Raw genomic sequence first — 57,671 nt, forward strand, 5'->3', positions numbered from 1 at the left:
TCAGAAAAATTGGATTAATTCCCTGTACAAGATAGACGCCTGTGCCATATTCCCGCGCCAGCGAATCGCTGATCTGTCCGGTTTTGGCGTAGGCGGACGCATATTTCCGGACATACTCCCTGGGCTCTTCTCCCACTATGATCAGATAATGCAGGGTATCCATGGCAGGAAACCAGTACACATAATCAGCACTGAAGGTAATGGCAGGACTGACTTTTCCACCGGCATAGTAGTTTATAGCCCCGGCCTGGCCATAGTTGTCACAAAGGATCAGGGTGTTTTTCCGTTCGGATGCCGGCACCTTTTCATAGGTCTGTGCTACCAGCCCGGCCAGTTCACGCCAGCCAAGCATATCCGCAAAGTCCTGCGGAAGGGAATGGACTTTTCCGTCCTCCCATTTGGCAAAAGCTTCCCGTGGCAATGGTCCTGACGTCCATAAACGTGGCTTCTTTACCGGAAATAATATATCATACAACAAAAAAAATGGCAGTGTAATTAAACACAGTCCCAATCGCTTCAGCCATAGATGTGCCCCCTCTTTCCCTGCAAGGATCTGACTCCAATAAACGCTTCCAAAAGCAATCAACACCGGATAGATTCCCAGTGCATAGTAAGGTTTAGCCCGCATGCTGACGAATAATGCCATTACGAAGAGAAATGTCCATCCAACAAAACGGTAAGGTTTAAAAGGAGCATATCTCACAAATCCGACCAGTGCAGCGCCCCAAACGATAGTTCCGAACATGAAAAAAAGCAATTGCTCTGCTATGAAGCCCGAACGCTCTACATTCACTAACTGTGTAGACGCCAGCTCCTTCATATGATGAATTACAGGCAGCCCATTCCTAAACTGCCAGATTACATTGGGCAATGCCAGGAACAAGGCTATCAGTAAACCACCATACAGGTATTTATTCAGGAATATCTTCCGATGGGAAGAGATCAGCAAGGCTGGGATCAAGGCCATTACCAGAAAAAGAATATTGTACTTATTCAGAAAGCCAATACCAATCACAGCACCTAACCACAATAACAGGTACGGTTTCTCTTCCTTTATGTAGCGTAACAAAAGATAAAATGCTAGTGTCCAGGAGAGTACATCAAAGCTGTTAGGCTGATATAACATGTTGATCCTTGACATGGCCGAACAGATAAATACGAACGCCGCAAGTCCCCGGGCATACTCTCCTCCCTTTAATAATTCCACGAGTTTCCAGATGATCAGCATAGTCAATGCGCCAAATAATGCCGGAAAGAACCTTACCCAGAATACTCCGCCGCCCAGCCACTTAATAAGCAGGGAAAGAAAAGCCGTAAAAGGAGGAACCGATAGGTAACCCGCCGCCAGGTGATTAGCCTGGTCAAGATGCAGAAACTCGTCCCTATGCAGATCATAGTCATATGCAGGATCAACCATCTGAAAATGAAGGAAAAACTTTAATAGGAGGAACAATACAAGAAAGAAATAGGATGTTTTGATCATCAAAAGCTTGATTAAAAAAAGAAGGATTACATGTTATCATCACTACAGCTCATAGGTAAGGGCATGATAACATGTAATCCGTTATAAAATAATCTTGTACTGCGAAAAGATAGTTGGTTGACCTAGGCAGTTCATCAAAAAGACCAGTTGATGAAAACAAGATTTTGGTTGATAAAGGTTAAGTCCAAGTTGTGAAATATTTGTTAATTTATCAAATCAAAAAATGCAACCTTGCTACAAAGTCGCTCCCTTCAACCGCTGCTCAAACCATCTAACCCGCCATATTTCCACACATCCTGCCTACTCCCACATGTGGTTACATTAGCATATTGCGTAGCATTACTCTTTTTGTATTTTTACTGTATGGCCTCCCTAAACGGTAAAAATAGCAGATCTACTCCTCGTAAAGAGCTCAAAATCAGCGATGATTTATCACAGGTAAGTGTTGGGCAGGAGAACCTGCCAAAAGTGCCGGCAAAGAGTAGTTTCTCCATTCATTCCCGCGCTACCAATCCCTGCAGCGAATACGTTTCAAGCAGGAGGGATTATTATAAAATTTCCCTGCTTACAAAGGGTGGTGGCGTACTGACGCTGGGAGAACGTACCTATGTCATTAAGGCGCCCGCCATGGTGTTCGTCAATCCACTGGAGCCCAAGTTCTGGCAACCCAAAGGAGACCAGGATGGCTACTACTGTGTCTTTACCGAACATCTCTTCGAGGCACAACGCTATTATCGCAATGAACTATTGCATCATCCACTCTTCCAGACAGGTGCCAATTGTGTGCTGAATTTAACGGAACAGCAGGGAAGAGATATGCTCGAAATCTTTGAGCGACTGCGTAAGGAAAATATGGAATGTGATGCTTACCGCCTGGATGCGGTTACCATTTACCTGCAGTTGTTACTGCTCGAGTCCAAAAGAATAGGTGTAAATGATATTGTGCCTCAGCGTACGCTCACTACTGCACAGTTACTGGCCGAACGCTTCACCGACACATTGGAAAAGCAGTTTCCGATCACTTCTGAACAAGAGCAGGTGCAGCTGAAAACAGCAGGCGATTTTGCACTATCTCTGAATGTGCATCCTAATCATCTGAATGCAACCGTGAAGAGAGTTACCGGCCGCACTACCAGCGAGCATATCCGCCAGCGTATCCTCCTGGAAGCAAGATTACTGCTATTGCACACTGAATGGCCTATCGCCGTCATAGCTCACTGCCTGGGTTTTGAGGAGCCGGCCAGTTTTTCCCACTTCTTTAAGAGCCAGACAGGCCATACGCCGCATACGTTCAGAGTACTGTAAAAAACAGGAATTGAGCGTTATTTTCCACCCTGAATATAGCCGCCTAACCATTAGTAGGAGCGCGCAAGTAGCACGCGGTTTCAGATGGGAATGGCGGGCCTTCGGCTCTCCGGCGACACGACCGATGCTGCCCAATCTTTATCCAGCCCCTATTCGCTTGACAACGCTCAATCGACATCCAGAGAGGCGCCGACCGCCATCCCATACTGAAACCGAAGCTACTTAGCGTAAATAGAAAGAGGTTATATCAAATTACTTGATACAACCTCTTAAAATATCATTTTAAGGATCACTATATTAAATGTGATCCATTCTTTTATTTCGCTTTATATCCCCAATCCTGCAGCCATTTCACTACTTTCTCCTTATAGTCGCCCTGTATCAGGATCTGGCCATCTTTTGCACTACCACCGGTACCACATTTGGTTTTCAGCTCTTTTCCCAGCTTTTCCAGGTCTTCCGTTTTACCGACAAAACCATCTACCAGTGTTACTACCTTACCTGCGCGTTGTTTGGTATCCAGTTTTACGCGCAGTTGCTGTTGGGCGGGAGGCAGTGTATCTGTTTCTTCCGGTTCATTGCTTTCCGGCCTGAAACCGGGATCTGTGGAGTAGACGATACCCCCAGGGTTACTTTTCTTCTTTGACATAACAATACTTTTAGGTTCGGTTAACGATTACCTGCAAGGCAGCTGGATGTATCCGGAAAGCTACTTTGCCCTCTTCTTTGAGCGGTACCGCATCTCCATCCACCTGCAGATGTACCAGTTCTTTGCTTTTCACAACGATTGTTTCTCCGGTATAGTGTTGCATATAACGGGTCTTGTCAATATTGCCCAGCAATGAATATAGTCCGACCGGTATTAATCCAAGGAGTTTGATTGGCGGCACTACACAAAGGTCCAGTCTACCGTCAAATACGTTTGCAGTAGGGGCCAGCTTAAATTCATAACCAAACTGGTTTCCATTTGCTACCGTCAGGAGAAAAGCCCTTTCCTGCAGACTTTTACCGTCAATATTTATCTCGTATGAAGGTCCTTTATACCTGCTGAAACTCGAAACGACCAATTTTGCGTAGCCCCACAAACCACGTTTGGTCTTATGGCGGAACTGATCAGCCACGAGGGCATCAAAACCTACACCTGCATTACTCAGGAACAGGTATTCATTGGCATAGCCTACATCTATTGCCTGGCGCCTGCCGTCGGCAATCACTTCCAGTGCACGGGATACTTTCAAAGGTATCTTCAGGGCTCTTGCCAGACCATTACCGCTTCCCAGCGGAATTATCGCCAGCGCAGTATCGCTTCCTACCAGCCCCTGGGCAATTTCATTAATAGAACCATCGCCGCCTACAGCCACCACTGTGTCAGTCCCATTTGCTACCGCGGCCTTCGCCAGATCAGTACCATGCCCCAGGTATTCCAGGTGGGTTATTTCCACAGAAAAAGCTTTCGGAGTTAAATACCTCCTGATAATACCCTCCAGGCGTTTCTCTCTGTCTGTACCCGCCTTCCGATTTATGATGAATAAAATCTTTCTCAACGTTAGGGATATTGTATGTGATATTAGATTGCTTTTAAACTTAGATCAAGACTTACTGCGTGATGAATCACGGCTCCTACAGAGACATAATCAACACCTGTCTTCGCATATTCCTCCAGTGTGCCCAGATTGATACCACCAGACGCTTCGGTTTCATACCTCCCATCTATCAGGGCCAGTGCTTCGCTGATCTGTGCAGGAGAAAAGTTGTCCAGCATGATCCGATGCACCTGTCCCACTGCCAGTACCTCTTTCACGTCTTCCAGGTTACGGGTTTCCACTTCTATTTGTAAGGGCAGTTGTTTGCTTTGCAGGTAAGCGACTGTTTTGTTGACAGCTGCGGTAATGCCACCAGAGAAATCAATGTGATTGTCTTTCAGCATCACCATGTCATAGAGACCCATACGGTGATTTACACCTCCGCCTATCCGTACCGCTTCTTTTTCCAGCAACCGGAAATTCGGTGTGGTCTTGCGGGTATCGAGCAGACGGGTATGATATCCTTTCAGTATATCCACGTACTGACGTGTCAGCGTGGCGATACCACTCATTCTCTGCATACAGTTCAGTACAAGGCGTTCTCCCATCAGCAGGGTGTGTACAGCAGCTTCCACTTCAAATGCAACTTCGCCCGCTTTCATACTATCTCCATCCTTTTTGAATGGCTTGAAAACGGATGATGCGTCCAGTAGCCTGAAAATAGCCTCCGCTACTTCCATTCCTGCCAGTACTCCGTCTTCTTTGATCTTCAGTCTGGCCCCGCCTCTTGCATCTGCGGGAATGCATGCTAAAGTGGAGTGATCGCCATTTCCTATATCTTCGGCCAATGCGCTGCGAATAAGATCTGTAAATGCTGGTTCCTGTAACATACTATCGGTTTGAAAGAACGAAAGTAAGTGAATTTCAGAAAGCACACCCGAACAGACTTTCTGTAATATAAAAAAGTCCGGGCCAGGCCGGACTTTCCACTATCAATCTTAACAATACTTTTATTTATTCTCGAAGCGCAATTCATTCAGCACCATTGAGCCACCCTTCTTCTGCAGGAAGAACGATGTACGGTAAGCACCTCCGGTGGTACCCACGTTTGCTATCCCCACTCTTGAACCACCTGCACTTTCCACCTGGTGGATCAGTTCAAATGATTTCACCTGATTTTTTGAGAAGAAATCTTTCAGGATAATTTCTGCCTGTGCTTTGCTGTAGGAATTGGATTTACCAGCCATGCTGATTTCTACTGTGTTGTCGAGGTAACGGGATAGTGCGCTCGCATCGCCTTGTTTAATAGCACTCACTACATCTTCGAAAGGGCCTGCTGCAGTAGATTGTAAGGTAGCGGCTGACAGTGTAAATGCAGTGATAATGACGCCAAACAACACAACTCCAAGCACATACATTAACTTTTTCATCGTCAGTATTTTATTAAGTAGTAAAGTTTTCATCATTATAAGTGAAATGGGCTAAAACTATGCCAATTTGCAGGAGAGCTTTTAAAATACAATTATCGTTGTATTGTACAGTGATTAATTAATGCGAATATATTAATATATATTTTTAGAATAAAACCTAACTGCAATAAAGTTCTTTCACTGCTGTATTATTTTTGGTGTCATTTCAATAAGTTTGATGCCGTATTCACGGATGCTTCATAACTTTAGCCTCCTTTTAGAACAAGAAAACTACAACCGGAAATATGGAAAAGAAAAGAGCCATTCTCGTTATCATGGATGGATGGGGACAGGGACAAGTTCCTGCCGCTGACGCTATAGCGCATGCCAAGACGCCTTTTGTAAGCAGTCTGTATTCTAAGTATCCGCACAGTACCCTCGTTACATGCGGCGAAGAAGTAGGTTTGCCGGAAGGCCAGATGGGTAACTCCGAAGTAGGTCACCTGAACCTCGGTGCAGGACGTATCGTATACCAGGAACTGCAACGTATCAATGTAGCTATCCGCACCGGCGAACTGGCTGCCAACAGCGTATTGCAGGAAACCTTCAATTATGCAAAGGAAAATGACAAAGCGCTCCACCTGATGGGCCTTGTCAGCGATGGCGGTGTACACTCGCACATCAATCACCTGAAAGCTCTGACACAAATAGCTAAAGATAAAGGACTGACCAAGGTATTCATTCACGCTTTCACTGACGGCCGTGATACCGATCCTAAAGGTGGTCTGGGTTATATGGAAGACCTGGTAGCTCACCTGCAGAAAACTACCGGTCAGGTAGCCAGCATTACCGGCCGCTACTACGCTATGGACCGCGATAAACGCTGGGAACGCGTAAAACTGGCCTACGATGCATTGGTACACGGTACCGGCACCCCTACCCAAGATGTAATTACCGCTATCAAAACTTCCTACGCTGAAGGCGTTACCGATGAATTCATCAAGCCTATCGTAGTAACAGACGCACAGCACAAACCAATCACCACTATTCAGCCAGGCGATGCAGTACTCTGCTTCAACTTCCGTACCGACCGCTGTCGCGAGATTACGCAGGTGCTCACCCAGCAGTCCTTCCCTGACTTCGGTATGGAGCCACTCGCACTGCATTATACAACCATGACTGAATATGACAAGACCTACAAAGGTGTTCATGTAATATTCGAAAACGATAATCTGCAGAATACACTGGGTGAAGTACTGGAAGCCAACGACCGTACCCAGATCCGTATTGCAGAAACAGAGAAATATCCGCACGTGTCCTTCTTCTTCTCCGGCGGACGCGAAAAAGAATTCAAAGGTGAACGCCGTCTTATCGTAGCTTCTCCTAAAGTAGCTACCTACGACCTGCAACCAGAGATGAGTGCTTACGAGGTGACCGATACCATCGTTCCGGAAATAGAAAAGAAATCTGCTGACTTCATCTGCCTCAACTTCGCGAATGCTGACATGGTAGGTCATACCGGTATCTGGGAAGCGGCTATCAAAGCAGTAGAAACAGTAGATGCCTGTGTAAACAAAGTAGTAACTGCGGCCCTGGCAAATGGCTATACCGTATTCCTGACTGCTGACCACGGTAATGCTGATTTCATGATTAATAATGATGGCACACCGAATACAGCGCATACCACTAACCTGGTACCTTATTTTGTGATCAGTAATGATTTTAAAGGCGCGTTAAAACCAGGTAAACTGGGCGACGTAGCTCCTACCATCCTTACGCTGATGGGCCTTCCTATTCCGAGGGAAATGACCGGCAACGTACTGATCTAAGTATTCTATAAACACTTTTTGAAAGCTGTCCGCCTACGGTGGACAGCTTTCTTATTTTATATTATTTCTCTGCTGTAACTATTCACCGAGATAATACGTTTTACGTTTTTTAGTGCTCTCGACAGATTTGCTCATGCATCAGATGCGCCGTCTTTACGGCGCATTAACTTTTTTATAGTATTTGCTTTCCAATATCATATACACGCAGCTTTAAACGTTCTTCCCTAAATTTGCAGGATGGATCATCGTTTTTCATGGACATTGGTGGCTGTTGTTGTGCTAACCGTTTCCTGTGGTACCAGAGATAGTGCCAGACAGGGTAAAGGGCCTACATACAGGGATCTAAAAGGTTATTTTCAGGGAGAGTTGAATAGTATAGAGACACATAAGCCTGCCTTACAGAAGACCATCGTCATGAACGGCCAACGGGATAGTCTGACCATCGATTCTCCGGATTCGGCACAATTACAACATCTCCTGGCCCCCTTTCTGGAAGTTGACCTGAACAAACCATCCCTGCAGGGAGCATACGATACCATTCTGCTGGCAGATCAGTTTACCGGTACACATTCTCTCATGTACAAGGCCAGAAATACGGCCACCGTACCCCAGGAAGTGATCATGGATATTGACAACCAGCAACATATCACGAATGTGCAGATGAATAAGCACGTAGCAAACCTGGTATACGAATACCAGCAAAACCTGGTGTACCAGCATAACAAACATATCCGCATTGTGACCTGGCAGAAAATCGCATTTTTGCCCGCCAGGGAACTGGATGTGAAGGTTCTGCTCAGACACCCCTAACAGATCTTCTTTAGAACATGACAGCAGCGGAGTTTCAACAGATATCACATACAATACCCCTTCAGCCTGGCATTTATAAATATTACAGCGAAGCCGGTGAACTGCTTTACGTGGGAAAAGCCAAAAGCCTGCGCAAAAGGGTGAGCTCATATTTTGTAAAGAATCACGATAACTATAAAACACGCCGGCTGGTAGAAACAATCCACCACATTGAATTTACCATCGTCGGCTCTGAACAGGATGCCTTCCTCCTGGAAAACTCACTGATCAAACAGTTCCAGCCGAAGTTCAATATTAACCTGAAGGATGACAAAACCTATCCTTACATCGTTATAAAACATGAATCATACCCCCGTGTGTTCCTGACCCGCAATGTGATTAAAGACGGTTCAGAATACCTGGGACCTTTCACTTCTGTAGGCCGCGTGCGTGAACTGCTGGAGGTGATCCGTTACAACATTCCTCTACGCACCTGCAACCTGAACCTCTCTCCGCAAAACGTTAATAAAGGGAAATACAAAGTATGCCTCGAGTATCATCTCGGCAACTGTAAAGGCCCCTGTGAAGGATTGCAGACCGAGGAAGATTACAGGGAGGGATTACAGCAGGTAAAGAACATCCTCCGGGGAAATCTCAGCCCTGTTTTACAAATGTTCCGTACCCAGATGCAGGAACATGCCATGAACATGGAATTTGAGAAAGCAGAGATAGTCAGAAAGAAAATAGAAAGTCTGCAGGCATACCAGGCCAAATCAACCATCGTAAATGCCCGGATAGGCAATGTGGACGTATTCTCAATCATCAGCGAAGGCAACTACGCCTATGTAAATTACCTGCGTGTACTGAATGGTACTATTGCAGATACTAAAACGGTAACCCTGGAGAAAAAACTGGAAGAGGATGACACCGAAGTACTGACCTATGCTGTCAGCTACCTCCGCGACGCTTTCCAGAGCCTGACCAGGGAGATCATTGTACCCATTGAAATAGAATACCCGGAAGAACATATTACCGTATCGGTACCAAAAGCAGGCGATAAAAAGAAACTCCTGGAACTCTCTGAAAAGAACGTCAACTATTTCAAAGAGGAGCTGTACCGTAAAAAGATCCTGCACCTGGAAGGCAAGAGCGATATGGAAAGAAAGAAGGTGCTGTATCAGTTACAGGCCGATCTCGAACTACAGGAACTTCCCCTGCATATTGAGTGTTTCGATAACTCCAATTTCCAGGGAAGCTACCCGGTATCTGCCTGCGTGGTGTTCAAAGACGGAGTTGCGTCCAAGAAAGATTACCGGCACTTCAATATCAAGACGGTACAGGGTATCAACGACTTTGCCTCCATGAAGGAAGTGGTATACCGCCGTTACAGCCGTTTGCTGGCAGAACAGCAACCATTGCCGCAGCTGGTGATCATAGATGGAGGTAAAGGTCAGCTTGGATCAGCAATGGAAAGTATACGCGAGCTGGACCTCATTGGAAGTATGACAGTAGTAGGCCTGGCTAAGAATGAAGAGGAGATCTTTTTCCCGGGCGATAAAGACAGTATCAAACTGCCTTATGATAGTGAAAGCCTGAAACTTATCCGCCGGGTACGTGACGAGGTACACCGTTTCGGTATCACTTTCCACCGTCAGAAGCGCAGTAAAGGCACCTTTAAGAACGAACTGGAAGGTATCAAGGGAATAGGAGAGAATACAGCCACCCAGCTCCTGAAAACCTTCCGTTCCGTTGCGAAAATAAAACTCCTTTCAGAGGATGATCTGGTAAAAGAAATAGGCGCCGCCAAAGCAAGGCTGGTCTATGCCCATTTCCATCCGGCTACCGGCGAAACAGATGCATCCGCAACATCATAAATAACATTATTGCCAGTCTGTATTATCAGCCAGAGATTATGCCATGGCTCGTAAGGCCTGAGCCATATGGCGGCGTTCGTGTGCGAGCACAAAACGAAAGGTATCTCCCAATGAAAACTTCAGCCAGTTACCCAAAGTGGTGGCTATCTTTAGCCTTTGCAAGTTGACATATTGTGCCTGGTCAAGCAGGGCTTTGGTTTTCTGCTGCCATTCAATAAACTCCGATACTACTTTTCCCGCATCCAGATCCGACATAGGGCGATAGGCCTTAGGCGCCTGCATTTTCATACCCGGCTGCCCATCTGTTTTAGGCTCCATCATCTTCGTGAAATAGTTTCCGAGCCATCCGCTTTTAAAGGTGGCCGTTGGAGGAAGACTGCTGGTTAAGGCAGCCTGGATAGCCTTTTCCATAGCAGGTACATAAAAACGGGAATAGGCATTCAGGTGATCCAGGCATTGGGCCACACTCCATTTTTCGGGAGCTGGTTGTCTTAGGAGGATCTCTTTGGGAGTGTTTACAAATTGTTCGTTGGCAGTTTTCAGCAGATCTTCAATCTGCAGGTGAAGTTCTTTCAATAGAACAGGGGTCTCAAATTTCGCGGACATATACAGGTGATTGATTGCCCACAAATGTAGCAGGGAAAAGGGAAAAACAAAAGGGAGCCTGTTAAACAGACTCCCTTTCAGTTTCTTTATACTGCGAGCAGATTAATACTGCCACATATCCTGTTCTTTATTAAAGATTCTATCCTTAACCGCCTGACCTTCCAGGAGGCGCATGGTACCATCTTTAATGTAATCTTTGATCTCGCGGTTGTAAGTGTTGTTTTCCTTGATCACAAAGCTCGAGAAGAAACGCATTTCGAAAAGGTCTTCCCAACTGATGGTAGCCGCATCGTTGTTCTGATTGTATACATCGTATTTGGCCAGGATAGGACGCAAATCGGGATAATATAGCCAGAACAGTGGGATAGCCGCACGGAAGGAACCATCTTCGTTCATACGTGATACCATTGGTGCAATACCGAGGATACGTACTTTCAGCTGAGATGCTTCTTTATCGAACACCCAGATTTCTTTGATCTTGTACTGAACAACAGTACGTGGGTCAAACTCATCACGGGTAGTTACCATTTTCTCTTCACCGGTTACAGGATCAATACTACGTACTGTTTTTTCCTCGCCGCTCAGTTTAGTCTGAATATCGGCATAAGGCAATACAGTAGTGAACCTGTCGTCGATAGCGCTGAACGCTTCAACTTCCTTGTTCTTTACCGCGTTGAGCAGGATATTAATGAACAGCTGGTTAGTACCCATTTCATCCTCAACATTGTACTGGAAAGGAAGGTTCATCTTTTCGCGGGTGTCGATCACCTGCCATACCTTTTTCTCCCAGAATTCGTCATCTGAGCGGATATGATCGTAAGCGATGGGCACACGGTCCCTGATAAAGTTCTTTTCAGAAATGCCATCCGTACGCAGGGATTTGCGTGGGGTATCTACTGGGATACCAATACCATCCTGGCGAAGGGATGCACCATCTGCTGCTGTAGGAGCTGGTGGCGGTGGTGTGGCAACGCTGTTACCGGTAGCGGGATTTACAACTGAAGCATCCTGAGTTGGTGCAGCTTGTTCAGCTCCCGGGGTACGACGTGTTGTTCCTCCGCCACGGCGGCGTCCTTGTGCGTTTACCTCGGTTGCCAGTACTACTACCAGCAGGAGGGAACACCAACCAATTCTGTTAAGGATGACTGCTCGCATAAAAAATAATATTAGTTAATCTTGAAATTGACGTTAGGCATATCTCTTACCCTTCCATCCGGACCTTTTATGCGGATGTTATCGAAGTATACGATATCACCTGCTCTCAGGGCGCGGATCACCGGCATTACGCTGCTTGGGAAGTAAGCGGAGTTTGCATCAGCTTCTGCGTAGTCTTTACCTTTTGCGTCGATACCGATACGATAGCTAACAACATCGTATTTAACACCTTCGAAAAGGAAGTCTTCCAGGTCGGCACGTAAACCGCCCTGAACTTTGAACTCAGCAGCCTTCATGAAAGGACCTCTGCTCAAACCCACTTTCATTACCGGGTCAGGAATGTATTTGATACGGAATTCTTTAGAACCCAGTGTTTTTACCTTACCATCGATATCACCGCTTACAGTGATCATCGCAGTACCTGGTTTGCTTACTACAACAGCATACTTACCAGCACCGGTCTTCGTCATGTTACCGTTGTTGATACCTGCAGATACTTTTTCAGCAGGAACGCCACCGGCAGAGATGGAGATCGGGTTCGACAGACCAATGTACAATACGTTCATTTTGTCGGCAGAGATGGAAGTAGTAGAAGCACCTACACTATAAGTTTCGCTGAAAGGCATGTTAATTACCTGGCCACCTGGGTCAGTCATCTTAACAGTACCAGAGATGGTTTTTTCACCGATACCGGAAACCACCATTGTATATGTACCCAGACCTTCGCTAGCAGTTACGGAAGAACCGTTCACTACGATCTCAGGATTTACAGTGCTGCTATAAGCACCCACTGCTACTGAAGCTGTCAAAGTCTGACCTTCCATCAGGTTCTTTGAGTTCAGGGAAACGAAAGGCTTGATCTTATCAAAGTGGAAATCTCTTTTACCGATCTGCGCATACAAGTCATCAATGATCAGGGATTCTGAGTTCTTGATGTCATTCTGGAATTTACTCAGAATGGTTACAGCTGCGATGGTAGGCACCATGTTGAAGTGATAGGAAGTCCAGTCTTTTGCAGGACCATGGCTACCATGTGCTTTACCAATTTCGATATGTAAAGGCAGCTTTTTTTCAAAGCTTGCTTTATCTTTTGCTTCCACGTAAGTCAACAGTCTGGCACGTAATTCAGTCAGTTTCTTTTCCAGCAAAGGACCCTGTTTCTGATTCTCCATCACACGGGTAGGAGCATCCAGGTTATCTTTACTTTTCAACTCACCAAATTCGTCACGTCCACCACTCTCTCTAACGATTCTCTCTTTCAGTGAATCCAGGAAGGTGTACATTTCGGCAGACGCGGCCTTTACCTGTTCTGCTTTCTGCTTGAAAGGACCTGCTTTTGCAGCATCTTCAGTCATTTTCTGTTCGAAAGCAGCGTAGGTATCGTTATTTTTACCAGTGATCGAAGTATTCGATGTTTCTATTGAGTTGTTTACTATATTAAATGCGTTCAATATCTCAGCAGAGACGTTCAATGCCAGCATGGCCGTCAAGACCAGGTACATGATATTGATCATCTTTTGCCTGGGATCTTTAGGTAGTGCCATAGTTTGTTCTCAGGTTTGAATGATTGTCTGTTGTTAATTCAAAAAAACTATTAGCGTTACCTTATCTCGCACTGTGCATAGCGCTGAGCATGTTACCGTAAACGGTGTTCAGGCTAGTCAGGTTATGAGCCAGTTTAGAGATCTGATCCTGTGTTTTGCGCGCATCGTCTACGCTGCTGGTCATTGCCTGGGATACATTCAGCAGATTGCTATAGAAGTTGTTCATAGCTTTCAGGTGATTGTTAGTATCCTGCAGTTCCAGTTCGTAGATAGCATTCAGGGAAGCCAGGTTTTTGGTCATACCCTGCATCTGCTCGTGGAAGCTTCTTGTAGATTCAGAAGCACTGTTGAAGGAAGATACAGCTGAAGCAGCAGTAGTGTAAGCATGAGCTACGTTACCGATTGCGCTCGCAGCTTCTCTTGTTTTTTGTGTGTAATCACCTGTAGCGGCAACTACGTCACTGATATCCCGCATTTTATCTACAGTGGAACCTAATTTCTGGAAGTTCTCGCTCAGACGTTGCAGACTTACCGGAGTGATGTCAGCTTCTTCCAGCATTTTATCCAGACCAGCCAGAGCAGGGCTGCCACCTGAAACTACTGCTACATGAGCAGCACCCTCGTGACCACCGCTATCCGGTACGAATGCATAAACGAAGAAGATAAGCGCTTCAGTGCTCAGACCAACGATCAGGGCGATATCCGCACCTGGCCAGTGTTGCAGTTTGAACAACGCTCCGATAATAACTACTGATGCTGCGACACAAACAAAGAAATTAAGCCATTTCGATGTAGTAGGATTCATAGCCATAGGTCAAAATTTACTGGTTAAAGTGTTAAAGGTTAAATTGTTATGGAATAGTTGTTGCTCAACGATGATTTGCAGTTTCCCAATGTACATCATACGGTTTCTCATATCAACATTTTTAAGTTTGATTATCTCACACATGCCCGTCCCAAAGGCATACAGGAATATTGGTCCTGTCTCTTCGATACTGCCTGTTTTCTCGCTCATCTATCCGTAATGGCTGTTCTATAATTGTTACCTGTGACCAAAATCGTTTTTAGAACGGCTCAGGAATGCGATCGTACATCTGAAACCAATGTAGGATTTAGCACTATCCTGATATTCGTAGGAACGTGTACCTGTCTGAAGGAAATACCCGATATCTTTCCAGGAACCACCTCTTACAGCTTTACGCTTCATCTTTGGAACCGCACTGTCCGGTATGTCCATACGCAGGTATGGGTTCATATCAGATGTGAAAGAGTACGCGTTCTCATAGTAAATGTCCTGTGTCCACTCAGCTACGTTCCCTGACATATTATATAAACCGTAGTCGTTTGGCCAGTAAGCATCCGCTCTTACAGTGTAGAAACCACCGTCTTCAGGATAGTTACCACGACCTGGTTTAAAGTTAGCCAGTAAGCAACCTTTTTTGTTACGCAGGTAATAACCACCCCATGGGTAAGGAGATTGCTCTCTGCCGCCACGTGCTGCATATTCCCACTGCGCTTCTGAAGGAAGCTGGAATTTATCTTCAGTGAATAATTTCTTAGAGATACGGTAGTCTTCCCAGAACTTACTACGCCATTCAGCGAAAGCGTTAGCCTGGTGCCAGGTTACACCTACTACCGGATAGTTGTCGAACGCAGGGTGCCAGAAGTACATCCTCGTCATTGGCTCATTGTAAGCGTAAGAGAAGTCGCGGATCCAGCACAGCGTGTCAGGATAGATAGCAACGTCCTTCTTAACAATGAACTTCGCACGGGACTTATTTGCGTTCTCACGCAATTTCGCCTGTTCCCAGTTGAAGGTCTCTGCATGGTAAACCAGTTTACGCACATCGAATTCCTTACGTCCATACAGACGGTCTTCAGGCGTATAGGTCATACCCTCCAGTTTCTCCATGGTGGACTTATCCCTGTAATTGATCTTCTTCTTCCAATCGATATAATCCTCACCACCATCGTTCTTTACGTCACCCAACATGATGTGGGCAATAGAATCTGTTACCCACTGTACGAACTGCCTGTACTCGTTATTTGTAATCTCCGTAGCATCCATGTAGAAGCCGGAGATGGAAATAGACTTGTTACGGGCGGTGTACGCGTAGTTCAAATCCTCATCGCTGGGGCCCATGTGAAAGGTTCCGGAAGGAACATAGACCATTCCATAGGGCACTGGCGGGAAATACTTAGGTCTGGGACTTATGCCGATCAGCTGTCCCTGCGCATTTTTGGGGGTTTTACTACCACCGCAGCTGGCGAGCAGGCTAACCAGCAATACTGCTAACAGACCACTTGAAAAATTAAGCTTCATAAGGGTAGCTTTCATTGAAAATCATTTATTTCGTAGGCGACGCAGTTTACATTGGCCACAATGCTACTGAGGGTGTCGCTATGTTCTGAAACATGGCCGAAGGTCTTGCCGGTCTGTCCGGTCCGACCGTTAACCAACCAGCCATTCACACACAATGACTCTAAAGTTGATATGTGCAACTCCAGAAATTTAGCGGTTGTTCTACTCGTTGGTTTCACTTTTAAATTCATTCCCTTTGGAAGGTATTTTTTCTTCAAAGTCAGCACTTTTTCCCCTCTGCCCGGTCTCTCTCCACTTCTTAAGCAAGATAACAAATGTAACGATTAATTTTAATCCGTAGTTAGTTTTCATCCAACTTTTTCATGCCCCCTGAGGGAAGCGTGACGTTTAAATTAAACGTACTTTTTAACATTTTATTATATCTTCCAAAATCATTTTTCCGTGCGCTTTTTACACAGATATGGTCATGCAAGATACATAAATATTATTTTAAATTAATTATTTCCTCTATATAATTAACGGGCTTAATACAATGATAATGCTCACAGACGTATATAAGTGTCTCCCCTGGCCGCTCCCGCTGCTCTAACAGCGGGATTCCCGGTTTATCAGTTGTAGCTCCCACTATTACTTTAAACGGAATATAATGCCTGTTAGTATCCTGCATCCGCGATTTATAATCATTTCCTACCACCGCTATCTCTTTTACCCCATTCACCAGCTGCAATAACAGCCCGGCCCATATGCCAAAAGAAGTAGAATACCTCACCGCCATCTGCGACTGCCCTGCCAGCATAGCTATGCCCCGCTCAGACCAGTCCTTCCTGTCATAAACGATTGATAGATAGATCAGGTTCGACGCCATTACGGCATTACCACTGGGAGTGGCTCCGTCATAAACTTCCTTTTTACGTATGATAACATCGGTTTGGCCGGCTTCCGTATAATAGAAATAAATGCCCCCTTCGTCTGAAAAATTCGTAATAACATACTCCGTCAACTCTTTTGCTTTATCCAACCATCCTGCATCTCCCGTTACTTCCTGCAAAGCGATCAAAGCACGTACCAGCCACGCATAATCATCCAGAAACGCCGGATATTTCGCTACGCCGGCTTTAAATGTATGAAAAAAAGACTGTTTATCAAGCTGTTGCAGATTTTTCAGGCAAAAATTCATGGCATTAACGCCCATCTCCCTGTACTGCTCCACCCCAAGTGCGGCATAAGCCCTACAACAGGCGTGTATCATCAACGCATTCCACCCCAGTATGATCTTATCATCCAATCCCGGCCTGATCCTTTTGGCCCTCGCCGCCATCAGTTTTTCCCTGCTCACTGCCAGACTTCTTTCCAGCGCCTCTTCCGTAATCCCATTCTCTGCCGCAAAAACTGCCGCAGGCTTTGTGACCCATAAAATATTGGTTTCCTCCCAGTTACCTTCTTCTGTGACATCATAAAATGCGCAGAATAAGGCGGCGTCTGGTCCGAGTATCGCTTCTATTTCCTCCCGGCTCCAGGTATAGAATTTCCCTTCTACTCCCTCCGAATCAGCATCCAGCGCACTGTAAAAGCCTCCTCCGGCATCTGTCATCTCCCTCTTCACAAAGCCAAGGGTATCTGCTATCGTCCGTGCATACAACTCGTTCCTGGTCTGCTGGTAAGCTTCACTCATCACGTCTACCAGCAAGGCATTGTCGTACAGCATCTTCTCAAAATGAGGCGCGAGCCATTTGGCGTCCGTACTGTAACGGGCAAATCCACCTCCCAGCTGATCGTAAATCCCTCCCTGGATCATTTTATCCAGGGATAACAGGGCCTGTTGCAGCGCCTGTGGCTCGTTAAAACTATGATGATACCTTAGCAGGTACTGAATAATAAATGTTCCGGGAAACTTGGGGGCACTGCCGAAGCCTCCCCATACCTTATCTCCCTGCTGCATCATGTTGCTGAAGATCGTATTACACTGTTCTTTCGTAAACAGTTCTTCCTTCGGCACCAGTTGCAGGTCAATCGGCTTCTCTCCAAAGCGGGAAGCCTGTGTCAGATGATCCCGCATGTTTTCTGCCTGGGTTTCCAGGTCTTCCCTGCGCTCTTTGAAAGCCTGGGACAATGCCATTAACACTTCCTTCCATGAAGGACGGTTAAATGCTTTCACCGGCGGGAAATAGGTTCCTCCGTAAAAAGGCAGTTTATCTGGCGTCAGGAACACGTTCAGCGGCCATCCGCCGGAACCTGTCATTGCCTGTACCGCATCCATATAGATGTGATCCAGATCAGGACGTTCTTCCCTGTCTATCTTGATATTGATGAAAAGCTCGTTCATGATACGGGCGGTCTCGGCATCTTCGAAACTCTCCCGCTCCATAACATGACACCAATGGCAGGCGGCATATCCAATACTGACTAAAATAGGTTTATCTTCTACTTTGGCCTTTTGCAGTGCTTCCTCTCCCCATGGATACCAATCTACCGGGTTGTGTGCATGCTGCAGCAGGTAAGGACTGGTTTCTTTCGCTAGTCTGTTCACAGTTATGGTTATTCTGTTGTTTTTCTACAGTATTATGGTTTGTACGTGTTTTCCCTGATCCCCTTCCGTTACCTCAAATATAACAAAGGGACAGCGTTTGCTGTCCCTTTACTCAATTATTTTGCGGTAATTTTCGTGTTATTTTTTGTTTATCGCCGCCAGGTATTGCTCAAGAGCTGCCACCATGGAGGGCGCCTGCGGAGTAGGAGCTTTCACATCCAGCCTCAGACCAGCTTCTTCAACGGCTGCTGAGGTGGTAGGACCGAAAGAACCGATACGGGTGCCATTCTGTTCGAACTTTGGAACGTTCTCAAACAGCGACTTTACACCATACGGACTGAAGAAGACGATCATATCATATTCAGTGCCTTCCAGCAACTCTTTCACATCGTTAGAAACTGTTTTGTACAGTGTAGCAGTGGCGTATTCGCACTTGTTGGCTTTCAGCCACTCTTCGATGTCTTTACGCTGACTGTCAGAGCTGGGGAACAGGAACTTTTCATTGTCGCGGTGCTTGTTCATCACTTCCAGCAGGCTTTTGGTAGAACCATCAGCACCATAGAATACCTTACGTTTCCGGTACAGGATGAATTTCTGCAAATACAGGGCAATAGCTTCTGTGATACAGAAGTACTTACAGTCCTGGGACACCTTGATTTTCATTTCCTCACAGATCCTGAAAAAATGGTCTACAGCATTTCGGCTGGTAAAAATAACCGCCGTAAAGTTCTGTATGTCAATCTTTTGTTTCCTGAAGTCTTTTGCGGACAGTCCCTCCACCCTTATAAACGGATAAAAATCCAATTTAACATTGAATTTTTTCGCTAGTTCAAAGTATGGTGATTTTTCTGTTTCAGGCTTAGGTTGGGAAATTAGAATTGACTGAATGTGTTTTGCTTGCAAATCTTTTTTTGGCCCGCCTTTAATCATACGTTTTTTTGCTCTTGTGTTAACAATAGGCAGTTTTTTATCAGAGACCACCAGTTAACGCGACCAGCAACACCTTAGTTATTATTAAAACCGGCGCTACTTCGAATGCGCAAAGGTAAAGAAAAAAATGTAATCTGCTGAAAGATAAGTATTGTTTTACCACTGAATACGACCGGATATACCGGTATGCCACCAATAAAACAATAAAGAATATAGAGATATACATAAACGCTTTTGCCAATTCCGGCGTGCAAAAAGCTAAGATTACCAGGAATGGCACCAGCAGAATACCCAAAACCTTATTGATCAGATACAAAATGAAGATATAGGCATCTGCCAGTTCACTGCTACCGAATAACCAGCCACAGAAGCGCAGCATCAGGTATTTTACCCCGTATACAACTGTTACCAGTACTATCAGGCCGGGTATGGCCATCCAGGCAGTATTGCTGGTAATGTACTGCTGACGGTACATCAGCAGGTAGAGGTACAATGCCAGACTGATCACAAAAAAGCTGTTCAGCAGGAAATTGGGGAAAGGCGACTGTGATAACTGATCCTTTAGTTGGCGCTGACTCAGCGTAGGATTCATAAAGGCCCTAAACAGGTCTGAGAAGTATTTCAGATAGCTCAAGCGGATAATACCCAACAGCAATACTACACCTGCCATGACATATACCAGCCAGTCGAGATCGTCGTACACCCTCAGCTTGTTCACATCCAGCCGGGTGGGCTTATTACTCTTTAAAAACACATTCTTTGCTGCCAGCTCCTTCAGGAACAGATCATAGGTCGTTTCCTGTCTCGAAGGTACGACAGTCTGCTGCTGTGCGCTATCAGCGGGAACCGCCGCAGTAGCAGGAGTTATAGCGGTTGGGACTGCCGGAACAGCAGGAGTAGTAGCTACTGGCGCTGCCGGAGCTGCAGGCCTTAAAGCACTTGCAGGTATCGTTACACCTGCGCTATCCTTTTTGACTACCGGCACTTTCTTCTTCACTGGCCTGGCAGTAGTATCACGGGGAGCGTTCTGCACTTTTGCAGGCGCATTCTGCACTGCCGGCTCCTGCCGTACAGTACTATCCGTCTGGGCCGCCAAACGTAAACAGGGTATAATGAACAGAAGCAACAACCAGTTTCGCACCAGGAAATATTTTAAAATGCCGTTTAAAGTTGGACAAAGATATAAAAATTGTCTATCCGCTACAGATCGTATACGATAATAATCATATACTTATTTAAGGATCGTCAACAACGACTATAAAGATGAAACCTTATTCAGATTCTGCCACACTGTCCATAAACGCAATAATCCGTATCTTTATTTTCGCAGCGATAGCTTCCATATTAATATCATTTTCACCCGATCAGGATTCCTTTAAGTCCACCTCAAGTCCACCTAATATCCACCTTAACTCCAGGTATAATACGGGCATATAACAGCCAGGATACTGCTTTTCAACAGGGATAGGCAATAGCATTACGTGGAAAAAACCTGGAGATGTTAAAATAATATACCTCACTATTCACGTACCTTTGCCGCTGCTTTCATTGGGATCGCCCTTGCTGTCACAATAATGAACATAAACAGCAGGGAATAACCCCACTCATCGAACAACAAAAAACATGGCAGGTATCTATCTACATATTCCTTTTTGCAAACAGGCTTGTTATTACTGCAACTTTCATTTTTCCACCTCTCTTGCACTGCAACCAGCCCTGATAAAGCAAATGCTGCATGAAATCATGCTGCAAAAGGACTATCTCGCCGGCCAGACCGTTACCAGCATCTACTTCGGAGGAGGAACACCCAGTCTCCTCGCCAAAGAAGATCTGCAGCAACTGCTGGACAAACTGTACAATACCTTCAAGATATCCACCGACGCAGAGATCACCCTGGAAGCCAACCCTGATGATCTCTCCCCTGAAAAGCTCAGGGACCTCCGTGCTGCCGGCATTAACCGGCTGAGCATCGGGGTACAGTCCTTCCATGAGGAAGACCTCCGCTGGATGAACCGTGCGCACAATAGTCAACAAGCCTTACAATGCATCCGGGACGCTCAGGCTGCAGGGTTCAACAACCTGACCATAGACCTGATCTACGGCGGACCTACCCTCACCGATGAAGGCTGGGCAGCCAATGTACAGCAGGCCATTGATCTCGGTGTTCAGCATCTTTCCTGTTATGCCCTCACCGTAGAACCGGGCACTGCCCTGGACCAGTTCATCCGCAAAAAGAAAGTACCGGCCGTAGACATCGACAAGGCCGCACGTCACTTTGAAATGCTCATGCAGTGGACCACCAAAGCAGGTTATGAACATTATGAGATCTCCAATTTCGCCCTACCCGGATGGCATTCCCGGCATAACAGCAGCTATTGGCAGTCCCAACCTTATCTCGGACTAGGTCCCTCTGCACATTCCTTCAACGGCCACTCCCGCCAGTGGAACATCGCCAATAATGCCCTTTACATCAAAAGCCTGGAGCAAAACACCATTCCCTTCGAACTGGAAGAACTGACGCCCACCATGATGCTGAATGAGTACATCATGACCACCCTCCGCACCTCCCAGGGTTGCCTGCTGCCAGTGGTAGCTAAACGCTTCGGAGTTGATACCCGCGATACGCTGCTGAAAATGGCCCGACCTATTATCGATAAAGGTTGGATGGTGTTGAAAGAGGACGCACTGGTGCTGACTCCGGAAGGAAGACTGTTTGCGGACGGGATCGCTTCCGACCTGTTTTTCTGACAACGATATAACTGAAAGATATAGTCGGTATTCGGTACGACTATAGCGCGATGCTATATCTATAGGCCCTGTAGTCCTACATTAGGCCTACCGTTCTATAGCATTCGCTATAGAGCAGTCCCTATAATGCTATAGTAAGGAGCCTATAGGTAGGAGATCCCACTATAGTTGCACTATAGTCCTACCGAATATGTACCGGGATCAAACTTCTATATAATTGGGTACAGATACCGCTTTAACAATGTTTGTACGGCATCAATACCCGTATTGATACTGTTAAAAGCACAAAAAAAAGCCATAGCACCCGCAGGTACTATGGCTCCGAATTATCTTCACAATTCCTCCTTACTTCACACCAAACTTGTATACACAGGTAGAGGTATAAGTCTCACCTGGCTTCAGCACTACTGAAGGGAAAGACGGCTGGTTAGGGGAATCAGGGAAATGCTGTGTTTCCAGGCAGAAAGCACCACGGTGAACGTATGTCTTGCCTTCCTTACCCTTATCGGTACCATCCAGGAAGTTACCACCATAGAACTGTACGCCAGGCTCGGTTGTCCATACTTCCAGGAAACGGCCGCTCTGTGGTTCCTGTACGGTAGCCGCCAGAGACAGTTCCTTGCCTTTTTTGTTCAGTACATAGTTGTGGTCATAGCCCTTACCGAATTTCAGCTGCTCGAAATCAGCATCCACTCTTTCTCCGATTTTGGTAGGAGTGGTAAAGTCCATCGGCGTACCTTTTACCGGCTCCAGTTTACCTTTAGGGATCAGGGTACTGTCAACAGGGGTATATTTATCTGCATTGATATACATGATATGATCATTGATATCACCGTTGCCGGCGCCATGCAGGTTAAAGAAAGAGTGATTGGTCAGGTTTACTACGGTAGCTTTATCAGTAGTAGCGGAATAATCGATCTTCACTTCGTTGCTGTCTGTCACTTCGTAGGTGAGGGTGATATCCAGGTTGCCAGGGTATCCTTCTTCACCATCTTTTGACAGGTAGTGCAGTTTCAGGGTATGATCATTAGGCTGCTCTGCATCCCATACCACGTCATTGAAGCCTTTTTTACCGCCATGCAGGTGGTTTACACCATTGTTTGTAACCAGGGTGTATTCTTTGCCATCCACTTTGAATTTGCCTTTGGCAATACGGTTACCGTAACGTCCAACGATACCGCCATAATACCTTTCCTTGGTGTTCACATACTGGTCGATATTGTCATATCCCAGTTCCACATCAGCCAGTTGTCCCTGCTTATCAGGAGCCAGCAGGCTAACGATCTTGGCGCCATAGTTTGTGATAGCTACCTGGAGATTGCCTTTTTTCAGGTGGTACAGTTTTACCTGTTTGCCATCAACCATTTTGTCAAATGCAGCATCTGATATCTGTCCTGCGGAAACAGTGTCTTGATTCGTACTCATACTATCTGTTGTATTATTGTTGGTTTTTGTACCAGACTGGCAGGCGCTTATGCTTACCGCGGCCGCCACCGTTAGAAGTGGAATAATGTTTTTCATATTTGGAAGTTATAAGGGTACAATATACGCTTTCTATATTAAAACTGATAGCATTATGCCAATGTAAAAACGCTGATCACCACAAAAAAATGTAGCGATCAGCGTTCAATTATAGTATTTTATCTGTTGACGGATACTCTTACCAACCCAGCAGGTAAGCAAATATCAATGGCGCTACGATAGTAGCATCAGATTCAACGATAAATTTCGGCGTGTTAATATCCAGTTTACCCCAGGTGATCTTCTCGTTAGGCACAGCACCGGAATAAGAACCATAAGAAGTTGTAGAGTCAGAGATCTGGCAGAAGTAGCTCCAGAAAGGAACATCATGCCATTCCAGATCCTGGTACATCATTGGCACCACGCAGATAGGGAAGTCGCCCGCGATACCACCACCGATCTGGAAGAAACCTACGCCCTTACCAGCGGAATTGTTACGGTACCACTCAGTCAGCCATACCATGTATTCGATACCGCTCTTCATGGTAGAAGCCTGCAGTTCACCCTTGATCACATAAGAAGCGAAGATGTTACCCATGGTACTGTCTTCCCATCCTGGCACAACGATCGGAATATTACGTTCTGCAGCAGCGATCATCCAGCTGTTTTTCGGATCGATCTCATAGTGTTCTTTCATCACACCGCTCAGCAGCAGCTTGTACATGTATTCGTGTGGGAAATAGCGTTCGCCCTTTGCTTCCGCGTCTTTCCAGATCTTAACAATATGTTCCTGTATACGGCGGAAAGCTTCCTCTTCAGGGATACAGGTATCTGTCACCCTGTTGAAACCACCCTGTAACAGATCCCATTCTTCCTGTGGGCTCAGGTCACGGTAATGAGGTACCCTTTTGTAGTGTGTGTGGGCTACGAGGTTCATTATATCCTCTTCCAGGTTAGCCCCGGTACAGGAGATAATGTCTACTTTTCCCTGGCGGATCATTTCCGCGAAAGAAATGCCCAACTCGGCGGTACTCATGGCACCAGCAAGGGATACCAGCATTTTACCGCCCTCCAGCAAATGTGTTTCATATCCCTTGGCAGCATCTACCAGTGCGGCCGCATTGAAGTGGCGGTAGTGGTGCTGGATAAATTGAGAAACAGGTCCTTTATTCATGTCCGTTTATAAGTTTAAAATCCATTAGAGAACGGCAAAGGTAAGGAAATAAAAAAATAGCCCATAATAGCGGCTGCTACTATGGACTATGCTGACTATGGACTTTCAACTGATGAACTGATGTCTAAACTTTTTTCATGTTCTGGTAAACACTCAGGTCGCCGTTCGGGCCAGCCTTGATCACTTTCCAGGTCTTTTCACCTTCCAGTGTAACATAATAAACGGTAGATCCTTCACTGTCAAATTCCACTACCCAGCGAACTACATCCTTAGGGTAACGTTTTGCCAGTTTGTTGGATACAGCCAGTGGCAGATACTGCTCGTCAATGTAACGGCGGGTAGCCAGCAGGTTACCTTCTCCGTCAAAGTAAGCAGTTACACTGCGTGCGTTCAGGTTAAATTTAGCCATAAACGTCTTGTTGTCTTCGCTGTACCACTTTACATCGGAAGCACCGGCAAACTCTTTATTAAGGGCTTGTTTCAGCTTGGAAGTTGCTTCCATTTCTTTAGTACCAGCGAAGGCAAATTGTGTGGAGAAGAAAAGTACTGCAGCAAATAAGAGCAGCATTCTTCTGAAACGGTTACCAGGTAACCGGGTTGCATCCGCAGATGCAGTTGTGAGGTTAGTTGAATTGATGCTAGGTTTCATGGCGGAAACTTTTATTGGTTTGTTTTGTGATGTAAATGTACATGTTAGATGAGGTGCGGGTCAAATGCTTTGTTATAAGTGGATACGCTAGATTACTTGGCTAAAACCACCTATACTGCCTGCATGCTTATCTTACCTTATCTTCCCATATACTTCCTTTGCCATGCACATGTTGCGCTGAACGCCCGATTGTTGCAACGGTCTCCGTTAAGCTTTTGTTAAACTGGACAGAAATTCCAGGATCATTGACGAATGGAATTATTGCAGTTCTCTATTGTCCCTTTACCAATGGTTAACGATTTTTATTCACTGTTTAACTTCGGGTGTTATCAACATGACGACACAAATGTCAGCACATTTTTCATTTCGGGCAATCACCATAAATGGTATAAAAACTAACCTAAAGCGGTGATTTAACAAGTCTTAACACGCACGTAACATTGAAGCTGTATAGGATGCACTCGTTTGCAAAATGCAGTAGCTCCAAAAGTTATTCTATCTTCAGTGTATGAATTACCTGGCCCACGCATATCTCTCTTTTCATGATCAGTCGCTGATAGTAGGCAATATGATTGCTGATTATGTAAAAGGTAAGCAATGGCAGGAATATGATCCGGCTATACAGCAAGGTATACAGTTACACAGGGCTATTGATACCTTTACAGATACACATTCTGTTACATTGGCCGCCAGGGAATACTTTCAGCCCTCATGTGGCAGGTATAGTGCTGTATTCATTGACATTGTATACGATCATTTCCTGGCTACAGATCCTACCATTTTTACAGATACGACCCTGACTGCTTTTTCGAAAGAAGTATATACTGCTTTAGCCGGTCATCATGATATACTGCCGCCTGTATTCCAGCAGGTGTTCCACCATATGCGGCAACATAACTGGTTGTATGGTTACAGGTTTATGGACGGTATTTATAAGAGCTTTAATGGTATCGTTCACAGGGCCAAATATCTCGATGTTACGGCAGACGCTCCTTATGCAGTACTACATGAACATTATGATACACTGGCTGCACATTACCGTACATTCTTTCCCGAATTGGTCGCCTTCGTTAAAACTTACACACATTAAATCGTAGGTTTGCACCATTATTCTTAACATTTGAATTGATAGCCAACAATGAAAAATCCAGTACGAGTAATGCTGCTTATCGCCATAGCAGGCTTCACCGGCCTTTCGGGCTATGCGCAGGAAAAAAAGATGCCCCCTTTGGATGCCAGCCCTATGGACATGGCCTATTATCCTGTAATGTATCCTTACGTAGTGAAAGTAAAAGGTGAACCCGGATCACTTGTAGCACGTGTTATTTACAGCCGTCCACAGAAAAAAGGCAGAAAGATCTTTGGTGAACTGGAATCTTATGGCGAGATCTATCGCCTCGGCGCCAATGAAGCCACAGAAATAGAGTTCTTCCGTCCCGTTGTAATCGGTGGCAAAGCCATTCCTAAAGGCCGTTATACACTCTATGCCCTGCTTTCCGAACAGAAATGGACCATGATCGTTAACCGTGAAACAGATATCTGGGGCGCATTTAAATACGATCAGCGTAAAGATGTGGTAAGAACAGATGTACCGGTTAATAAACTAACCACACCTGTAGAACCTTTTACAATCGTTTTCGAAAAGGCAGACTATGGCGCTAATCTAGTAGTAGCCTGGGATACCACGAGTGTAAGCCTTCCCATTAAATGGTCAGAAAAAGCATCTGCTGCTGTAAAGACTGATAAAAAGAAATAAGTACCTGTTTAAATCATCAGTAATGCACCACAGCGCATCATGTGAATAAGAGACCGTTTAACCCGACTGCAACAGTAGATAGTTTACACAACAACATAGCGCAAAAGATTAAAAGCGAAAAGGGAATAGCAAGCTATTCCCTTTTCGCTTTTAATTAAGTAAGAAAAAAGGCGGTAAGATTACCGCCCACGAATTTTAACCATATCCTATGAAAAACCTTTTCAAATGTAGGGCGAATTACTGCGCGGAAACTACGGTTTCGGCTGAGTGAACAAATTTTGTTCGTGAATGTTGCATTTTCTTCGGTAAAGGAACTTTTGAAAGCGATTTCGGACAAAAACCACGCCTGTAGGCCGTATTTATACTTCAGCCTGGTGCTGCGTAGAACTACTTATTTGCCTTTTTTATTATCTGATGAGCTATCTTATTGGATGTCTTTAAGATAGCATTCACAGCGTATGCAATAACGTCCGACTTTCACCCTCTATTCGCCGCAATGCCGGAATTAGTACCTTTGGAACTTTCAGATTAACAGATCATCTCACAACAAAATATTTCAGGCATGAAGCTGGGAACTAAACTCATACACGCAGGCGTTAGCCCGGATCCGTCAACCGGGGCAATAATGACCCCAATCTTTCAGACATCCACCTATGTACAAAGCGCCCCCGGCCAGCATAAAGGCTATGAGTACGCCCGTACACAAAATCCTACCCGCGATGCATTACAGGATGCCCTTGCCGCTATTGAGAATGGTAAATACGGTATCTCCTTCGGTAGTGGCCTTGCCGCAACCGACGCTGTGTTGAAATTGCTCAACCCCGGCGATGAAGTGATTGCCTCCAACGACCTTTATGGTGGCACTTACCGCATTTTCACCAAAATATTCGAACGGTATGGTATTAAATTCCACTTTATCGGTATGCAGGACGCAGAGAATATACGCAGGTATATCAACGCCAACACAAAACTGATCTGGATAGAAACACCTACCAATCCATTGCTGAACATTATTGATATTGCTGCCAGTGCCCGAATAGCACAGGAACATAATGTCCTGCTCTGCGTGGATAATACCTTTGCATCTCCTTACCTGCAAAATCCCCTGGACCTTGGCGCACATATTGTTGTACACAGTGCAACTAAATACCTGGGTGGTCATAGCGATGTAGTACATGGAGCTATCATCGTAAAAGATGAAGCACTGGCAAAACAGCTTTATTTCATACAGAACAGCTGCGGCGCAGTACCTGGTCCGCAGGATTGTTTCCTGGTATTACGAGGACTGAAGACCCTGCACGTACGTATGCAGCGGCATTGCGAGAATGGCGCTGCCATTGCTAACTTCCTCCGTCAGCACCCCAAAGTGGATAAAGTGTACTGGTGCGGTTTTGAAGATCATCCTAACCACCACATTGCCAAACAGCAAATGAGAGGTTTCGGTGGCATGATCTCCTTCACCCTCAGAGACGATAGCCAGGAGGCTGCCATGAAGGTATTAAGCGGCACCCATCTGTTCTCACTGGCAGAATCACTGGGTGGTGTAGAATCGCTGATAGGGCACCCCGCAAGTATGACGCATGCTTCTATACCAAGGGAAGACCGTATAGCCAATGGTCTGGTGGATTCCCTCATCCGCCTCAGTGTAGGTATCGAAGATGCCGAAGACCTTATTGCCGACCTTCAGAAAGCCATCGGGTAATCTTATTTATATACTTTCCGGGAAGTTCCACGGGGAGGGTTTGAGGAGGTATCTCACATATATCCTCAAACCCTTCGCAATCCGGGTTGCAGATCCGGGGCATTTAGCTCCGAATACTCATAAATACTCACTATCAGTCATCTATAGTAGATAATCCGTTATCTATATAAATTCCTGTAGTGTGAACATCTTTCCTTATTTTTCGGACCGCCGGTGTATCGCACCCGGAGCCATAGTACTAAAACCTAGCAACCATTATGAAATTCCAGCAACTGAAGACCTTTCTAGACGCAAAAGCGGCACATTATAATACCCCGGAATTTATCCAAGGCGATCCTATATGTATCCCGCACAGGTTTACAAAACTTCAGGACATTGAAATTTCAGGTTTGTTTGCTGCTATACTGGCCTGGGGTAACCGTACCACCATCATCAATAAGTGTACAGAGCTGATGAAGCTAATGGACGACGCTCCTTATGACTTCATCCTCAACCACAAACCAAAGGAGCGGATGAAACTACTCCGGTTCTGCCACAGAACTTTCAACGGGGTAGACCTGATGTATTTTGCAGAATTCCTCCAGGGCTATTATACAGACGTTACTTCGCTTGAATTCGCTTTCAGCGGGCATATCACATCTGAAGATGAAACCATAGAAAACGCCCTTCGTGGCTTTCATCACATGTTTTTCCTGCCGGAACACCCGGAACGGACCCGGAAACATATCTCTACTCCCGCGAGAAATTCCGCCTGTAAGAGATTGAATATGTACCTTCGCTGGATGGTCAGGAACGACGAAAATGGCGTGGATTTTGGACTATGGCAGCATATTCAGCCATCTCAGCTGGTATGCCCAATGGACGTACATGTCGGAAGAGTGGCCACCAGGCTGGGATTGATCCCTGCTGCAAAGTCAGATTGGAAAACAGCGCTTGCCCTTACCAGGCAACTCCGGCAACTGGACCCGCTGGACCCTGCCAAATATGATTTTGCCCTTTTCGGCCTGGGTGTAATTGAAAAGTATGTATAAAAAATATAGCGTAATGATGAAGCGATTTTTGGTGTCAATGGTGATGGGAGCAGTATTGGCTCTGCCTGTGAAAGCCCAGACCGATGAAAAAAGAGATTATATAGACCTTGGCTACAGCTTTCAGAAGGGACAAAAGTTTGAACTGAAACAGGAGAGCCGCAGTGAAACTTATACTACCGTTGATGATGTGATGCAACGCGTAACCCGCGACTTCAACAATACTATCAGCATTGATATTGATGACGTTAATCCAGGTCATGCCTACCTGACCTTCCGCTATAAAGAGCTCAAGTTCAATTTTAACGCACGTAACCAGAACATTCTGGTTGACGCCAATGTACCGAATGATAAAGAACCTTTCCAGGCTGCCCTGAAAAGCATACTGGACCATCCTTTCACGGTAGACATATCCTCTACCGGTTTCATTAACAAGATCACCGGGCTGGATGAGCTGCTGGATAAAGCATCCGCTACTTTCACCAACCTGAAGGATGACGAGCAGGACGCCTATAAGAAACTCATGAAAGACCAGTTCGGAACCAATGCCTTCCGCTCCTGGCTGGAGCAACTCCTGGTCATCTACCCGGTACGCAGTATCAAAACAGGTACCCGCTGGGAAGAGAATGTACCCATCCGCACAGGCCTGGTAGGTAGTATTGACCTCTACTGGAACCTGCAGACCTGGGATGCCCAGACAGCTAAGATCAATGGTACCGGTAAAGTGTCTACCAACAAAGTGGAAACCTTTACCATTGAAGATGGTATACAGGCTACCGCAGAGATCAGCGGAGATATCATGACAAATTACCTGATAGACCGTAATACCGGCTTACCCAGCATCTGTGCACAGAATACGGAGATGAACGGTACTTACACCTACAAGGCCAATAAAGCCAAACGGATCAAGAAAGATATCAAGGTGCCGGTGAAGATAGTGACCAACGCCTCCTACAAGATCAAACAAATGAAATAACATACAAAAGGTCCCGTCTGAGACGGGACCTTTTTACTTTTGTGTATGATACAATTATTGCCGGAAACTACCTTACAATTATCAGCAGATGCTGCCTTGCAAACAGCTCCGGGTATTACATATGACCAACTGGAAGCATTACTGGCGGAAAAACTGGAATTCCTGATCAGCACAGACTTTCAGCAATTTGTACTGCTGCTCTATAAAGTAGATGTCTCAGAATTGAAGGTCCGCAGCATACTTGAGTCAGACCTTACTCCCGGCGTGTATAGAAAGATAGCCGCATTGCTGATAGAAAGACAACAGGAAAAGATTATTGCCCGTAAAACTTATAGTCAACCTCCACCTGATGATGGTGAAGAAAAATGGTAAACAGGACTATTGCTTGTTGAACATCAGTTCCCTCACTTTCGCCTTGTCTTCTTTCTCCTTTTCCAGGTCAAAACTTGTTCCGAAGATATAATCCCATATGCTGGAACTTACGCCGAATCCTTTCTCTTCACCTTTGTAATGGTGCAGATGGTGATTACGCCATAAAGGTTTCAGGAATCTGGCAGGAGGGTTCCATGCATGAATAGCATAGTGCATACTTCCATAAATCAGGTAACCCAGTATAAAGCCGGGGAAAAACATGAAAGTATATTCTCTCAGGAAAAGATATTGTGAACCGAAAATGAGGGAAGCCAGGATCAGGCTGGGCACAGGGGGCATGAATAATCTTTGCTTGTCACGGGGGTATTCATGATGGTTGCCATGCATTACATAGATGATCCTTCTTACTCTGGGATTCTCACTGCTGAAATGGAACAGATAGCGGTGCATGATATATTCAAACAATGTCCAGCAGAACATGGCCCCCAAAAAAACTGTTACGATGTGGGCAATACTAAAACCTAATGTGGTATTGCTGTAGTATAACATGTAACTGATAATAGGCACATACATGGCCCATATCACAAGGGGATGTGTTTTGGTGAGCATCTCTAAATACCTGCTTTCAAATAGTCGCGCCTGTCCCTTGTTCTTAATCTTATCAAACTTCATAACTCCTTTATTTAATGCAAATAAGTGCTTAAACGAATGATACGTTGTTTCTTAATCTATTATTCTTAGCCGAAAAAGCATCCCGCTAATATTATGCCGATCTTAAGTGTTGCGGGGATATGTTAATATAAAGTTTACTTCCTATGCAGGGGTGGGGTCATAGACCGTTTGCTGTGTAATGATACCCTTATTTATTGAATTACAGGAGCAGTATATCCCCGCTTCAGATAATTCACTGTGTAACATCAACAGGATCAACTCACATACCATATTAAATTATCTATGGCCACCTATTTATACAGACGACATTTATAGTCATTACCCTCATACCCCTACTGACTTTTTTACAGCCAGCCCAACTCAGAAGGCATTTACTTACAGCGATGTCATTTTACCTATATTTACAGATCATACAACCAGAACCAACTGCATTATGAAACTTGTTACTTACCTCCGTGATGAGGTTGACCAGCTGGCCATCCTCGTAGGCGATCAACTGTATAACACCCAGGACCTGGATCCTCAATTGCCCGGCAACATGCAGCATTTCCTGCTCATGTGGGAAGAAGTGATAGGCATCGCCCGTGAAGCGGAAGCACAACTAAAGGCGGGTAAAACTGTCGGTAACGCCACTCCGATACCCTACCAGTCGGTAGATATACTGGCCCCGGTACCATTTCCTACCTCCTGCCGTGATGGTTACGCATTCCGTCAACACGTAGCGGCTGCACGCCGTAACCGCCGCATTGAGATGATCCCTGAATTTGATCAGTATCCCATCTTCTATTTTACCAATCATAATGCCATACAGGGGCCCGGTGACATCTACTGCATGCCTGACCATTTCGATAAACTGGACTTCGAACTGGAAGCGGCCGTTGTGATCTGTAAACCCGGCCGTAACATACCGGCTGCTGAGGCAGACAATTACATTGCAGGCTTCATGATCATGAATGACATGAGCGCACGTACGCTACAGATGGAGGAAATGAAACTCAATCTTGGTCCTGCCAAAGGAAAGGATTTCAGTACCGTGATAGGTCCTATGCTGGTTACGCCCGATGAACTGGAACACCTACTCATTCCAGCAAGGCCAGGCCATACCGGCAAGAACTATAACCTGAAAATGACCTGCCGTGTCAATGGGGTACAGGTAAGTGAAGGTAACATGGGCGACATGGACTGGACCTTCGCCGAGATCATCGAACGTTGCGCATACGGCGCCAATATCCTGCCAGGCGATGTGATAGGCAGCGGCACCGTAGGCACCGGCTGCTTCCTGGAACTGAATGGCACCGGTAAACTCAATGATCCCAATTACCAGGAACAATGGTTGAAGCCCGGCGACGTAGTGGAAATGACGATAGATGGATTAGGTACATTGACCAACACCATTGTGGAAGAAGATTCTACTTTTTCTATTCTGCAATTGAAAAAATAAATACGCTACATGCAGATCATTCCAGGGCAGATCAAAACAGCACAACTGCATAACTATTTACAGGGCGCTATCGCTCCCAGACCTATTTGTTTTGCCAGCACGGTCGATAAGGACGGACGCCCGAACCTGTCTCCCTTCAGCTTCTTTAACCTGTTCGGCAGTAACCCTGCCACACTTATATTTTCACCCTCACGCAGGGTACGTGATAATACCACCAAACATACCCTGGAGAACGTACTGGAAACCATGGAAGTGGTGATCAACGTAGTCAACTATGCGATGGTACAGCAAGCCTCCCTTTCCAGCTGCGAATATCCTAAAGGCGTGAACGAATTCGAGAAGGCAGGATTCACCCCACAGCCTTCCGAAAAAGTGAAACCTTTCCGTGTAAAGGAAAGTCCGGTACAGTTTGAGTGTATTGTCAGGGAAGTGCTGCCACAGGGTACAGAAGGAGGGGCCGGTAATCTTATCATCTGTGAACCGGTACTGATCCACATCAATGATGCTATCTTAAATGAAAATGGCGCTATCGATCCTCATAAGATAGACCTGGTAGCCAGGATGGGAGGGGATTATTACTGCAGGGCATCCGGCGCAGCCGTATTCGAAGTAGCTAAACCGCTAACAGAACTGGGCATAGGCATCGATGCATTGCCACCCGCTATCAGGCAAAGCAATATCCTGACAGGCAATAACCTGGGACAACTGGCCAATGTACTGCAACAACCTACCGTAGATCCGGCTTTTGATGACGATCATCTGAAGAATATCATCCAGTATTACAGTATCACACCCGACGAGATGGAGAAAGAACTGCATCGTCATGCACAACGCCTGCTGGAACAGGGCCGCGTACAGGATGCCTGGCAGGTATTACTGGCTGGAACTATATAAAGATCATTCCATAAAAAACGCCTCGTATCGCAAGACACGAGGCGTTTTTTATGGAATAACTGAGTAATTATTTGCTGAACACTTTCTTTAACAGGTCAGTCGTTCTTGCAGCAGGATTAGCACGGATATTCGCTTCTTCCTTGGCAATCTGGTCAAACAGTGCATTCACCGCCATACCAGTTACATAGTCCTGCAGATCAGGATTTACCTTATTGAAAGTAGTAGGCAGTTTATTGTAAGTAGTTACAATATCACCATAGTATTTGGTAGCGCTGGTGCTGTCAAGATTGCTTTTCACTACAGGAGAGAAAGCAGCTTTCAGCTTGTCAGTGGTCTTGCCTTTAAAGTATTCAGTCGCAGCGTTATTACCGCCGGAAACCAGTTTCAGTGCATCGGTAATGCTCATTTCCTTGATCGCATCTACAAAGATAGGAGCAGCATATCCTACTGCTGATTCAGCAGCACGGTTAATAGACAGGATCGCCTTATCTACCTGGCTACCCAGCCCTACAGAACGAAGGGTATTACCAATCTTCACGGCATCAGGAGGTAATAAGAGCTTATATATTTCACTTCCGAAAAAGCCATCTTTTTTGTTCAGGGAAGCAATACCGTTAGCCACACCCTTTGCCAGGGCTTCTTTAATAGCATTACCTGCTTCTGACTGGGTAACATTACTGGATCCGGTTGTTTTAGATACAGCAGAATTAGCAGCATCTCCCAGCTTTTTCAGCAACTGGGCCTGAGACGCCGGCAATAAGGCCACACTGGATAATAACAATAGACATAGTTTCTTGTACATAGATTGATGTTGTGGTTTGATATGCAAAATAGTAACAATATTTAAGATCCGTAGATATAAAGTTAGAGCAAAAAGATCCCCCGAAGTTTAATCTAAAGTACAAGTGGTAATATGGCTGGTTATTCGTGAATAGCCAGCAGCGGAATATGCGTATGGAATGCCAGCTGAGCGGTACGGCTCCGCTTAAAGATCCCTTCAAACAATCCGTGCTTACGGGGAATGGTCAGGATCAGATCTGCATTTTCCTTATCCGCAAATTCCATAATACCATGTACCACATTGCTGTCGTCTACAAAATGGTACTTCGGATGGTAGCCTTCCAGCAAGCTATCCAGCAGCAGACTGGCCTGAGGCGTTTCCTTACCCAGTCCCTTTCCCTCCTTGTCAATATTCAGCACATGCAGCTCCGCATTGAAGACGTCCAGCAGGCGTTTCAGCGGATAAACAGGGGTATGGGTGCCTACTTTCCTGAAGTCGCAGGCAAAAACGATCTTCCTGACTGGCTTAAAAGTGGCCATAGAAGGCACAATCAATACCGGACAGGTAGTATGTTTCACCACATCTATTGTATTGGAGCCAATCAGGATCTCCTCCAGCTGGCTGCCGCCGGTAGTGCCCATAACGATCAGGTCTGCATTTTCCTCCTTACTGAGGCTATCAATGTTAGCCGCCAGGAGGGTATTGTCAGCCCGGTAGTCCAGCACCGTTCCTTCCGGCAAGTCGGCGAGGAGATCCTGTTTCATATGTTCCAGGCCTTCCAGGCTGCTGGTTTTTAGTTCATTGGGATCTACCATCGGAATGGAGGTAGGAATATCCGGAATAGGCACTATCAGTTCATACGCATGATAGAGCACAATCCGGGTAGTGCCCATCTGCTGCGCCAGCCCCATAGTATAACGGGCGGCATTGTAAGCAGTGGCGGAAAAGTCTGTAGGTACAATAATGGTTTTCATCCTTTGTTGTTTTAGAAGCTGATGAATCCCGATAGGGGTCTTATCAGTAATGAAAATTTGGTGCCAATTCCATGTTTCGTTCATTTCCCCCTTAAATCGATTATTTTTGCACTCCATTATTGTAATCAGTACTACATGACACCATTATCTGAGCAAGAGATCATACGCAGGGAGAAACTGCAGGAACTGGAGAAACTGGGCATCAACCCTTATCCGGCGGAAGAATATCCGGTAAATAATACGGCTGCCAATATCAAGGCCCTGTATACGGAGGAAACCAAGGACCAGTTCCAGGACGTATGTCTGGCTGGCCGTATCATGAGTGTACGCGATATGGGAAAGGCCGCCTTCGTGGTGATCCAGGACCATACTACACGTATTCAGTTGTATATCCGTCGTGACGATATCAGCAACGGTGACGACAAAACCATGTTCGATACCGTTTTCAAAAAGCTGCTCGACCTGGGAGATATCATAGGTGTGAAAGGTTTCGCCTTTATTACTAAAACCGGGGAATTATCTATACATGCAACCAAACTGGACGTGCTGGCAAAATCCATCCGTCCATTACCCGTGGTACGTGAAAAAGAAGGAGAGACTTTCGATGCAGTTACTGATCCAGAGTTCAAATACCGTCAGCGTTATGTAGACCTGATCGTAAATCCACAGGTAAAGGATGTGTTCATCAAACGCACCCTCATCCTGAAAACGATCCGCGACTTCTATAATGAAATGGGCTACCTGGAGGTGGAAACGCCTATCCTGCAGCCTATTCCCGGTGGTGCAGCGGCCCGTCCGTTCACTACCCACCACAATGCGCTGGACATCCCGCTGTACCTGCGTATTGCCAATGAACTGTATCTCAAACGCCTCATCGTAGGCGGTTTTGAAGGGGTATATGAATTTGCGAAAGACTTCCGTAACGAGGGTATGGACCGTACCCACAACCCGGAATTCACCGTAATGGAAATGTACGCCGCCTATAAAGACTATGAGTGGATGATGCGTACCACTGAAACCCTGCTGGAAAAGATCGCTATCGCCCTCCACGGCACTACAGAAGTACAGGTAGGCGAGAGAACGATCAACTTTAAAGCGCCTTTCCGCAGGATCAGCATGTACGACGCCATCCTCGAACATACCGGTATCGACGTTTCCAACATGGACGAAGAACAGCTGCGCGCAACCTGTGGCCAGCTGGGCATCCATGTGAAACCGAGCATGGGTAAGGGCAAACTGATAGATGAGATCTTCGGTGAGAAATGTGAGGCTTCTTATGTACAGCCTACCTTCATCATCGATTATCCGGTGGAAATGAGTCCGCTGACCAAGAAACACCGCAGCAAACCAGGACTGGTAGAGCGCTTTGAACTCATGGTGAACGGTAAGGAACTGGCTAATGCCTATAGTGAGCTGAATGACCCGATCGACCAGCGTGCACGCTTTGAAGAGCAGGTACAACTGATGGAACGTGGTGATGATGAAGCTATGTACATCGACTACGATTTCCTCCGTGCGCTGGAATATGGTATGCCGCCAACCTCCGGTATCGGTATCGGTATTGACCGCCTTACCATGATCATGACGAATCAGCCTTCCATCCAGGACGTGCTGTTCTTCCCGCAGATGAAACCGGAGAAGACCGCGTAGTATTTCTTTTTCCCTTCGGGGAAGATTTGAGCCGGAATATAGCGCTCGTAATAATATTTGAACGGGTGTATCATCATTGTGATACACCCGTTTTGTTTTACCCCGGGTTGCACCCGGGGCTACAAACACGCGGCACCTACGGAGCCGATTGCCGCGAATGATTCCATTATGCGTTTCTGGGCTTGCACCATTTCGTTCCCCCGGGGTTGCACCGCGCTACAAACACACGGCACCTAAGGAGCCGATTGCCGCGATTGATTCCGTTATGCGTTTCTGGGCTTGCACCATTTCGTTCCCCGGGGGTTGCACCGCGCTACAAACACACGGCACCTACGGAGCCGATTGGTGCGAATGGCTCTGTTATATAAATAATCATCGCCATCGAATTCGATGACAATCCCCCAACCATTTCCCACTACATTTGTTAAAAATCCAAAACCGTATGAAAACTATCGTTCCCACCAGAGTCGCGATCATCATCTACGCTGTTGTTATGGGTCTTTTTGGTATCACCCATTTGGTACACGCCAAAATCATGGCAGCCATTGTGCCCATTCCTGGTGGCATTATCTGGGTTTACATTACCGGCCTGGGGCTAATCCTGGCAGCGATCGCTTTCATTATTAATAAGTCGGTAAGACTCGCGGGATACCTGCTGGCGCTCTTCCTCCTCATTGTCATTATACTGGTGCATATTCCCCATGCCACTGAAGACCTGCCATCGCTCACGATGCTCCTGAAAGACGTTGCCCTGATGGCTGCGGCCATTATTATAGCGAATACCGGAAAATAGGTCCATTGCTCCGCCCATCGCAATTTAAGACTGATCATTCCTTTATTTAATTATTTTAGCTCTTTTACAAGGAAACTTTACAACAAGAGCTAAAACATGCATACAACACGTTACGGGTCAGCCTGTTTCATAGCACTGAGTGTTCTCAGTCTCAGCCTGCAGGCACAGGACAAAAAAGACCTGTCATTCCGCCAGATCTTCAGAGGAGAAACGACCGGCCTTTATCAACCACTACCATCTATCAGAGGATGGGCTGACGACACACATTACATCGAATACCGCACTACAGGCGGCGCCTCCAAAGCATGGAAAGTGGATGCTGCGACCGGCAAGGCAGAACCTTATGCCACACCGCCGGAAGGAGCTACCGTACAGGTACGTGATCACGACATCATCTACACTTCAACAGAGGGTACCGAAACAAAACTCACCAGCGATACCGCCCAGGAAAGGAACCCTACGCTTTCTCCTGATGGTAAGTATGTCGCCTTTACCCGCGCCAATGACCTCTACAGTATTGAGATCGCCACCAAAAAGGAGATCCGCTATACCACAGACGGCTCTGACGTAGTTTACAACGGTTGGGCATCCTGGGTATATTATGAGGAAATCCTCGGCCGCGCCTCCAGATACCGTGCTTTCTGGTGGAGTCCCGACAGCCGCTACCTGGCTTACATGCATTTCGATGATTCTAAAGTACCTGTCTTCCCTATCTACAGCGAAAAAGGACAGCACGGCTACCTGGAAAACACCCGCTACCCTGAAGCCGGCGACACCAACCCTGCCGTGAAAATAGGTACCGTACTGGTAACCGGTGGTAAGACCTTATGGGCCGACTTCAACGAAAAAGATGACCAATACTTCGGCGCTCCCTTCTTCACTCCGGAAGGACGCTTATGGGTACAATGGATGAACCGCGGACAGGACAATCTGAAGATCTATGAGATCAATCCTGAAAACGGCCAGAAAAAGGAAATCTATGACGAAAAGCAGTCCACGTGGATCGACTGGTATGACAACATTCCCTTCCTCACAGGCAACAAAGGTTTCATCCTGAGAAGCGATAAAACCGGCTGGGCACATCTTTACTGGCACAACATGGATGGCTCACTGAACAAACAGCTGACCTCCGGCAACTGGACAGTAAAAGACATTACCGCCATCGATAATAAACAAGGCATCATCTACTTCACTGCCCGCAAAGAGGCATCTCCCCGTACAGACCTCTACCAGGTCAGCATGAAAACAGGCGCTATCACCCGCCTCACCTTCGGCGACTACTTCCATGCGGTAGATGTAAGTCCTAACGGCAGCTACTTCGTGACCACCTACTCCAATCTATCCACTCCGCCCAAAATGGCGTTGCTGAACAATAAAGGCAAAGTGATCAGAGAACTTGGCGATGCCAAAGGTAGCCAGTTCAGCCAATACAATCTCGCTGGCACCACCCTGCAATACTACAAGACCCGCGACGGTCTGGAACTTCCGATGACCATCACCATGCCATTACATATGCAGCCAGGTAAGAAGTATCCCATCCTGATCAGCATTTATGGCGGTCCTGATGCGGGCACCGTATACGACAACTGGAAGATGCCGCTCAGCACCCAATGGTGGGCGCAGGAAGGCGTTATCCAGGTTGCTATCGATAACCGCAGTTCCGGTCAGCTGGGTAAAATGGGGATGAACTACATTCACCGTCAGTTGGGCAAGCATGAAATTGAGGACTATATGGATGCCGCAAAATGGTTGAGGGCGCAGCCCTGGACTGACACCACCAAGGTCTGCATGACGGGTGGCAGTTTTGGCGGTTACATGACCTGCATGGCATTAACTTATGGCGCCGATGTCTTCACGCACGGTATGGCGAACTTCGCTGTAACTGACTGGCAGTTGTATGACAGCCATTATACTGAGCGCTATATGGATACCCCTCAGGAGAATCCTGAAGGTTATCGTATTACTTCTCCTCTCACATATGCAGACCGCTATAAAGGCCTTCTGCGTATCGTGCATGGTACAATGGATGACAATGTGCATATGCAGAACAGCATTCAGTTTGTTGATAAGCTGGAAAACCTTGGGAAGCATTTCGAGTTTATGGTGTATCCGGGAGAAAGGCATGGCTGGCGTAATAGCGTTAAGAACAGGCATAGCGACAATGAGATGTACCGTTTCATTTATAGCAATCTGCTGGAGCGTCCTTTTCCGAAGGAGTTTGAGCAGTAGTCTTGTTTGATATTTTTTGGGGCCGGTTGGTGTTATACTGACCGGCTTTTCTATTCTTGATTGTTTTTTTGAGGCCGTTTGGTTGCTACTGCCGTTTTCGCGAATTCTTTGCAATTATCGCTTGTTGTTTTGGAACCCGTTTTGTCGCAGCTGCCGCTGCGGCTTCAGAGTGGGCCCCGGCTGAGTTCTTTGAAGCTTCTTGCCTATGGAGCTTAGAGGGTCGTATTCAGCTTTAGAATATATATTAAACCCCTGGCAGATCGTATCAGCCAGCTTCAAACAACTTAGGCCTTGGGGCTCCACCTGAAGCCTTCCGCTATTTTGGGGTTTAAATGGATAGCGGGGCGACAGTTATTCAGCTCGGTACTTTACCCACATAGTATTTAATCTGAACTTGTTTAATCTAAACTTATTTAATCTAACCTCATACTCACAGAAATACCCATTTATACCCAATGGCGGCTGAATATCTGAATACCTGAATATCTGATGACACTGGCGTATCCCCTGAACAGAAAGCACTCCATAACTCCTACTAGCTGTCAGGAAAGGTGCAGGTGGGAATCCCTGGCCTAATGTTGTTTGAAGCCGATGATACGACCTATCAGGGGTTTAATGGATATTCCAAAGCCCAATACGACCTCCCTAAGCTTCATAGGCAAGAAGCTTCAAAGAACTCAGCCAGGGATCCCACCTGCAACCTTTCCGATAACCATACCCCCAACCCCATAAATCCAGACAGGACAATCAGGGAAACCCAATATGGCAATCCACCCAGCCAAGGTAAGCTGAAGTGCTACAGATACCATGAAGAATGCTAAGAACAACAAAAGGCTAAAACCAGATAAAAAGAAGGAAAGAAAGCCCAGGAATAGCTAAAGAGAGTATTCCATCCGTGAACGTAAGGATTTTCCGGTTTAACGTATCAGACAATACAAGCAAAATACCTCTCGTTTCCGGTGAACGTATCAATTTTTCAGGTAAACGTTAAAGGGAAAAAGACGTATTACGAACCGGTCAGTAGTTCGTACATCAAGCGCGATTTCAGAGTTAAAAGAAGGAAAACCGTTGCTGGGAAAGGATCTGAGCTAAAATATGGAAAGTTGTAGAAAAAGAAACGGGGCTGCAAGACTACAGCCCCGAAAAATTTTAACCATATCTTTATTGAAAAACCTGTACCAAAGGTGCGCGTATTTTACATACCCTCAAAGGGCATTCTAGTGAATGCTATATTTTACTTGGGGAACGCATCGAAACAGAAGGTGAACGTATAAGGATAAGTAGGGAAAAAAATACCCATTTTCAGGGATTTTCCGGAGACCATCTTGATAAGTATAATTGAAAGTCAGTTACTGAGGCAAAAGGGGTTAAAAGTACAAACTAGATCTAAAATAGAAGGGCGGTAAGAATACCGCCCTTGTAATAATTTTAACCATATCCTATGAAAAACCTGAGCCAAAGATATAGCAGGCTCCCATGTGTTGACATGCTATTTCCGTGAACGTTATAAAATAGTTCGTAAAACAGCCTGTTTGGATAGGTCAGCAATCATATACTAAATATTATCATATTATATTAATTTTCAATTGTATATTTTCACTATTCAATAGTGAATATACTATCAATAAGTTAGTATTTTTAGCCTATCCTGAGTCCATTAGCCACCGTTTTATCAGGCTGAAGCAGTACAATCTCCTTATCATTACCAACAACTCCCAATACCAGACACTCCGAAAAGAAGTTAGCGATCTGCTTGACTGGGAAGTTTACCACCGCCACTACCTGTTTACCAATCAGCTCTTCACGGTTATATAATTTCGTAATCTGGGCGGAAGATCGTTTTATGCCTAACTCAGGTCCGAAATCAATCGTCAGCTGATAAGCGGGGTTCTTTGCCTTTGGAAAGTCAGCGGCCTCTGTAATCATACCCACCCGGATTTCTATTTTCTCAAAATCTGCCCAGTTAATTGTCTCCATATCAGAAATCTATAAGTGGAAAATAATAAAAAAATAGTAGTATTCCTACTAATACAATAAATTTTTAACCCATATCATACCTATAACCTTCATAATACATGCTCATGATAACTATCATTAAACCAGCACTTAGTAAATAACGCCCATTCGGGCGAGAAATAGGCTCCTTATACTAACCCTTTATCAGATAATCTTTAACGCTTATATCAGGAAAAAACCTGCTATTTGCACATACTTAATGGCATGGTTCTTGCGTTTTTATAGAGACAAAATTTTAGGTTAAAAATAGGTTAAAGCGAAACGGCCCGACATTGCATATGCGATGTCGGGCCGTTCTCGTTGTAGCCGGATAAACCGGTAATATGTTACTGCGTCATGGTGCTATCCTGTATAGTAAACGGACCGCTCGGATGCAGAATAGTATAATCACTGAAATCCTGGTTTGACTCCAATCCGGTACCATACAATGTGTCTGTATATGTGCTGATACGCACCGGCTTGTTGGACAGGAACTTCTGCAGTTTGGAATCCCAGTTCAATTCCTGGCAATCCAATCTTTCCCCCTTTTTATTGATCACCACTACATGATCTCTCAGGAAGATGTTGGCATCATTCTCAAAATACTTTCCATATCTGGCAGTGAGAGTGCTCTCCACTCCCAGACTGTCATTATAAAATAACACTTTAAGCCCTTTACTAAACTCCACATATACAGGAGGTTTCAGGTGCCTGAGCATTAGCGGTGCCGTCAGTTTCGCTTTTACACGTCCTGTCTGGCTGTACATGGATTCTATATCTTTTCCCTCTTCAACGGCTGTTGTACTCTTGTCGAGGTTCATGATGGCATTCATGTCATTTTCACAGGATACCATCGCCAGAAGAGAAAAAACAAACGCTATACGCGCTATAATTCTGTTCATATCAGTGATTAAATAGAGGCCCAACGCGGGCGTTTTTCGGCCCCAAATGTAGACAATCCCCGGCAAACCAGGAACCCGGAGAAGAGAGGGTTTTAAATGTCGCCAGCAGTCAGATTCCTGAAATGTCCGTTCAGTTTCACCCTGTCCTTCAGTCGTTCCATCTCTGCCATTACCGGGATGACTTTCAGCAGGTGACGTTTCAGGTATTCCAGGCGCTGCAGTTCCTGGAAGAGGTGAAGTACCTCGTATTCCTCATGCAGTGACAACCCGGCATGATGGGCAATATCATAAGCGATCAGCTCTTCGTCAGCCTTTTTAAATGTCTTACTGATCTGCAGGATGTGATGCAACTCCCTCAACGCCTGCAATACCTGCATCTGCAGCCGGGTATTACTGTTAAAATGATTTTCAGGGTAGGAAACAATCGCTCCGGTGAACATTTTATCCGGAATGCTTCTGATCACTTCCAATATCCTGAATACCTTGATGCCGCGGGTCACAACATCCATTTCGCCATTATCATAGGTTTTCTCTACGCGCACGATCTCCACCAGCGTACCATACTCCACCATTTTTTTATCGATCACTGCGGGAATACCAAACGGTTTGTTTTCAGCAATACAATCTTTGATAAGCTGTTTATATCTTGGCTCAAAAATATGCAGGTTCAATTGCTCATCCGGGTATACTACAATGCCAAGGGGAAATATTGGAATAAAATTCGTCATATAGCCTAAATTATAGAATTAGTCGTTACCAATGAAATATATAAGGATCTTCTCTATATTTGCCCGATACGCTGAAAAGAACCTGACGGGACTGTAACGCCCTCAGCTTCAAATCTAAATGTTATCCATGCGGCAAATATTGTTTGATTGCGAGAAAATGAGATATGCCAATACCGGACTCTTTGAGTACTGTAAACAGTTCGGTAATGCGCTGCTTCGCAACAAAGCAGAAGATGAGAAAGTAGTGTTTTATGTGCCGGCTAACCGAAAAGGATTTTTTGGTCCGCACGAACAGTATATCATCAACAGGAAACTGCATCGCTGGTTAATGCCCTCTTTTCCACAGTTGAATATATGGCATACATCTTTCCAGTCTTCCCATTTCCGCCCATCCAACAAGAACACCAGGCACGTGCTGACAATACACGATCTCAACGTTATTCACCAGCAAACTATCTCTCCTGAAAAGAGGAACTCCGTATTAAAAAAGATACAACGGAATATAGATCGTGCAGATCATATCGTCACTATCTCCCGGTTCGTTCTCGAAGATGTAAAACAACACCTTGATCTGCGCAACAAACCTGCCAGTGTAATATATAATGGCGGCACGCTGGAAACCTTTCCAGACTTTGATGATCCGGGATACCGGCCTCAACGCCCTTTTATTTTTACCATTGGCAGTATAGATACTAAAAAGAACTTTGCTGTGCTGCCGCCGCTGCTACAGCATAACGACTATGAACTGGTCATTGCCGGTCCTGTTTTTGACGAAGCATATAAAGAGAAAATACTGGCCACTGCCACACAGTACCAGGTAGCTGATCGTGTGAAAGTACTGGGTAGCATCTCCAGCCAGGAAAGATACTGGTACTATCACCACTGTACGGCATTTGCATTTCCATCGCTGGCGGAAGGATTCGGTCTGCCTGTGGTAGATGCCCTGAGTGAAGGGAAGCCCTGCTTTCTCTCGGATAAGACCAGTCTTCCGGAAGTAGGCGGACCTTTGTGCTATTACTTCCATGACTTCTCAGCGACAAACATGCAACAGATCTTTCAGGAAGGCATGCAGCATTTCAACAACACACAGCCTGTTGCCGCCATGAAGGAGCGGGCAGCCTCCATGACTTTCGATCATGCAGCAAAAAATTACTTACAGATCTATCGCAGTCTGTACTAACTTATCCTACTTTTATCATATGCATCATATCGGTTTAGACTTCGAGAAATTAAAATATCCTCATAACGGTCTGTATACCTTCTGTATGCAGCTGGGCCAACGCCTGCTGGAGCTGAAGGCAGACGACGAACAACTGACCTATTATCTTCCTGCAGGGTTCAATAACTTTAAAGGCGACTTTAAAAAGATCCCTTACAAATGGTATCACCGCTACGCCTTTAATCCATCAGAAATGGATATATGGCATGCTGTACACCAGACAGGTAATGTATGGCCACGGAAGAAAGCAAAGAAGACCATCCTCACTATTCATGACCTCAACTTTCTTTTTGAACCCAATAAAAGCAAGGGAGAAAAAAGCAGGTCGCTGGAAGCAATACAACGGCAGGTAGAGGAGACAGATCGTATCGTTGCCATCTCTCAATTCACACTGAACACAATACAGGAATATATTAATGTGCCTAAAAGTAAATGCAGTATCATTTACCAGGGTTCTGAAATAAAAGAGTTTCCCGGCTTTGATGCACCGCAATACAGACCAGCAGTTCCGTTCCTGTTTGCTATCGGTATGGTGTTGCCCAAAAAGAATTTCCATGTATTACCAAAACTGTTGGAGCATAATGATTTTGAATTGCTGATAGCTGGAAAAACACCGGGAGATTATTTTAAGAAAATAGAAGAAGAAGCTGCGAAATACGGTGTAAGCGCCCGTGTTAAATTACTCGGCAGCATTACCGATGAAGAGAAATACTGGTACTATAAAAATTGTAAAGCCTTTATGTTTCCCTCTGTGGCAGAGGGTTTTGGAGCGCCTGTGGTGGAAGCAATGCATTTCGGTAAACCTGTTTTCCTTTCAGACAAAACCAGCTTACCTGAAATAGGAGGAGATGCTGCATATTATTTTAAGCAGTTCGATAAAGAACATATGCAGCAAGTGTTAGAGCAGGGATTGACGCATTATGCAGCTAACAATCCAGCTAACGCCATACAACAACATGCAAGAAAATTCAGTTGGGATACTAACGCGAGAGAGTATATCAAATTATACAGAAGCCTGTATTGATAGTATATTGCCGGGAATCAGGAATAGCAGAAACCATTCCTGATTCCTGGTTTAAATAACTTTATAATTCCTGTAATCGAATAAACGTTTACCCGTTCTCTTCTCTATCCAATATAGAATACTCCCTTTAAAAGAGAATTTCTTCCGGCTGATATCATGGGTGAACTGCCAGTTCTTCTTATTAATCCGCTCTTTCATCACTTCAGGATGCGTGCCTTTAAACGGCGCCAGTGAGTCTACTCCACCATAATCGAATTCCGCAATAGGCACACGATTAGTAACCAGTTCTTCATTCGTGCCATGATATAACTGAAAAGAGTTGTTCAGTTTCTGTGCCTGTATCTGCGGATCTTTTACCCATCCGTAATGATACATGCTTGCGTTCACACGTTTTACATGCAATTTTTGTCCTTCCTTTCTAAAGCCCTGTGCATCACGATAGGAGGAGATACGCTTATCATTACGGATCACCCTTATCTCATGCTGATACCAGGTGCGTGAATCGCCGATATAATCATAACTGCCGAAGAAGTGTGTGTACTTAAACAGCAATCCCTCTACGCGCTTATCATCCAGGTATTCCTGCATAGCGGCACGAATAGCAGGGTAGTCCTGTTCATGCACCACTTCATCTGCCTGTATATAAAACGCCCAATCTGCATCAGGGCTTACATGTGCAAATGCTTTATCTGTCTCTACTGCAAGGATACGGCCTCCTTCTTTCAGGGAATCATCCCATACAGAATGCGTGATCTTAATTTTAGGAGAGCCAATGGATTCAATCAGTTCCAAAGTACCATCATCACAATTACCTACGCTGACAATCACTTCGTCACACAAGGGCAGAATGGAGCTGATAGCTGCAACCACCGGATAATCATACTTTACCGCATTTCGAACAAAAGTGAACCCTGATACTTTCATATGGGAGATATAATGCTTGCGAAGATATATAATCAATAATGAATTACGTAATTTAGATGCATGCACCAGCCCCTCTTATCCGCATTACTGAACAAAGAAGTCAAGGCCCTCGCAAGGAGTATTTCACTTGTTGAAAACGAAGCTGCCGGCTATCAGCAACTGCTGGAAGCACTTCCTGCCAACAGTAATACCAGGGTGATAGGTATTACTGGTCCTCCAGGAGCAGGTAAAAGCACACTCGTGAATGCACTGATCACCTTTCTGCTGGGCCAGGACAAAAGGATTGCCATCATTGCTGTTGATCCATCCTCACCGTTCAACTATGGCGCTTTACTGGGCGACCGCATCCGCATGGGACAACATTTTGACAACCAGCAGGTATATATTCGCTCTATGGCCAGCAGAGGTGCATTAGGAGGCCTTAGTCCCAAAATCATAGAAGTAAGTGATCTGATAAAAGCCGCCGGGTTCGACTACCTGTTTATTGAAACAGTAGGAGTAGGACAGAGCGAAGTAGAAATCGCCGGTATTGCTGATACCACTGTCGTAGTGGTAGTACCTGAAGCAGGAGATGAAATACAAACTATGAAAGCAGGGCTCATGGAAATTGCCGACATCTTCGTGGTCAATAAAGCAGACCGGGACAACGCTGATGAATTTGTGAAGAACCTCAGATTGCTGGCACATAGCCGGCATAAAGAAAACTGGGAGATCCCGGTATTGAAAACTATCGCCACCAGAGAAGAAGGACTCGCTGCATTGGTAAATGCAATCACCAGCCATCAGCAGCAGGTGCAGGGTAGCCGTCAGCATCATGCTTTATTGCTGGCAGAAAAAGCTTACCAGTTATTACAACACCGGCGTATGCAAGATGTTAACCGCCGTGCGCTGCAGCAACAGATACTGCAACAAATGACTACCGGTGCATTCAACCTCTACCGCTTTGTAAATAATTACTAGCCCCCGAAGATTACGTATCTTTATACCCGTGTTAAGGTTTCCCACATATCGTATTTCCATCGCTTATGCCGTATTCCATTATGCGGCTGGTAATGACGAATCCTGGCTATGCAGGTAAGGTTACGTCGTAACATCTCACAATAACATCATCGCAAAATACGTAAACGCATATTCCCATTACGCGGCTGCTGCTGAGGCATCATAGCCGTATGGGGAGATCTGTAATTTTAATATCTTTTAAACGCATTCATCATGGCCTGGATATTCCTGATTATCGGTGGATTATTTGAAATCGGCTTTACCATCTCACTGAAATATTCCGAAAACTTTACAAGGCTCTGGCCTTCTATCGGCTTCTTTGCCTGTATCTCGCTCAGCTTCTTCTTTTTGAACAAAGCAATTAACGGCGGACTGCCTATTGGCACTTCCTATGCTGTGTGGACTGGTATTGGGGCTGCAGGTACTGCTATTGCAGGTATGCTGCTGTTTAAGGAACCGGCTGCATTCTGGCGCCTGTTTTTCCTCTTTATGCTGATTGCTTCTATTATAGGATTAAAAGTGGTGGCGGAATAAACCTGCCAGGGTCAGGAAATATTTTCAGGTAGCACAGCCGGCTGTGCTACCTTCTTTTTTGCCAGCAGGAATACCACCAGGTAAGCAGCGGTACATCCACAGATAACCGGCAACAGTGCATTCGTGACATGGGTGGTTTCTATGGCGAAAAAGATAGCAGCAGGTAGTACCCTGTTCCCCCCGGCAAACATAGCCGTCATTCCTACCAATGCTGCCAGCGCAAAATTCAACTGTACTGCCGGGAATATAAATTGCAGCAGGAAGGTCACAAACAGTCCCAGTGCTCCCCCGGAGACCAACAAAGGTGCAATAGTCCCTCCGGGGATACCACTACCTACAGTAATGCTCATCAGTAACAATTTCCCAATGGCCATTACTACCAGGAATTGCAGGGTCACCTGACCGAGCAAGAGGCTATCTATATGTTCATAACCTGCTCCCAGGATCTCAGGTGAAAAGTATCCAAATACACCGGTGAGAATAGCTCCTGCCACAGGCCACCACAATTTGTCAACCGGCAGCTTCTGGAAAAGGTTACCCATTCCATTGATCATCTTCTTCGCCAGGATGGCTACCAACCCAACCAGTAGTCCGGTAATGGTGTATCCCAGTAATGCGGGCACGCCTGCCATTGTTAGCTGCGGCATCATAAATACAGGCTCACTGCCCCTCAGCCAGTAATGCAACAGCATTCCGGTACCACCGCCCAGTATTATGGCAGTAATGCCCATCCAGGTAAGTTCTACCATCAGTAACTCTATAATGAGGGCGATTGCCGCCAGCGGGCTTCCAAAAAGAAATGCAATACCTCCAGCCATAGCTGCCGCAGCCAGGATCTGTTTCTCCCGGACGTCGCCTCTTTTTACCTGGCCGGCTACAGTCTGGGGCAGATCAACTAAAGCACCTTCCAGGCCCAAAGGAATACCGGCATTAATTGAAAGGATACTTTGTACAGGTCTTAGCAATTGCCTGACCTTTTCACCCGCATAACGGAGCGCAAGGGCTATTATCAACGTAACGATGACCGGCACCAGCAGCACCAACAGATCGTGTTCATCCAGATCCCTGGACATACCCGGCAGTCCGCTGTAAGTACTCAGGGTCTGCATAGCCATGATCAGTCCTTCCGTAATCATAGCGGCCGCAGCGGCTACTACAACCGACATACAAAGCAATACTGGTACCTTCTTTCCGGGGATGGTATTCACAGGAACGGATGTTTCCATATTTACAGGGACCGAGACCGGAATGCCTCCTCTGATAAATAATTGGAAAATGCTTTTCATAGCTGGTCGGTTTAAACGCTCAATTTACATATTCCTGCATGAGGAATCACTGCCTTGTAATTATCGTACACGGATGTTAACTGGAAGTTAATGTATATAAAGTGAGCATCAATATTTTAGTTAAAAGCTTAATTTATTAATAAGTGGTATAAAAAAGATTAGCTATTATTCTCATGGTTTTCGCTTATCCGTTTTAGCACTGGTAAATAAGATGTTAAATATTTTACCAGTTTTCTACCATTCCTACTTTTGTATCCTACCTGATCCGTTACATGATTCACTATATTCTATGACCTTAAACCGAATACACTAATATGGAGGTTGCTATCTTTGACACCTACGTGAAGCGTCGTGAGGGCGGCTATATGCACTTCGACATCATCGTGTCCGCCGATACCAATTATGAGAATGTGCTCACCTTTGGCAATGCATATCTCAAGTCGAAATCTATTGAAAAACAATCTGTTTCTTCCAGAGATTGTAGGTTCTGTCATGTGCAGGAAATGATCCCCATGTGGGAACAAAACATTCTGCAACAGGGCTACCACATCTATGAAATGGAAGGCTGCAGTATCAAATAAGTCGTCGCGAACTATATCCTAATAAGAACATCAAAGGAGGTCTGGTAAAACCGGACCTCCTTCTTTCTTTAATATATTAACGCGATTATTCTTTACGCTTCACGGTTGCTCTTCCACTGTCTGAACACCATAATACCGATGATCACCAGCGGTGTGGCTGCCAGCATCAGGATGCCATTATTCAGGCCCTTTGCAGGACCTTCACCCAGCTGCTGAGCTGTTTTAGTACAAAGCGAGCATTGTGCCATTGCCTGTACACCAGCGCATAATATAATCACTAATAGCCAAACGATCTTTTTCATACAGTAAATTTAAGCATTCCTGTCATTCCCTCCGTTACTATCAATCAATAGTAGGGAGATATCATCACATACACGATCACACCGGTTACCGCTACATAGAACCAGATCGGCCAGGTGAAACGCGCTATCTTCTTATGTTTCTCAAAATCTGACTGGAACCCACGCAGCAGTGTAAACAACACCAGCGGCACGATAATAATTGCCAGCAGAATATGCGTCAGCAGAATGAAATAATAAACGTAGGCACTTCCGCCCACCAGCGCCTTTTCAGCAGCATCTACCACATGATCATGGTTGTTATCGCCATACTTCGTACTCTCTGTAAAGAAGTGGTATGTAACATAAGAAACCAGGAACAGTGCTGACAGCGCTACGGCTATCAGGTTGGTTGTTTTATGCGCTTTGACATATCCCTTACGGATAAAATACAAGCTAGCCAGCAGCAATACCGCCGTAGTTGAATTTAATACCGCATGAAACAGGGGAAGTATCTGTACATTGAAGCCCACCTCAATGTTGGGCCGTGGCAGGTAGAATAGGAATGCTACCAGCACGGGTATTACTATTGAAACAATAGCAATCGGCAGGTTAAGATTTTTACTCTTGATATCCATAGCTGTGATTGGGGGCGTTGTGGTACCCCGCTTAAACTATTCTGTTGTTGAAAAAAGCCGTTTCAGTAAGCCTGGTCTGTGCTTGTCTTTCTCCAGGTGCAGTACCGCAATGTCATTCGCACACCTGCGTACGGCATTAGAATCCAATCCATCGTAATACCCACGGATGTGGTGATCCTTGTCAAGTAGTACCAGCTTCTCGGTATGAATGAAATCATCCGGACCGCCGTCTCCCTGGGTCACACTCACAAAGACCTCGTTCCTCGCCCAGTCATAAATATCTTTCTTTGAACCGGTTCCCAGCCACCAGTTGTCAGGATTAATGCCACGTTTTACACCATACATACGCAACTGGTCAGAAGAATCCCTTTCAGGATCTACAGTCAGTGATATCATCTGTAATAAAGTGTCGTTTTTAACATAAGCCTGCTGTACCTTTTCCAGGTTTGCCATCATCTTCGGGCAGATGCTGGGGCAGGAAGTGAAGAAGAAGTTGACCAGTATCACCTTGCCGTGTAAGTCTTTCAGGCTTACTTTCTGGCCCATCTGGTTAATGAAACTGAAGTCTTTTACCACATGGAAAGTGGTATCATATGTGGCAGTACCATTTTTTACTATTGTGTCTACCTTTTCAGGTATGTAGTAACGGGGGATAGGTACAACATCCTTACTGTAATGGTCTACTATCAGGTATCCCGCCAATGGCACCAATACTGCCAGCATCAATCCTATAAGTCCTCTCTTGGTAATGGCCTGAAGTTTTAATGGTCTGATAAAATTTACGCTTTACAAATACTGCCATACGAATAGAGCAGCACCTGTAAAGCGTAATGTATAAAGTTGAATTAGTGATGTGCAGGCGCGTGCTCGTTGGTGATATGCTTAGCCGGAGCTGCAGGAGTACCTGGAGACAGGTCCTTACGCATATTCTTCCAGGAATCACCATCTGCCAGGAAGGCGATGATGAACCATACGAACAATAACAAAGGCATCAGAATAGTCATTATCAGGTTCCTGATCTCATGACGTAAGTGCATGAACTCAGCAACGATAAAGAATGCCTTTACAAGTGTCAGCGTTACGAAGATACCGTTCAGCGCCCATCTTGCCATGAAGTCGTATTCCAGGTAAAGGAATGCCAGACCTACTTCAAAAATGGTGATCACCAATAATATCCAGAACGTTTTCCAGATCGATTTGGTAGATGAATCATGTCCATGCTCCTCGTGCGCTACGGCTGTATGTGTATGTTCCATTAGTTTTTTCTTTTTAAAATTCCAGATTACAAATACTTACCAGCCTTCGATTAAAGCAGGTAGAAACAGGTGAATACGAATACCCAAACCAGATCTACGAAGTGCCAGTACAAACCAACCTTTTCAACCATTTCATAGTGGCCTCTTTCTTCGTAAGTACCTTTCAGCACGTTAGCCAGGATGATAATGTTCAGCACCACACCGGAAGTTACGTGTAAACCGTGGAAACCTGTGATAGTAAAGAAGAAATTGGTAAAGTTAGTAGAAGCAACAGTTCCGTCAACGTTCAGGAAAGGATTGCGTCCCCACCATGCACCGGCTTCATGAAGGTGCGTCCATTCCCATGCCTGACAGGACAGGAAGGCGATACCACCCAGGATAGTCCATGACATCCATTTCACAACAGCCTTACGATCTCTCATGTGACCAGCATGTACAGCCAATACCATTGTTACAGAACTCATGATCAGGATGAAGGTCATCAAGCTCACAAATACCAGTGGCAGATTCGTGTGTCCCATACCAGGGAATGCGTGGAACACCTCATTTGGATCAGGCCAGGAAGTGCTCATGAAGCGGATCGTACCATATGATATCAGCAATGCTCCAAAAGTAAAGGCATCTGACATCAGGAAGTACCACATCATCAACTTTCCGTAGCTCACATTAAAAGGAGAATGTCCCCCGGACCACCATTTTTTCTTCGCTGTAACTGCTGTATCCATTGTTTGTTTTGTAATTAATTTTTAGAAAGTTTATCTGGCAATACTCAGAAATATCAACAGGTAAATCCATAACCCATCCACAAAATGCCAATATGTGGCTGCTACTTCTATAGGAACCGCACTATAAGTACGAACCCTTGTACGGAAGGCCCTGCCAAACATAATCAGCAGCGCTACAACACCACCCAGCACGTGCAACAGGTGTACACTTACTATTACATAAATGAACGATACGGATGCCGGGCCGCTTAACGGAAGCCCCATATCAGTCATCTGTTTGAAACCAATCCACTGACACACTGCAAAAGCTACTCCCAGTATTGCGGTCAGCGTGATCAGCTGTTTGTACCGCTGCATGTTCCTGTTACGGAACTGTTTTACCGCCATCTGAATGGTTGCACTGCTGGTCAGGATAACCGCAGTAGAGATCCAGAAGATAAACGGTAACTGGAAAGTAAACCAGTTTGCCTGCGCACGCTTTACTACATATGCACTCGTAAACCCGATAAACATCATGGTAATACTACCCATTGCTATCCATAGGGAATATTTATGCGGATGTATTTTATTTCGTTGTAAGCTCATTGCGTCCATCACTCCTTGTTTCAAAAATTGAACTATCCGATCTTATCAAAGAGTAGTGCAAACTCCATGACCATCAGATAAATATAAGAACCAAACATCAGCTTTCTGGCGGCAGGCACATCACATTTCCTGTACAGGTTGAATGCGCGGTACAGGAAAAACAACGTTACCAGCAATACCACGATCGCAGAAATCGAACCACTGATATGCAGGTAATAAGGTAATAAACCTGCTGGTATCAGCAACAGTGTGTAAAGCACTGCCTGTAATGCGATCAGCTTGTTAGGTTCTCCGCCGGCGGGTAACAGTTTGAAACCAGCCCTGGTGTAGTCCTTATAACCGATCCAGGCGATTGCCCAAAAGTGCGGGAACTGCCAAAGGAACTGGATAGCAAACAGTGCCCATCCGCCTTCACCTATTGCATTTGCACCACCAGCCCATCCAATGAGCAGTGGTAATGCTCCCGGCACAGCACCCACCAGCACTGCCAGTGAGTTCCATTTTTTCCAGGGTGTATATACAAAACCGTACAACACCAGGGATAAGAGGCTCAGTCCTGCACACAGCAGGTTGAAGCCCAGCGCCAGGATCACCAGACCGGATACGCCCGTTACAATAGCTAATATGATAGCCTCTGTATCAGACATCCGGCCGGCAGGTAAAGGGCGTACAGCTGTACGCGCCATTAGCTTATCCGTTTCTTTTTCCAGTAACTGGTTAATAGTGTTGGCTGAGCCAGACACCAGTAAACCACCGGCAAATAAAGTAAGAACTTTTATCAGATTGAACCCGACTCCCGGCACCAGCAGATATCCTACCACACTTGAAAACACAACCATAATGGTGAGGTTAAACTTCATCAACTGAGAATAATCCTTCACCTTACTGGCTACTGCATACGATGTCGACAATTTTATCGAGTTTTCTCTTATCATTTTCTTCAGCCCATTCCTACAGGTCTTACCTGTAGATTGCTCAAAAAATCAACTTATTAATGACCTTCTTTCTCTTCGTCTGGTGACAATGGTACAGTTTGCGGTACGAAATCCTTACCGTTTTTGCTGTAGTCATATGGCCAACGATATACTTCAGGAATTTCACCGATCCAGTTACCGTGACCTGGATTGATTGGTGTAGTCCATTCCAGTGTAGTTGCGCCCCATGGGTTAGTAGTAGTTACTTTTCTACCCTTGAAGATGCTATAGAAGAAGTTCAGCACGAACAACAGCTGTGCAGCGAACACTACGATCACTACAATACTGATGAAGTGGTTCAGGTCTGTAAACTGCTTGAATGATTCCCAGCTGGAGTAATCATAGTACCTTCTTGGCATACCCGCCATACCTTCATAGTGCATTGGCCAGAAGATCAGGTAAGCGCCGATCAGGGTGATCCAGAAGTGAATGTAAGCCAGTGTACTGTTCAGGTAACGGCCAAACATTTTAGGGAACCAGTGGTATACACCGGCGAACGTACCGAAGAATGCAGACACACCCATTACAATGTGGAAGTGCGCAATTACGAAGTATGTATCGTGCAGGTGAATATCGATAGAAGAGTTACCTAACCAGATACCTGTCAGACCACCGGAGATGAATGTGCTCACAAAACCGATAGCGAACAGCATACCAGGTGTAAAGCGCAGGTTACCTTTCCAGATGGTGGTTAACCAGTTGAACACCTTAATGGCTGACGGTACCGCGATCAGCAATGTTAACAGTACGAAGAATGCACCCAGGAATGGATTCAGACCCGTAACGAACATGTGGTGCGCCCATACCAGGAACGCCAGGATAACGATCGCGAACATAGAACCCACCATCGCGAGGTAACCGAAGATCGGTTTGCGGGAGTTAACCGCCAGGATCTCAGATACCATACCCATCGCAGGCAGGATAATGATATATACCTCAGGGTGACCGAGGAACCAGAACAAGTGCTGATAGAGGATAGCGCTACCACCTTCGTTAGGCAGTGCTTTACCGGCTACGAACAGATCGCTCAGGTAGAAGCTGGTACCTGCGTGACGATCAAACAGCAGCAGGATGAAACCAGATAATAATACAGGGAAGGAAAGTACACCCAGTACGGCAGTGAAGAAGAAGCTCCAGATAGTCAGCGGCATCTTCGTCATGGTCATACCTTTAGTACGCATATTCAGAACGGTAGAGATGTAGTTCAGACCACCCAGCAGCTGTGAAACAACGAACAGCGCCATACTGATCAACCACAGGTCCATACCTATTTTAGAACCGATTGAAGCGTCTCCCAGTGCACTCAGTGGAGGATAAGCCGTCCAACCACCGGAAGCAGGACCTGTCTGTACGAACAGGGAAGTCATCATCACCACGCTGGCGAGGAAGAAAGCCCAGTAACTCATACAGTTCATCAGGGGAGAAGCCATATCGCGGGCACCTACCTGCAATGGAATCAGCAGGTTGGAGAAAGTACCGCTCAAACCGGCTGTTAATACAAAGAATACCAATATGGTACCATGCATGGTTACCAATGCATAGTAAGCCTCAGGTGTAATACGTCCACCCTTAGCCCAGTGACCCAGGATGCTTTCCAGCCAGGGGAAAGTAGCATCCGGGAAACCCAGTTGCAAACGGAACAGTACAGAGAAGAAAGCACCTATGATAGCCCAGATGATACCGGTGATCAGAAACTGCTTGGCAATGGTTTTGTGGTCAAGGCTGAAAACATACTTCGAAATGAAGCCGCCCTCATGATGGTGTTCATGATCATCGTGCCCGTGATCGTGCGCATGTGCGCCGTGAATCACCTCCTGACTGTGCAATGTTGCTTCGTTACTCATAATCGGTTCTATTTATATAAAACTGTCATCGGGGAGTACCGCTACCAGTTTATCTTATATTTTTTAAAATACCTGCGTCTATAATTATTAATCTCTTCGGCTAAACAAATTTAGTGTTTAGCATCATTAACCGCCACTACTTTTTCCTGATGTGCAGAATCCGCAGCCGGAGTAGTTGCTGCCGGAGCAGCAGGTGCTGCAGCCGGAGCCGGATGAGCTACGGCATACTGAGCTACCTGTTTTGCAGCCCATGCATCGTACTCAGCCTGTGTTTCTACTACGATATTTGCCTTCATTGAGTAGTGACCGGCGCCACACATCTGATCACAAGAGATCTCATATACGAAATCAGCATTACCTGTCATTTCTCTCATCTGTGCAGTGGTCGTGGTAGGAGTAAACCATAATGTAGTAGGAATACCCGGAACAGCATCCATCTTCAGACGGAAATGAGACAGACCAACATCATGGATCACATCACGGGAGCCAATGATCAGTTTTACAGGCTTGTTAACTACCAGGTGCATTTCTGTAGCCATGTAGTCATCCTTATTCAGCTGATCGTCCCAATCCTGACCTACA

General features: G+C 45.6%; 54 protein-coding genes (2 of these 54 cut by a window edge). 21 read left to right on the plus strand and 33 right to left on the minus strand.

Annotation, left to right across the window (positions count from 1 at the left end; translation table 11 throughout):
- Window positions 1-1,483 carry the 5' portion of a glycosyltransferase family 39 protein gene (locus BLR32_RS04590; protein ID WP_089829047.1) on the minus strand. 56 nt of this gene lie to the left of the window's left edge, so only the first 1,483 of its 1,539 coding nucleotides appear in the window; its start codon is at window positions 1,481-1,483; the stop codon falls past the left edge of the window.
- A 363-nt stretch (window positions 1,484-1,846) separates the two neighbouring features.
- Here BLR32_RS04590 and BLR32_RS04595 point away from each other — a divergent pair, with 363 nt between their 5' ends.
- On the plus strand, window positions 1,847-2,788 hold the full coding sequence (locus BLR32_RS04595) for a helix-turn-helix domain-containing protein (protein WP_089829048.1): 942 nt from the start codon (window positions 1,847-1,849) through the stop codon (window positions 2,786-2,788).
- A 316-nt stretch (window positions 2,789-3,104) separates the two neighbouring features.
- Here the strand turns inward: BLR32_RS04595 and BLR32_RS04600 are convergent, their stop codons facing one another.
- From BLR32_RS04600 to BLR32_RS04615, 4 genes are all read right to left on the minus strand, one after another.
- Window positions 3,105-3,437 carry a translation initiation factor gene (locus BLR32_RS04600; protein ID WP_089829049.1) on the minus strand — a complete coding sequence of 111 codons (333 nt, stop codon included), beginning with the start codon at window positions 3,435-3,437 and terminating at the stop codon, window positions 3,105-3,107.
- A 10-nt stretch (window positions 3,438-3,447) separates the two neighbouring features.
- The gene (locus BLR32_RS04605) at window positions 3,448-4,332 is read right to left on the minus strand and encodes a diacylglycerol/lipid kinase family protein (protein WP_176842164.1); all 885 of its coding nucleotides are present in this window, start codon (window positions 4,330-4,332) and stop codon (window positions 3,448-3,450) included.
- Window positions 4,333-4,355: 23 nt separating this feature from the next.
- Window positions 4,356-5,201 carry a carboxylating nicotinate-nucleotide diphosphorylase gene (gene nadC, locus BLR32_RS04610; protein WP_089829051.1) on the minus strand — a complete coding sequence of 282 codons (846 nt, stop codon included), beginning with the start codon at window positions 5,199-5,201 and terminating at the stop codon, window positions 4,356-4,358.
- Between the two features lie 120 nt (window positions 5,202-5,321).
- The gene (locus BLR32_RS04615; protein ID WP_176842165.1) at window positions 5,322-5,741 is read right to left on the minus strand and encodes a DUF4783 domain-containing protein; all 420 of its coding nucleotides are present in this window, start codon (window positions 5,739-5,741) and stop codon (window positions 5,322-5,324) included.
- A gap of 284 nt (window positions 5,742-6,025) precedes the next feature.
- Here BLR32_RS04615 and gpmI point away from each other — a divergent pair, with 284 nt between their 5' ends.
- From gpmI to uvrC, 3 genes are all read left to right on the plus strand, one after another.
- Window positions 6,026-7,549, plus strand: coding sequence for a 2,3-bisphosphoglycerate-independent phosphoglycerate mutase (gene gpmI / locus BLR32_RS04620; protein WP_089829053.1), 1,524 nt, complete (start codon window positions 6,026-6,028; stop codon window positions 7,547-7,549).
- Window positions 7,550-7,786: 237 nt separating this feature from the next.
- Window positions 7,787-8,359, plus strand: a complete 573-nt coding sequence (locus tag BLR32_RS04625) for a hypothetical protein (protein ID WP_089829054.1) — start codon at window positions 7,787-7,789, stop codon at window positions 8,357-8,359.
- A gap of 17 nt (window positions 8,360-8,376) precedes the next feature.
- A complete protein-coding gene (uvrC, locus tag BLR32_RS04630; RefSeq protein ID WP_089829055.1) occupies window positions 8,377-10,212 on the plus strand; it encodes an excinuclease ABC subunit UvrC in 1,836 nt (611 codons plus the stop codon).
- 36 nt (window positions 10,213-10,248) lie between these two features.
- Here the strand turns inward: uvrC and BLR32_RS04635 are convergent, their stop codons facing one another.
- From BLR32_RS04635 to BLR32_RS04680, 8 genes are all read right to left on the minus strand, one after another.
- Complete coding sequence (locus tag BLR32_RS04635; protein WP_089829056.1) at window positions 10,249-10,818, minus strand: DinB family protein; 570 nt, start codon at window positions 10,816-10,818, stop codon at window positions 10,249-10,251.
- 102 nt (window positions 10,819-10,920) lie between these two features.
- A complete protein-coding gene (gene porN, locus BLR32_RS04640) occupies window positions 10,921-11,973 on the minus strand; it encodes a type IX secretion system ring subunit PorN/GldN (protein ID WP_089829057.1) in 1,053 nt (350 codons plus the stop codon).
- 11 nt (window positions 11,974-11,984) lie between these two features.
- Entirely contained in the window at window positions 11,985-13,517 is a 1,533-nt protein-coding gene (gene porM / locus BLR32_RS04645) for a type IX secretion system motor protein PorM/GldM (protein WP_089829058.1), read from the minus strand.
- Between the two features lie 61 nt (window positions 13,518-13,578).
- The gene (gene porL, locus BLR32_RS04650) at window positions 13,579-14,328 is read right to left on the minus strand and encodes a type IX secretion system motor protein PorL/GldL (protein WP_089829059.1); all 750 of its coding nucleotides are present in this window, start codon (window positions 14,326-14,328) and stop codon (window positions 13,579-13,581) included.
- A gap of 231 nt (window positions 14,329-14,559) precedes the next feature.
- On the minus strand, window positions 14,560-15,840 hold the full coding sequence (porK, locus tag BLR32_RS04660; RefSeq protein ID WP_089829938.1) for a T9SS ring complex lipoprotein PorK/GldK: 1,281 nt from the start codon (window positions 15,838-15,840) through the stop codon (window positions 14,560-14,562).
- Between the two features lie 484 nt (window positions 15,841-16,324).
- On the minus strand, window positions 16,325-18,367 hold the full coding sequence (locus tag BLR32_RS04670) for a thioredoxin domain-containing protein (protein ID WP_089829062.1): 2,043 nt from the start codon (window positions 18,365-18,367) through the stop codon (window positions 16,325-16,327).
- Between the two features lie 138 nt (window positions 18,368-18,505).
- Entirely contained in the window at window positions 18,506-19,297 is a 792-nt protein-coding gene (locus tag BLR32_RS04675; RefSeq protein WP_089829063.1) for a uroporphyrinogen-III synthase, read from the minus strand.
- 40 nt (window positions 19,298-19,337) lie between these two features.
- Entirely contained in the window at window positions 19,338-20,393 is a 1,056-nt protein-coding gene (locus BLR32_RS04680; protein WP_089829064.1) for a DUF4271 domain-containing protein, read from the minus strand.
- A 527-nt stretch (window positions 20,394-20,920) separates the two neighbouring features.
- On the opposite strand from BLR32_RS04680, the gene hemW reads away from it, so the two are divergent.
- Window positions 20,921-22,045: a radical SAM family heme chaperone HemW gene (gene hemW, locus BLR32_RS04685; protein WP_089829065.1), complete on the plus strand. Its 1,125-nt coding sequence runs from the start codon at window positions 20,921-20,923 to the stop codon at window positions 22,043-22,045.
- A 345-nt stretch (window positions 22,046-22,390) separates the two neighbouring features.
- Here the strand turns inward: hemW and BLR32_RS04690 are convergent, their stop codons facing one another.
- The 3 genes from BLR32_RS04690 to BLR32_RS04700 all read right to left on the minus strand — a co-directional run bounded on the left by BLR32_RS04690 (window position 22,391) and on the right by BLR32_RS04700 (window position 25,329).
- Window positions 22,391-23,566: an aldose epimerase family protein gene (locus BLR32_RS04690; protein WP_089829066.1), complete on the minus strand. Its 1,176-nt coding sequence runs from the start codon at window positions 23,564-23,566 to the stop codon at window positions 22,391-22,393.
- Window positions 23,567-23,705: 139 nt separating this feature from the next.
- Window positions 23,706-24,680 carry a deoxyhypusine synthase family protein gene (locus tag BLR32_RS04695; protein WP_089829067.1) on the minus strand — a complete coding sequence of 325 codons (975 nt, stop codon included), beginning with the start codon at window positions 24,678-24,680 and terminating at the stop codon, window positions 23,706-23,708.
- A 124-nt stretch (window positions 24,681-24,804) separates the two neighbouring features.
- A complete protein-coding gene (locus tag BLR32_RS04700) occupies window positions 24,805-25,329 on the minus strand; it encodes a hypothetical protein (RefSeq protein ID WP_089829068.1) in 525 nt (174 codons plus the stop codon).
- 508 nt (window positions 25,330-25,837) lie between these two features.
- On the opposite strand from BLR32_RS04700, the gene BLR32_RS04705 reads away from it, so the two are divergent.
- The 6 genes from BLR32_RS04705 (at window position 25,838) to BLR32_RS04730 (ending at window position 31,163) form a co-directional block, all read left to right on the plus strand.
- Window positions 25,838-26,419, plus strand: coding sequence for an acyl carrier protein phosphodiesterase (locus BLR32_RS04705; protein WP_089829069.1), 582 nt, complete (start codon window positions 25,838-25,840; stop codon window positions 26,417-26,419).
- A 48-nt stretch (window positions 26,420-26,467) separates the two neighbouring features.
- A complete protein-coding gene (locus tag BLR32_RS04710) occupies window positions 26,468-27,085 on the plus strand; it encodes a DUF2911 domain-containing protein (RefSeq protein WP_176842166.1) in 618 nt (205 codons plus the stop codon).
- A 562-nt stretch (window positions 27,086-27,647) separates the two neighbouring features.
- On the plus strand, window positions 27,648-28,787 hold the full coding sequence (locus BLR32_RS04715) for a cystathionine gamma-synthase (RefSeq protein WP_089829070.1): 1,140 nt from the start codon (window positions 27,648-27,650) through the stop codon (window positions 28,785-28,787).
- A gap of 257 nt (window positions 28,788-29,044) precedes the next feature.
- Window positions 29,045-29,818, plus strand: a complete 774-nt coding sequence (locus tag BLR32_RS04720; protein ID WP_089829071.1) for a TIGR02757 family protein — start codon at window positions 29,045-29,047, stop codon at window positions 29,816-29,818.
- A gap of 13 nt (window positions 29,819-29,831) precedes the next feature.
- Window positions 29,832-30,791 (plus strand): DUF6263 family protein, encoded by a 960-nt coding sequence (locus BLR32_RS04725; protein ID WP_143011363.1) that lies wholly within the window; start codon window positions 29,832-29,834, stop codon window positions 30,789-30,791.
- Window positions 30,792-30,836: 45 nt separating this feature from the next.
- Window positions 30,837-31,163 carry a hypothetical protein gene (locus BLR32_RS04730; protein ID WP_089829073.1) on the plus strand — a complete coding sequence of 109 codons (327 nt, stop codon included), beginning with the start codon at window positions 30,837-30,839 and terminating at the stop codon, window positions 31,161-31,163.
- Window positions 31,164-31,169: 6 nt separating this feature from the next.
- On the opposite strand, the gene BLR32_RS04735 is transcribed toward BLR32_RS04730, so the two are convergent.
- A complete protein-coding gene (locus tag BLR32_RS04735) occupies window positions 31,170-31,835 on the minus strand; it encodes a sterol desaturase family protein (protein WP_089829074.1) in 666 nt (221 codons plus the stop codon).
- Between the two features lie 433 nt (window positions 31,836-32,268).
- On the opposite strand from BLR32_RS04735, the gene BLR32_RS04740 reads away from it, so the two are divergent.
- Together BLR32_RS04740 and BLR32_RS04745 are read left to right on the plus strand one after the other, a co-directional pair.
- Window positions 32,269-33,276: a fumarylacetoacetate hydrolase family protein gene (locus tag BLR32_RS04740; protein WP_089829942.1), complete on the plus strand. Its 1,008-nt coding sequence runs from the start codon at window positions 32,269-32,271 to the stop codon at window positions 33,274-33,276.
- Between the two features lie 9 nt (window positions 33,277-33,285).
- Window positions 33,286-34,170, plus strand: coding sequence for a flavin reductase family protein (locus BLR32_RS04745; RefSeq protein WP_089829075.1), 885 nt, complete (start codon window positions 33,286-33,288; stop codon window positions 34,168-34,170).
- A gap of 67 nt (window positions 34,171-34,237) precedes the next feature.
- On the opposite strand, the gene BLR32_RS04750 is transcribed toward BLR32_RS04745, so the two are convergent.
- Window positions 34,238-34,972 carry a DUF4197 domain-containing protein gene (locus BLR32_RS04750; RefSeq protein WP_089829076.1) on the minus strand — a complete coding sequence of 245 codons (735 nt, stop codon included), beginning with the start codon at window positions 34,970-34,972 and terminating at the stop codon, window positions 34,238-34,240.
- A 119-nt stretch (window positions 34,973-35,091) separates the two neighbouring features.
- A complete protein-coding gene (locus tag BLR32_RS04755; protein ID WP_176842167.1) occupies window positions 35,092-35,925 on the minus strand; it encodes a universal stress protein in 834 nt (277 codons plus the stop codon).
- Window positions 35,926-36,060: 135 nt separating this feature from the next.
- Between BLR32_RS04755 and lysS the strand changes: the two genes are divergently transcribed.
- From lysS to BLR32_RS04770, 3 genes are all read left to right on the plus strand, one after another.
- On the plus strand, window positions 36,061-37,575 hold the full coding sequence (gene lysS, locus BLR32_RS04760; protein ID WP_089829078.1) for a lysine--tRNA ligase: 1,515 nt from the start codon (window positions 36,061-36,063) through the stop codon (window positions 37,573-37,575).
- Window positions 37,576-38,017: 442 nt separating this feature from the next.
- The gene (locus BLR32_RS04765) at window positions 38,018-38,368 is read left to right on the plus strand and encodes a DoxX family protein (protein ID WP_089829079.1); all 351 of its coding nucleotides are present in this window, start codon (window positions 38,018-38,020) and stop codon (window positions 38,366-38,368) included.
- Between the two features lie 96 nt (window positions 38,369-38,464).
- The gene (locus BLR32_RS04770) at window positions 38,465-40,597 is read left to right on the plus strand and encodes a S9 family peptidase (RefSeq protein ID WP_089829080.1); all 2,133 of its coding nucleotides are present in this window, start codon (window positions 38,465-38,467) and stop codon (window positions 40,595-40,597) included.
- 1,638 nt (window positions 40,598-42,235) lie between these two features.
- On the opposite strand, the gene BLR32_RS04775 is transcribed toward BLR32_RS04770, so the two are convergent.
- The 3 genes from BLR32_RS04775 to BLR32_RS04785 form a co-directional block, all read right to left on the minus strand.
- On the minus strand, window positions 42,236-42,574 hold the full coding sequence (locus BLR32_RS04775) for a tRNA-binding protein (protein WP_089829081.1): 339 nt from the start codon (window positions 42,572-42,574) through the stop codon (window positions 42,236-42,238).
- A 365-nt stretch (window positions 42,575-42,939) separates the two neighbouring features.
- Window positions 42,940-43,494: an LPS export ABC transporter periplasmic protein LptC gene (gene lptC / locus BLR32_RS04780; RefSeq protein ID WP_089829082.1), complete on the minus strand. Its 555-nt coding sequence runs from the start codon at window positions 43,492-43,494 to the stop codon at window positions 42,940-42,942.
- Between the two features lie 92 nt (window positions 43,495-43,586).
- Window positions 43,587-44,222, minus strand: coding sequence for an LON peptidase substrate-binding domain-containing protein (locus BLR32_RS04785; RefSeq protein WP_089829083.1), 636 nt, complete (start codon window positions 44,220-44,222; stop codon window positions 43,587-43,589).
- A 127-nt stretch (window positions 44,223-44,349) separates the two neighbouring features.
- Here BLR32_RS04785 and BLR32_RS04790 point away from each other — a divergent pair, with 127 nt between their 5' ends.
- Window positions 44,350-45,402: a glycosyltransferase family 4 protein gene (locus tag BLR32_RS04790; RefSeq protein WP_176842168.1), complete on the plus strand. Its 1,053-nt coding sequence runs from the start codon at window positions 44,350-44,352 to the stop codon at window positions 45,400-45,402.
- Between the two features lie 19 nt (window positions 45,403-45,421).
- The gene (locus BLR32_RS04795) at window positions 45,422-46,465 is read left to right on the plus strand and encodes a glycosyltransferase family 4 protein (protein ID WP_176842169.1); all 1,044 of its coding nucleotides are present in this window, start codon (window positions 45,422-45,424) and stop codon (window positions 46,463-46,465) included.
- 51 nt (window positions 46,466-46,516) lie between these two features.
- Here BLR32_RS04795 and BLR32_RS04800 read toward each other — a convergent pair whose 3' ends face one another.
- Window positions 46,517-47,389, minus strand: a complete 873-nt coding sequence (locus tag BLR32_RS04800; protein ID WP_089829086.1) for a glycosyltransferase family protein — start codon at window positions 47,387-47,389, stop codon at window positions 46,517-46,519.
- A 60-nt stretch (window positions 47,390-47,449) separates the two neighbouring features.
- Between BLR32_RS04800 and meaB the strand changes: the two genes are divergently transcribed.
- Together meaB and BLR32_RS04810 are read left to right on the plus strand one after the other, a co-directional pair.
- Complete coding sequence (gene meaB / locus BLR32_RS04805; RefSeq protein ID WP_089829087.1) at window positions 47,450-48,349, plus strand: methylmalonyl Co-A mutase-associated GTPase MeaB; 900 nt, start codon at window positions 47,450-47,452, stop codon at window positions 48,347-48,349.
- A gap of 252 nt (window positions 48,350-48,601) precedes the next feature.
- Window positions 48,602-48,922 carry a DMT family transporter gene (locus BLR32_RS04810; protein WP_089829088.1) on the plus strand — a complete coding sequence of 107 codons (321 nt, stop codon included), beginning with the start codon at window positions 48,602-48,604 and terminating at the stop codon, window positions 48,920-48,922.
- Between the two features lie 11 nt (window positions 48,923-48,933).
- On the opposite strand, the gene BLR32_RS04815 is transcribed toward BLR32_RS04810, so the two are convergent.
- Window positions 48,934-50,208 carry a chloride channel protein gene (locus BLR32_RS04815; RefSeq protein ID WP_089829089.1) on the minus strand — a complete coding sequence of 425 codons (1,275 nt, stop codon included), beginning with the start codon at window positions 50,206-50,208 and terminating at the stop codon, window positions 48,934-48,936.
- A gap of 314 nt (window positions 50,209-50,522) precedes the next feature.
- Between BLR32_RS04815 and BLR32_RS04820 the strand changes: the two genes are divergently transcribed.
- The gene (locus BLR32_RS04820) at window positions 50,523-50,789 is read left to right on the plus strand and encodes a DUF2024 family protein (RefSeq protein WP_089829090.1); all 267 of its coding nucleotides are present in this window, start codon (window positions 50,523-50,525) and stop codon (window positions 50,787-50,789) included.
- A 92-nt stretch (window positions 50,790-50,881) separates the two neighbouring features.
- On the opposite strand, the gene BLR32_RS04825 is transcribed toward BLR32_RS04820, so the two are convergent.
- From BLR32_RS04825 to BLR32_RS04865, 9 genes are all read right to left on the minus strand, one after another.
- Window positions 50,882-51,091, minus strand: coding sequence for a hypothetical protein (locus BLR32_RS04825; protein ID WP_089829091.1), 210 nt, complete (start codon window positions 51,089-51,091; stop codon window positions 50,882-50,884).
- Window positions 51,092-51,135: 44 nt separating this feature from the next.
- Complete coding sequence (locus tag BLR32_RS04830; protein ID WP_089829092.1) at window positions 51,136-51,705, minus strand: DUF420 domain-containing protein; 570 nt, start codon at window positions 51,703-51,705, stop codon at window positions 51,136-51,138.
- A 36-nt stretch (window positions 51,706-51,741) separates the two neighbouring features.
- Entirely contained in the window at window positions 51,742-52,428 is a 687-nt protein-coding gene (locus BLR32_RS04835; protein WP_089829093.1) for an SCO family protein, read from the minus strand.
- Between the two features lie 122 nt (window positions 52,429-52,550).
- A complete protein-coding gene (locus tag BLR32_RS04840) occupies window positions 52,551-52,961 on the minus strand; it encodes a cytochrome C oxidase subunit IV family protein (protein ID WP_089829094.1) in 411 nt (136 codons plus the stop codon).
- Window positions 52,962-53,011: 50 nt separating this feature from the next.
- Window positions 53,012-53,686 (minus strand): cytochrome c oxidase subunit 3, encoded by a 675-nt coding sequence (locus tag BLR32_RS04845; protein ID WP_089829095.1) that lies wholly within the window; start codon window positions 53,684-53,686, stop codon window positions 53,012-53,014.
- Between the two features lie 30 nt (window positions 53,687-53,716).
- Window positions 53,717-54,280, minus strand: coding sequence for a cytochrome c oxidase subunit 3 (locus BLR32_RS04850; protein ID WP_089829096.1), 564 nt, complete (start codon window positions 54,278-54,280; stop codon window positions 53,717-53,719).
- Window positions 54,281-54,303: 23 nt separating this feature from the next.
- Entirely contained in the window at window positions 54,304-55,182 is an 879-nt protein-coding gene (gene cyoE, locus BLR32_RS04855) for a heme o synthase (RefSeq protein ID WP_245705354.1), read from the minus strand.
- Between the two features lie 80 nt (window positions 55,183-55,262).
- Complete coding sequence (locus BLR32_RS04860) at window positions 55,263-57,089, minus strand: cytochrome c oxidase subunit I (protein ID WP_089829098.1); 1,827 nt, start codon at window positions 57,087-57,089, stop codon at window positions 55,263-55,265.
- A gap of 110 nt (window positions 57,090-57,199) precedes the next feature.
- On the minus strand, window positions 57,200-57,671 hold the final stretch of the coding sequence (locus tag BLR32_RS04865; RefSeq protein ID WP_089829099.1) for a cytochrome c oxidase subunit II. Its footprint extends 596 nt past the window's final position; only the last 472 of its 1,068 coding nucleotides appear in the window; the start codon falls outside the window, past its right edge; the stop codon is at window positions 57,200-57,202.

Origin of the sequence: Chitinophaga filiformis (assembly GCF_900102545.1) — a bacterium.
GTDB lineage: Bacteria > Bacteroidota > Bacteroidia > Chitinophagales > Chitinophagaceae > Chitinophaga > Chitinophaga filiformis.

Coding starts and splice junctions, on each gene's coding strand:
- BLR32_RS04595 (WP_089829048.1), top strand. CDS start 1,847: ATGGCCTCCCTAAACGGTAAAAATAGCAGATCTACTCCTCGTAAAGAG.
- BLR32_RS04600 (WP_089829049.1), bottom strand. CDS start 3,437: ATGTCAAAGAAGAAAAGTAACCCTGGGGGTATCGTCTACTCCACAGAT.
- nadC (WP_089829051.1), bottom strand. CDS start 5,201: ATGTTACAGGAACCAGCATTTACAGATCTTATTCGCAGCGCATTGGCC.
- BLR32_RS04615 (WP_176842165.1), bottom strand. CDS start 5,741: ATGAAAAAGTTAATGTATGTGCTTGGAGTTGTGTTGTTTGGCGTCATT.
- gpmI (WP_089829053.1), top strand. CDS start 6,026: ATGGAAAAGAAAAGAGCCATTCTCGTTATCATGGATGGATGGGGACAG.
- BLR32_RS04625 (WP_089829054.1), top strand. CDS start 7,787: ATGGATCATCGTTTTTCATGGACATTGGTGGCTGTTGTTGTGCTAACC.
- uvrC (WP_089829055.1), top strand. CDS start 8,377: ATGACAGCAGCGGAGTTTCAACAGATATCACATACAATACCCCTTCAG.
- BLR32_RS04635 (WP_089829056.1), bottom strand. CDS start 10,818: ATGTCCGCGAAATTTGAGACCCCTGTTCTATTGAAAGAACTTCACCTG.
- porN (WP_089829057.1), bottom strand. CDS start 11,973: ATGCGAGCAGTCATCCTTAACAGAATTGGTTGGTGTTCCCTCCTGCTG.
- porM (WP_089829058.1), bottom strand. CDS start 13,517: ATGGCACTACCTAAAGATCCCAGGCAAAAGATGATCAATATCATGTAC.
- porL (WP_089829059.1), bottom strand. CDS start 14,328: ATGGCTATGAATCCTACTACATCGAAATGGCTTAATTTCTTTGTTTGT.
- porK (WP_089829938.1), bottom strand. CDS start 15,840: ATGAAGCTTAATTTTTCAAGTGGTCTGTTAGCAGTATTGCTGGTTAGC.
- BLR32_RS04675 (WP_089829063.1), bottom strand. CDS start 19,297: ATGATTAAAGGCGGGCCAAAAAAAGATTTGCAAGCAAAACACATTCAG.
- hemW (WP_089829065.1), top strand. CDS start 20,921: ATGGCAGGTATCTATCTACATATTCCTTTTTGCAAACAGGCTTGTTAT.
- BLR32_RS04690 (WP_089829066.1), bottom strand. CDS start 23,566: ATGAAAAACATTATTCCACTTCTAACGGTGGCGGCCGCGGTAAGCATA.
- BLR32_RS04695 (WP_089829067.1), bottom strand. CDS start 24,680: ATGAATAAAGGACCTGTTTCTCAATTTATCCAGCACCACTACCGCCAC.
- BLR32_RS04700 (WP_089829068.1), bottom strand. CDS start 25,329: ATGAAACCTAGCATCAATTCAACTAACCTCACAACTGCATCTGCGGAT.
- BLR32_RS04705 (WP_089829069.1), top strand. CDS start 25,838: ATGAATTACCTGGCCCACGCATATCTCTCTTTTCATGATCAGTCGCTG.
- BLR32_RS04710 (WP_176842166.1), top strand. CDS start 26,468: ATGAAAAATCCAGTACGAGTAATGCTGCTTATCGCCATAGCAGGCTTC.
- BLR32_RS04715 (WP_089829070.1), top strand. CDS start 27,648: ATGAAGCTGGGAACTAAACTCATACACGCAGGCGTTAGCCCGGATCCG.
- BLR32_RS04720 (WP_089829071.1), top strand. CDS start 29,045: ATGAAATTCCAGCAACTGAAGACCTTTCTAGACGCAAAAGCGGCACAT.
- BLR32_RS04725 (WP_143011363.1), top strand. CDS start 29,832: ATGATGAAGCGATTTTTGGTGTCAATGGTGATGGGAGCAGTATTGGCT.
- BLR32_RS04730 (WP_089829073.1), top strand. CDS start 30,837: ATGATACAATTATTGCCGGAAACTACCTTACAATTATCAGCAGATGCT.
- BLR32_RS04735 (WP_089829074.1), bottom strand. CDS start 31,835: ATGAAGTTTGATAAGATTAAGAACAAGGGACAGGCGCGACTATTTGAA.
- BLR32_RS04740 (WP_089829942.1), top strand. CDS start 32,269: ATGAAACTTGTTACTTACCTCCGTGATGAGGTTGACCAGCTGGCCATC.
- BLR32_RS04745 (WP_089829075.1), top strand. CDS start 33,286: ATGCAGATCATTCCAGGGCAGATCAAAACAGCACAACTGCATAACTAT.
- BLR32_RS04750 (WP_089829076.1), bottom strand. CDS start 34,972: ATGTACAAGAAACTATGTCTATTGTTATTATCCAGTGTGGCCTTATTG.
- BLR32_RS04755 (WP_176842167.1), bottom strand. CDS start 35,925: ATGAAAACCATTATTGTACCTACAGACTTTTCCGCCACTGCTTACAAT.
- lysS (WP_089829078.1), top strand. CDS start 36,061: ATGACACCATTATCTGAGCAAGAGATCATACGCAGGGAGAAACTGCAG.
- BLR32_RS04765 (WP_089829079.1), top strand. CDS start 38,018: ATGAAAACTATCGTTCCCACCAGAGTCGCGATCATCATCTACGCTGTT.
- BLR32_RS04770 (WP_089829080.1), top strand. CDS start 38,465: ATGCATACAACACGTTACGGGTCAGCCTGTTTCATAGCACTGAGTGTT.
- BLR32_RS04775 (WP_089829081.1), bottom strand. CDS start 42,574: ATGGAGACAATTAACTGGGCAGATTTTGAGAAAATAGAAATCCGGGTG.
- lptC (WP_089829082.1), bottom strand. CDS start 43,494: ATGAACAGAATTATAGCGCGTATAGCGTTTGTTTTTTCTCTTCTGGCG.
- BLR32_RS04785 (WP_089829083.1), bottom strand. CDS start 44,222: ATGACGAATTTTATTCCAATATTTCCCCTTGGCATTGTAGTATACCCG.
- BLR32_RS04790 (WP_176842168.1), top strand. CDS start 44,350: ATGCGGCAAATATTGTTTGATTGCGAGAAAATGAGATATGCCAATACC.
- BLR32_RS04795 (WP_176842169.1), top strand. CDS start 45,422: ATGCATCATATCGGTTTAGACTTCGAGAAATTAAAATATCCTCATAAC.
- BLR32_RS04800 (WP_089829086.1), bottom strand. CDS start 47,389: ATGAAAGTATCAGGGTTCACTTTTGTTCGAAATGCGGTAAAGTATGAT.
- meaB (WP_089829087.1), top strand. CDS start 47,450: ATGCACCAGCCCCTCTTATCCGCATTACTGAACAAAGAAGTCAAGGCC.
- BLR32_RS04810 (WP_089829088.1), top strand. CDS start 48,602: ATGGCCTGGATATTCCTGATTATCGGTGGATTATTTGAAATCGGCTTT.
- BLR32_RS04815 (WP_089829089.1), bottom strand. CDS start 50,208: ATGAAAAGCATTTTCCAATTATTTATCAGAGGAGGCATTCCGGTCTCG.
- BLR32_RS04820 (WP_089829090.1), top strand. CDS start 50,523: ATGGAGGTTGCTATCTTTGACACCTACGTGAAGCGTCGTGAGGGCGGC.
- BLR32_RS04825 (WP_089829091.1), bottom strand. CDS start 51,091: ATGAAAAAGATCGTTTGGCTATTAGTGATTATATTATGCGCTGGTGTA.
- BLR32_RS04830 (WP_089829092.1), bottom strand. CDS start 51,705: ATGGATATCAAGAGTAAAAATCTTAACCTGCCGATTGCTATTGTTTCA.
- BLR32_RS04835 (WP_089829093.1), bottom strand. CDS start 52,428: ATGCTGGCAGTATTGGTGCCATTGGCGGGATACCTGATAGTAGACCAT.
- BLR32_RS04840 (WP_089829094.1), bottom strand. CDS start 52,961: ATGGAACATACACATACAGCCGTAGCGCACGAGGAGCATGGACATGAT.
- BLR32_RS04845 (WP_089829095.1), bottom strand. CDS start 53,686: ATGGATACAGCAGTTACAGCGAAGAAAAAATGGTGGTCCGGGGGACAT.
- BLR32_RS04850 (WP_089829096.1), bottom strand. CDS start 54,280: ATGGACGCAATGAGCTTACAACGAAATAAAATACATCCGCATAAATAT.
- BLR32_RS04860 (WP_089829098.1), bottom strand. CDS start 57,089: ATGAGTAACGAAGCAACATTGCACAGTCAGGAGGTGATTCACGGCGCA.